Source organism: Allobosea sp. 01N443 (assembly GCF_056399325.1).
Window position 1 is genome coordinate 1 of the sequence record NZ_JBFTRC010000037.1, and the last position, 44,076, is coordinate 44,076.

Consider the following 44,076-nt stretch of genomic DNA (forward strand, 5'->3'; position numbering starts at 1 on the left):
CGCTCACGCTCTTCGCCGCCGCATCCTCGCAGGTCGATGCGATCGACACCGTCTTCACAAACTTCCGTGATGCCGATGGCTTTCGCGCCGAATGCATCGCGGCTCGCCGGGACGGCTTCACCGGCAAGATGGCGATCCATCCCGCGCAGGTCCCGGTCATCAACGAGGTCTTCGCTCCAGCGCCCGAGGAGGTCGCCAAGGCCGAGGCCATCATCGCCCTGTTCGCGGCCAATCCGGGTGTGGGCGTGATCGGGCTCAACGGCGAGATGCTCGATCGCCCCCATCTTGTCAGGGCACAGCGCCTGAAGGGGCGGGCTGAGAAGCTGGGTCGATGAACCTGGGAAACCGATTCTGAAGAATCGGTTTCCCAGGTTCGATCAGGGAACGCGGATCTGGCGGCAGTTGCGCTGTGTCGAGGACAGGCAATCCTGCGCCTTCCGCGCGCGATCGAGTCCGAAGAGCAGCCAGATTCCGGCGCCAAGCAGCAGAAGCGTGGCGATGATCGCAAGCAGATTGACGGTCATTCGCCAGTCGTCATCCTCGTCCGGCGGCCGCGGCACGGGCCCTGCTCAGCCGCCGGTCGGGCGGATGATCGAGAACAGGTGGTCGACCTCGGCATAGTCCGCATAGCCGCAGCGGGCGATCGGATGGGCCGCCGCCGTGTCGAAACGTCCGTCCCGGACATAGGCGTCATCCATGAAGATCCCGACGACCTGACCCAGCACCATCCAGCGCGGCACCGGCTTGTCGTCGAGATCCTTGAGCTGCTGGATGGAGAGCAGCTTGCACTCGAGCGCGGCCGGGCTGCCGGCGACACGCGGAGCCTTGACGAATCTTGACTCGGCCATTGCGAGCCCGGAATGCTCGTATTCGCTCGCCCCGCGCGGCAGCGGCGCCGATGTCAGGTTCATCTGCTGCGCCAGTGCCTTGGTGACCAGCGAGCAGGTGAACTCGCCCGTCTCCTCGATGAAGGAAACCGCGTCCTTCTTGTCCTCGGAGGAGAACATCACGATGTGCGGCCGCGACGAGACGGCGTTGAAAAAACTGTAGGGCGAGAGATTGATCTCGCCCTTGGCACTCAGCGCCGTGATCCAGCCGATCGGACGCGGCGTCACGATCGCCTTGAACGGGTCGTGCGGCAGGCCGTGGTCCTGGAGCGCGGTCGAGTAGATCATCGGCTCAGGCCCCGTAATTGCTGACGATGTCGGCGAGCACCGGCCGGTCCCGGTCGGCGGGGACGGTTTCGGGCGTGCCTATATGGATGAAGCCTGCCATGCGCTCATCATCAGCGAGGCCGAACGCAGAGAGCACGTCGCGGTCGAACGAAAACCAGTTGGTCAGCCAGGAAGCACCGAAACCCATCGCGTGAGCAGCCACGAGGATGTTCATGCAGACGGCCCCGGCGGAAAGCTCCTGCTCCCATTCCGGAATTTTGACATGAGGCCGCGCACGCGAGACCACGCCGATGATCAGCGGCGCATGGGTCAGGCGCTTCCGCTCGAACGCCACCTTCTCGTCGTCGGCATCAGGATTCCTGGCGCGAAACACCTTTGCGACCACATCGGCGGCCGTCTCGCGGGCAGCGCCCTCGAACAGAACGAAGCGCCACGGCGCAAGCTTGCCGTGATCGGGCACACGCGTGCCAATGGTCAACAGGTCGCGGAGTTGGTCGGCGCTGGGGCCGGGAGCAGACAGGAATTGCGGCGGCACCGAACGGCGCAGCTTGAGCAGGGCGAGCGTATCGGTCATGAGACTTCCGGGCGAGAGAAACGGCCGGCAGAGCCTATGGGGCCGCCAGCGCTATTGGCATCTGAACTAGTGGTTTGCCATGAAGAGGACAAGCAAGCCTGCTCAGACGCGGGCGCAAGGGCGTCAAGGACCATGAGCATGTTTGAATTGGATCGTTTCCAGAGACGGGCCCCGACCAGCGCGCCGTGCGCGCGAATGCTCGCGCGCCTGTCATCGGCTGCCCTCGCGCTGCTCCTCTCCCTAACGGCTGCGATCGCACAGATCGTTCCGCTGTCACCCTCGCCACCGAATATCCCGGAGATCTCCCCCCCGCCGGCGCCGGGAAGCACCGCGACGGTCGGCTCGGCCAATCTCAGCGCCAGCGCGCAATTCGCTAATGACCGCAAGCCGATCCGCTCCGGCCTCGTCTGGCGCGTCCTCGTCGAGTCCGTCGACGGCTCGCCGCCACGCATCGTCGCCCGCTCGAATGATGCGGAACCGGTGTTCTCCCTCGAGCCTGGCTCCTATGTGCTGCACGCGGCCTATGGCTTCGCCAGCGGCACCAAGCGGGTGGTGCTCGGCCCGCAAGGAACGCGCGAACAGATTCTGATCAGCGCCGGCGGCCTCACCCTCGCAGGCTCGATCGGCGAGACACCGATCCAGGCGGCGCAGCTTTCATTCTCGATCTTCGTGCCGTTGCAGGGGAACTCGGAAGGTCGCCTCGTCGGCAATGCCAAGGCAGGCGAGCTGATCCGCTTGCCTGAAGGCACCTATCACGTGGTCTCGACTTACGGCGATTCCAACGCGATCCAGCGCGCGGATGTGACCGTGGAATCGGGGAAGGTCACCGACGCCACCCTGCACCACCGGGCCGCGCGGGTAACGCTGAAGCTCGTCGCGTCTCCCGGCGGCGAGGCCTTCGCCGGCACCGCCTTCAGCGTGCTTACACCCGGCGGCGACGTCATTCGCGAAGCCATCGGTGCCTTCCCGCAAGTGATCCTGGCCGAAGGCGACTACGTGCTGATTGCACGTCAGGAAGGCCAGATCTTCTCGAAGGACTTCAAGGTCGAGAGCGGACTCGATCGCGATATCGAGGTCATCGCCACGAAGTGAACCCGTCCTCCGCCGGGAGGACCGCAGCCGCAATGCTCAGTTGCTGGCGCTGGGAGCTTCCGCGAGGCCGAGCTTGGCCCCTGTCAGCTCGGCGGCAATCCCGTCCGCGATTCTGACGGCGAGGCAGCGATAGCCCGCATCGACCATATGGAGCCCGTCCATGCCAACGAGTTCCTCGGCCGTGAACTGCTTTGATCTCGCCCAGCTCTTCATGATGCCGTAGCGCGGGAACACCGCAGCACCCTGCTCCTCCGCGACCTTTGCCAGGACAGCCCGGTAGTCGTCATATTTCGGATAGCGCTCTTCGCGCGGCAGCCAAGGCAGATCGATCAGGACGGTGTCGACATCGGCATCGCGGAGCTTGCGAATTCCCTTCCGCAGGATTTTCGCCAGCTTCTCCTCGCCGATGTCGCGGACGGCGTCGTTGACCGCCGTCTGCCAGATCACCAGCGCCGGCTTCTCTTCCAGGACCTCAGTGTCTATCCGCTGCAGCATGTCATAGGCCGACTGGCCGCCAACACCCTTGTTGACGACCTTGACCTCGGCCTCGGGCAGCCGGCGCTTGAGCTCGGCCTCGAGAACCGCGGGGTAACTGTGGCTGATCTCGCTTGCCCCGGCTCCGGCGGTGGCCGACGAACCGAGCGCAACGATGGTGAGCTTGCCTGTGTCCCGAAGAACCCGCTTGGCGGCCGGCAGCATCGGTTGGAAGGGAAACTGGGCTGCTCCCGAACGGCAGCGCAGATCGGCCCGACCGGCAAGCGTCAGGGGCCCGGCCTGAACGGAACTGGTGACAAGTGCGGTCGTCAGGATTGCGGCGCAGAACTGTGCAGCCCGGAAGCCGGCTTCTCTGCGGAACCACGGAGCGCGTTGGACTGATACCACGACAGGAAATTTCCTAGCACTGTCAGTATCGTAATGCCACCGAGACAAACCAGCAACTGAATGCTCAAGGCGAAATAGGTTTCCGCCAGAATGATCTGTCCGATAATCGCGAGGACGATACCGGTGCAAAAGATCTCAAGGGAATGCCGGCCCAATACTGCAAGTCGCCGCCCAACCACTCCGCAAACCAGCGCCGACTGCGCCGGCACGAAACGCACGAAGAGCCAGGTGAGAGCCGCCAGATGCAGCAGGCGGGTCCAGGCCAGATTGGTCTTGTCACTGCCGATCTGCAGGTTCTCGATCCATTCGTTCAAGGCGGTAATGCCAAACGGATTTCCCGCTGAAACCTTGATGATCAGGGCGAGCCCGACAACAGCAAATGCGAGGGCATCGATGATGGCTGACCTCGGCATGACGACGCCCATCTGCACACCGCGGCCGACCACCACGCCGAGCGTGAAGACGAGCTGCCAGGCGAAGGGATTGAAGAACCAGCCCGGCGTACCCGTATTCGGCAGATTCACCTCGAAAGTGACCGCGACCTGCCAGATCAACACCGAACCCAGGAGCGCCAGCGCAGGATTGAAGCGCACGGCCCGATAGATCAGCGGAAAGGCGGCCAGCAGCACGATATAGAGCGGCAGGATGTCGAGATAATTCGGCTGGTAGGTCAGCGTCAGCGCATCCACCAGTGCCGAGAGCGTGTCGTTGAAGAAGGGCTGGATATTGATCGCCTCGATATAGAGCGGGTTCTGGGTGGTCGTTACAGCCCGCGCCACAACCCCGCAGACGATCACGAAAACTGCGATATGGGCGATGTAGAGCGTCCAGATACGGCCGCCGATACGGAGCGCTCCCATGCCGAGACCACGGCGCTCGATGACCGAGCCATAGGCGAGCGTGGCCGAGACGCCAGCCAGGAGAACAAAGATGTCGGCCGCATCCGAGAAGCCGAAATTATGCGGCATCACGGCAGCAACGACGTTTCCCGGCATGTGATTGATGAAGATGACCAGCAGGGCGAGCCCGCGGACGGCATCGATCCGCATGTCGCGTCCCACCGGTCTCGCAGCCAGCGCACCCGCGCCGCGAAGAAGGTAGTGCCCGAAGGACGGGAAATGCGACACCAGCAGCTTCTCCGGAACGCGAGGAACACGGCCATCGGTGTTTCAGGCCAACCACCCGGACCGCCAAGGCCGGGCCAAGCATGAACGGATTCTGCTGATTCCGTTCATCTCACGTTCATATAACGCTATCGATGCGGCCGCCATGGGGAAGCGGGATCACATCTATGTGTCTCCGGAATATGCGCGGAAGATGGCAGCCGTCGCGTGCCTGCTGGAAAGCCGGCGGATCGATCAATCACGACTCCGCGACCGAGCGGGGCTTCGCCGTGAACGCCTTGATTCTATTGATATTCGAACGCGGCCTCGCATTGCCCCAAGGCAATGCCGACGCGAGCCAGCCCTAGAAGGGTGGCTCGGCGTGGACCAGTCTGCCGTCGATCAGCAGCCGCTTGATCGCAGAACTGCCCGAGGGTGCGACGGCCGCAACGACTTCCAGCCTGCTGCGTTCCGTGCGCTCGATCGCGAGCCCGGTCCCTTGCGGCACGAAGTAGCTCTCGAGCCCATAGGCGACACGCATTCCGTTGCGGGTTCGTGAGCAATCAACGATCCCGTTCTCCGCTCGCGGGCACACGCCAGTGGTGAGCACATGGCCCTCGATCACCACATCCGACCCGCTTGTCGGCGGCCTGATCTTGTAGGCTCCGACCGGCCGGGCGAAGCCATCGGTGCCAGGGGTGAGCTGCACATGGATGGGATCGCCGCGGCTGAAGTCGCGGTCCCCCTGGAGGCCGGCAAGATCGAGCGTGCTGATATCGTAATTCAAGATGACGTAATCACCTCGAAACAGGTCACGCGGATCGACTGGCGCCGTCCTCAACCTCACCTCGCTGCCGGAACGCAGGATGCGGGCTCGGCCTTCGACAAGCATCCCGATCGCGCCGCAGAGCACGATCATCGAGACGAGGGCCCGCAAGGTCGCCGGCACGCGGGCAACGATCCGGTCGGCGACGAGCGCGCCCATCACGCCACCTCCCCCACCGGCCGGGCAAGGCGCGCGAAGAGCCGTCGCGCACCACTGGCAAGCAGCAGCAGCACCGCGCCTGCGATCAGGAAGAACAGCGACTGGTCGAGCAGGCTGCCGATGGTCTGCCAAAGCAGGATCAGGATGGCGACACCGAACAATGCCGCACCGGCAACGACCAGACGCCGGACTCCGCCGATCGCTCCGGCGGCAATCAACCCCACGGCGCTCGCAAGGACGAGGCTCGCCACCACGACCTTGCCGGACAGGCGCATCGCACCACCCATCCAGAAGATCGTCGGCACCAAAAGTGCAAACAGGAGAGCGATGCCCAGAGGAACAGCAAAACGCCGCTCGCGCGCCAACGCAACGAAGGCGCACACGCCAGGGACAACGACGGCATAGGCGAGATAGACCGGCCAGCTCGCGTGCCCGCCCCGCGACCAGCTGGAATCGAGGATGCGGATCAGCTCAACATTGAGCACCACCATCAGCCCGAGCAGCCCCCAGGGCAGGCAGGCGCTCAGAAGAGTCGGCCCGCCGCGATCCAGCGCCACCGCACCGAGCACGATATAGGAGGTCGAGAGCGCGAGCCCATAGGCCAGGAGCCAGTAGTCGAAGGAGCCACGCAGCCAGTCACCGGGCACGAGCGCCAGCCAGCACGCGAGCGAGAGGACGGCGACATGATGCACGAGCCGGGCCCGGCGCCCCAATGCCAACCACAGCGCCGGCAGATAGCCGAGCAGGAAATAGAACTGGAGCGAGCCGCCGCTATCCTGCCAGCGCCCCCAGCTCCAGCTTGCCAGAGCGATGAACGCAACGATCAGAGCACCGTCCGAGCGCTGCAGAAACGCGACGGCCAATGCGCCGAGCGCGATCAGGAGCGCCCCCCCCGGCCAATCCGTCGGCAAATGATACATCTGGCCGACCAGAGCGACACCGGCGGCAAAACAGAGGACACCGCAGGTCGAGGCGGCATCAGCACCAAGCTTGGAACCTCGGATCTCGAGGCTGGCTGAAATCCCGAGAGCGACCACGATACTGRCCAGGATCATTGCCAGCTTCGTCAGCCGCGGAATCTCCTCCCAGTTCGCCGCGACGAAGGCTGCAACGCTTGCCGCGATGAGCAACCCGCCCAGCATTCCGAGCAGCCCCGGAAGCCGAAAGCCCCCGTCGCGCCGCAGCGAGCCACGAATTGCGGTCGCACTGTCGGAGCTGACAAGCCCCTCAGCGACCCAGCGACTCAAATCGGCTTCGAGCCGCTTGCGATAAGATCCCGTCAGCATCCCCGGCACTCTGGCATGCGGGGCCCGGATTTGGCGAGCCCCGCATGAACGAGCGTCTTCAGGATGCTGCCATCTCGGCCCTGCGGCGAACCAGATCCGGAGGCATCGCCTCGGTCGTGAAGGCCACGAGTGCCTCGTCCAGGCTCATCACCGTCTGCTGCTGGCTGCCGAGACGGCGCACGGTCACCGTGCGCTCCTCGGCCTCGCGCTTGCCGACGGCCAGAATCACCGGGACCTTGGCAAGCGAGTGCTCCCGCACCTTGTAGCTGATCTTCTCGTTGCGAAGATCGGCACGTGCCCTGAGACCCTGGTTCATACAGGCAATCGTGACCTGCTCGGCATAGGCATCCGCCTCGGAGGTGATCGGACAGACCAGGATCTGTTCCGGCGCGAGCCAGAGCGGAAAATGGCCGGCATGATGTTCGATCAGGATGCCGGTGAAGCGCTCCAGCGAACCGCAGATCGCGCGGTGCACCATGCTCGGCGTCTTCTTCTCGCCATCGGAGCCGATATAGAAGGCGCCGAAGCGCTCCGGCAGGTTGAAGTCGACCTGTGTCGTGCCGCACTGCCAGTCGCGCCCGATCGCATCGCGAAGGACATACTCGAACTTGGGGCCGTAGAAGGCGCCCTCACCCGGGTTGATCTCCGTCTTGATCCGGTTGCCGGATTGCCGGGCGATCAGATCCAGCACCTTCGTCATCACGTCTTCGGCGTGGTCCCACATCGCATCGGTACCGACGCGCTTCTCCGGACGGGTCGAAAGCTTGATGACGAGATCGTCGGTAAAGCCGAAATCGGCATAGACCGAGAGGATCAGGTCATTGATCTTCAGACACTCCGCCGCCAGGTCGTTTTCAGCGCAGAAGATGTGCGCGTCGTCCTGCGTGAAGCCGCGCACACGCATCAGCCCATGCAGCGCGCCAGAGGGCTCATAGCGATGGACCGCGCCGAACTCGGCGAGCCGGATCGGCAGGTCGCGATAGCTCTTGAGCCCATGCTTGAAGATCTGGACATGGCCGGGGCAGTTCATCGGCTTCAGCGCGAACATGCGCTGGTCCTTCTCCGGATCATTCGGATGCTCGAGCGCGCCGGCCGATTTCACCGCGAACATGTTGTCCTGATACCAGCCCCAGTGGCCTGAGGTTTCCCAGAGCGACTTGTCGAGGATCTGCGGCGCATTGACCTCCTCGTAATCGGCGGCGAGCCGCCGGCGCATATAGGCGATGATCTCCTGGAACAGGCGCCAGCCCTTCGAGTGCCAGAAGACGACGCCCGGCCCTTCCTCCTGGAAATGGAACAGGTCCATTTCCCGGCCGAGCTTGCGGTGGTCGCGCTTCTCCGCCTCCTCGATCTGCTTGAGATGCGCGTCGAGCTCCTCCTGCTTGGCGAAGGCGGTGCCGTAGATCCGCGTCAGCATCGGATTGTTGCTGTCACCGCGCCAATAGGCGCCAGCCACCTTCATCAGTTTGAAGGCGTTGCCGACCTTGCCGACCGAGGTCATGTGCGGCCCGCGGCAGAGGTCGATCCAGTCACCCTGAGCGTACATCTTCAGGGTCTGGTCTTCCGGGATCGCATCGACGAGCTCGACCTTGAAGGCCTCACCCTTGTCGCGGAAGAATTGCTTGGCCCTGTCGCGGCTCCACTCTTCCTTGGTGAAGGCTTTGTCGCGCGCGATGATCTCGCGCATCTTCTTCTCGATCGGCGCGAAATCCTCTGGAGAGAACGGCTCGTTCCGGAAAAAATCGTAGAAGAAGCCGTTCTCGATCACCGGGCCGATGGTGACCTGCGTGCCGGGATAGAGTTCCTGCACGGCTTCGGCGAGCACGTGGGCGCAATCATGGCGGATCAACTCGAGCGCGCGCGGATCCTCGCGGTTGAGGAACTCGATCTTCGCATCGCGGTCGATTGCATCGCCGAGATCGACGACGGTGCCGTCGAGCGCCATGGCGACGGTGCGCTTCAGCAGAGAGGGGGAAATGCCGCCGGCAATCTCCTTTCCGGTGATGCCGGAAGGAAACTCGCGCGTGGCGCCATCAGGAAAGGTCAGGGAGATCGTCATCGATCGCGCTCCTGCTCACTCGGGGAAACGAACCCCGTAAGCCAAGGCCGGATACTGTTCGGGGAAACGCGTGAAGACCCGCATCCGGTTCAAGGGCTTCACGCTTTGCGAAGCGCCGAGTGGGATCGAGCCGATTTCGCCCGCCTCGCCTATACCAGCCGGCAGCCGCAGGCAATCGATGTAGCAGGATCACTCGTCGAGCGGAGGCGGGGCATTCACGCCGCGCCAGCGACCATAGGACCAGGGCTGGTACCAGGCGGAGTTCGGCGGCAATTCCTCGCAGACGAGATCGATGCCGCTGGTGCCGAGCGGCGTACAGCGGCAGATCCGCGCGGCACCGATCCAGCCACCGCGCCAGAGCCCGAAGCGCTGGATCGCCTCATCCGTGTAACTCGAGCAGCTCGGCCAATGCCGGCATTGGCGTCCAATCAGCATCGAGATGCTCAGCTGGTAACCGCGGATCAACCAATGCGCGCCAGAACGTGGTGCACGCGCAAAAAGACGTGACAACACGCGCACCGATGTCATTTCATCATTCTTCGTCATTACCTGTTTCATTTTGAGATTCGCTCATGCTTTGCTCCGCTCCGCGATCGGCCTCCCGTTTCCGCATCGGCGCGACCTCCATTCTGGTTCCCGCTGCCTTGCTTTTGTCGCTGACATCAGCGCCTGCCCAGCAGCGGAACAGCCTCCTCTGGCTTGAGCCCGGCAAGATCGATGTCGCCAAGATCATCGGCCTGCCCCCGGCAATGAACTCGCCCGAGCACAGGAAGGAGTTCGAAGAGGTTCTTCAGATCACGCTGAATCGGACGCCGGAGCGCGAGAAAGCCGCGATCGCGGATCAATATCAGACGCTCAATCGCTTTCTCGAAGGCAYGGGAATCGACGCCCACCTCTCCGAGCACCGCGAGGTTCGCCTGCTTTTTCGCGAAGCGAATATCGAACTCGGCATCGTGCTCCTCAGCGTGCGCCGCCTGACGTCGCGGACGCGGCCCTTTGCGATGTGGAACAAGGTCAGGGTCAAGCCCTGCCCCGGCGGCAGGCCGGAAGGGACCTCCTTCCCCGCCGGCCATGCCGCGACTGCCGCACTCTATGCCGCACTGCTCAGCGATGCTGCCCCGGAGCTGAAGGACAAGTTCGCGGAGCGCGTCACAAGCTATGGCGAGAGCCGGCTGGTTTGCGGCTTCCATTATGCCAGCGACCTCGTGGCGGGCGAGAAGGTCGGCCGACACGTTGCCGATGCGCTTCTGGCGGACCGAGCCTTCAGGCAGCGCTTCGACGAAACACGTCCCGAAATCCGAAAGTCGCTGGGGCTCACCTGAGCGCCGCAACCTTGGCTGCCGGCGCCGCGGCCTCGCGCGCCGCCTCGATCTGACCGATCGCGTCGACCACGGCATCGAAGGTCAGCATGGTCGAGGCATGGCGTGCCTTATAGTCGCGCACCGGCACCAGAACGGCGAGATCGCTCCACTTGCCCGCGGGCGGCTCGGCATTCTCCTTCAGGATCGCACGCGCCTGCTCGCGAACCGCGCGAAGTTCGCCGGCCGTGGACCCGATGACCTGGCGCGCCATGATCGAGGAGGACGCCTGCCCAAGCGCGCAGGCTTTGACGTCATGCCCGAAGCCGGTGACGACATCGCCGTCCATCGTCAGATCGACGGTGACGGTGGAGCCGCACAGCCTGGAATGCGCGGTCGCAGTCGCGTCCGGCGTCGGCAATCGCTCGAGCAGCGGGATGTTTCCTGCCAGTTCCAGGATGCGTTTGTTGTAGACGTCGCTCAGCATGACTTGGTCCTCGCCGGCTCTGGAATGACCGGCGCGCGGTTCCAATATAGGGTGGAACGCCTGCGTGCGGGAGATGGGTGGCGCCCGATGATGCCGCAGGAGCAGAACTTGTCGCAATTCTTACGAGGCGACGCGATGTCACGGCGACCCGCCGAATCTGCATCGCTAGGCCTTGGGACACGAACCGTAACGGGAGGCACCACATGATCCCTGTGGTTAAGTCCTTGTCCGTCGAGAGGGCTCTCAGCCCCTCCGCTGACAAGTTTCCAGACAGGCGTCCGACCCAGGAGCAGGCCGAGGAGGCTGTGCGTACCCTCCTTCTGTGGGCGGGCGACGACCCCTCCCGCGAAGGCCTGCTTGAAACGCCGCAGCGCGTCGCCAAGGCCTACAAGGAATTCTACAGGGGCTACTCCGAAAATCCCGACGAGATCCTCGACCGGGTCTTCGAGGAGGTCGACAACTATCAGGACATGGTCCTCGTCCGCGACATCCCGTTCCATTCGCATTGCGAGCACCACATGGTGCCTTTCGTCGGCAAGGCGCATATCGGCTACTACCCCGCGAAGGGCGTTGTCGGCCTGTCGAAGCTGGCCCGCATCGTCGATGTCTACGCTCGGCGCCTCCAGACCCAGGAGGCCATGACGGCGCAGATTGCCCGGATCATCGACAAGGCGCTCGAACCGCGCGGCGTCGCCGTTCTGGTGGAGGCCGAGCACATGTGCATGTCGATGCGGGGCGTGCTGAAGCAAGGCTCATCGACGCTGACCACGCAATATACCGGCGTGTTCAAGGACCCTGCCGAACAGGTCCGCTTCTTCACCATGGTCAAGTCACCTGGCCTGTAGGATTGGCGCGACGCAGCATTGGCGATAACCACCGCCACCATGATAAGGGGCGCCTCGCGAGATGCGCCCTGTCCTGCTGCGGAGCCGCCAATGTCCAGCTTCCCCGTTTTGTCCGACAAGCATGCGCTCGAGGAAGGCACGACGCTGGCGCCGCGCTTCGACACCAGCGGCCTCGTCACCTGCGTGACGACCGACGCCGAGACGGGCGAACTCCTGATGGTCGCCCATATGAACGCCGAAGCCCTTCAACGCAGCATCGCGACGGGGGAAGCCTGGTACTGGTCGCGCTCGCGCAAGGAGCTCTGGCACAAGGGCGCCACCTCCGGACAGGTCCAGACCATCCTCGAGATGCGCGTCGACTGCGACCAGGATGCCATTTGGCTGAAGGTGAAGGTCGCGGGCGATGGCGGGTGCTGCCACACGGGCCGGCACTCGTGCTTTTACCGGGTGAAGCCGCTGCGCGATGCCGCAGTCGAACCTCTCACCTTGCTCGCCACGTGATGCAGGGCCGCGTTGGCAATCCTTTCACCAATCTAACATTTTTCTGTCAAATCCGCTTGTTAGGCGCAACCGTCGCGCGTGTGATTCAGGTTCTCCTCACTTTCTCGCGAGACGATGATCCACCCGCGGAGGGTCGGGATCATGTTATGGGATGGTATTGCTCGACGGGCCTTTGGAATGGGCGGCGGCGTGGCCTCTATGAATGACCTTAGTATCGAACCGCTGCTGCGGCGCAGCAGCAGACCARGGATCGGCCTTGCTCTCGGTGGTGGAGCTGCGCGCGGCTGGGCCCATATCGGCGTAATCGAGGTCCTGACGGAAGCGGGCTTCGCCCCCGATGTCATTGCCGGAACATCGATCGGCGCCGTGGTCGGCGGCTGCTTTTCCGCGGGAAAGCTGCCGGCGCTGACCGAATTCGCGATGGGCCTGACCAAGCGCCGTGTCGTCGGACTGATGGACTTCCACATCGGTGGCGCGGGCCTCATCTCCGGTGGTCGCCTGAAGCGCCTGCTTGAACGCGACCTTGTCGGCATCCGCATCGAGGCCCTGCCGCAGCGCTTCGTCGCAGTGGCGACAGAACTCGGCACGGGCCACGAAATCTGGCTGACCCATGGCCCACTCGTCGAGGCCCTGCGTGCCTCCTACGCGCTGCCCGGCGTCTTCGATCCGGTGAAGCTCGGCGGGCGCTGGTTGATGGACGGCGCCCTGGTCAACCCTGTGCCAGTCACCGCCGCACGCGCGCTTGGCGCCGATGTCGTGATCTGCGTCAACCTCAACAGCGACCTCTCGGGACGCGGCACCACCATCCAGAACCACAGCTCGGATCCGGACCCCGAACCCCTGCCCGAGCTCGACATTCGCCCGACTTCGCGCTGGCTGGACGGCATCAGCGGTGCGGCACGGCGCATGCGCGGCTTCCTTGGCCGCGCCAGCAACGATCAGCCCGGGCTCGCCGGCGTGATGGTCGATGCCTTCAACATCACCCAGGATCGCATCTCGCGCTCGCGGCTGGCCGGCGATCCGCCCGACGTCATGATCGGGCCCAAGCTCGCCAAGGTCGGCCTGTTCGATTTCCATCGGGCCGATGAGGCCATGGAACTCGGCCGCGTCGCCGCACGGCGCGCGCTCGACGAGATCGCGGCCATGGTCGCGAGCAATCACATCGCGGCCGACTGATCCGGGCTGCTCGCTCTGCAGGGCAGACCGGCCTCAGGCCATCGCGATGTAATCCCGCATGGCCCGGCTCTCGGCCTCGATCTCGGCGACACGGTGCTTCACGACGTCCCCGATCGAGACGATCCCCGTGACCCGCCCGTTCTCAAGCACCGGAACATGGCGGAAGCGGCCCACCGTCATCAGCTCCATCAACTCATCAACGCTGGTCTCATGGCGGCAGGTAACGACCTTGGCCGTCATGATCCGCGAGACCGGGCTCTCCAATGCGGCCGTCCCAGTTTCGGCAAGAGCGCGGATGATGTCTCTTTCGGACAGGATTCCGAGCAAGCTGCCGTCGGCGCCAGCGACCACGACTGCGCCGATACGCTTCTCGCCAAGCGTGCGGATTGCCTCGGCGAGCGTACGATGCGGCTGCACCGAGATGACATCGTGCCCCTTGTTACCGAGAATCTGCGCGACGTTCATGAACGCGTTCCTCCTGTTTGGCGCACCATCGCCCTGGCGCGCGAAATCAACGGGAGCGTTGCCCGGCCGATGACGGGTCAAGTCGCCAAAGAGGCCGTCGCAAGCCCTTCGCAGAACCGGGAGTGTGGGCGAAGACCGGGGCGACGGCAAGGCGAATGGCGCGAAGCCGCGGGCAGATTGGCGGCTTCGGGCCCCCTCAGCGCCGTACCGCGCCGCGATCGAGCAGCGGGAACAGCAGCAGTCCGACGAGAAAGCCGCCGATATGCGCCTCCCAGGCAATGCTGGTGTCCTCGCCCAGGATCGGAACCAGCCCGGCGCCGAACAGGAAATTCGTGGCGAACCAGATCACGATGAAGATCAGGGCGCGTGGATTGCGCCAGAGATGCCCGAAAGGTTCCGCAGGAATCGAGCGCACCACGGCGTCATCCGCCAACCCACCAAAGCGCAAGCCAGGTGCGAAGACGAAGCGGATCGCGGCGGCAGTCGCCCCTGAAACGGCCGCCGAGGCGCCAACCAAAGGCAGCACATCGAGATCGCGTGACCACCAGTGCAGCAGAGCGCCGCCGATCGTCGAAAGCGCCATCAGATTGAGAAAGCGCCCGGTTCCGAGGCGACGCGCCACCGGACTGCCGAAGGCCGCAAGCCAGACGACATTTGATAGCAGATGCACCCAGGAGCCGTGCAGCAGACCATAGGTGAGCAAGGTCCAGAGGCGTGGGCCGCCATCGGCAATCAGCAACCGCACAAGCTGCAACCGGTCCGCCAGATCCTGCCCGGCCATCCTTTGCGTCAACTCGGCGAGCATGTCCTGCGCACGGCTAGGGTCGAGCCAGAGGCTCAGCCGTGCCGGCACGAAAGCGAGCCAGGACATCAGGACGAAGTCGTCATATTCCGACAGCACGGAGCGCCCGGCCTGGATCAGCGCGAGTGCGGCGATCAGCCAGACGACGGCGGATGGCAGGTTCAGGATCGGTTCGCGCTCTGGCGGGGCCGACGGGCCGGCAGGAATCTGGGACATGCTACGCAACCCTTGCCGAAGCTGCACCTGCGAYGCAAGCCGGCCGATGCTTCCTTTTGCGCGGGCCGAATGAAAAAGGGGAGAGCCACCGGCCCTCCCCCTTCTCGGCTGTGGCCCTGCCGCTGCGCGAAGCATCGGCAGCACGGTCACGCCCCCCATTCACCCCGAATGACCCCAGGGCCCACCTCGCGGCCGGCCCTCGAATTGGCTTGCATTTGATAAGCATTTTAACGGGTTATCCACAATGCTAAGATTTCGTTAACCCTAACGAGCCTGCGCCCGTCGTCCTGTCCGCCCCCCATGGCAAGACGGCATGCCCACTGCGTCTCGCGATTCGGCAGGGACCGAAACGTCCCGCGCTCTGACGAATATGTGTCCTTACGACACGTATTCGGACTTGCGGCGTACGCAGACAGGACAGGATGTCAGAATGAAAAACATGAGCACCCGCCTTGTGTTCGATTACTGGGACGTGCTGCGCGGCGAGCGTTCCGCGCCGGAACGGGGCGAGATCGAGCCAGGTGCGCTGYGTCATGCCCTCGCCGACACGTTCGTTCTCGAGAATGAGCCGATCGGGCCCGTCTTTCGGCTGGCCGGCACGCGGCTCTGTGCGCTCTTCGGCAGCGAACTGCGCGGACGCGCCTTTGCCGCACTCTGGCCGGACGTGGAAGCCCAGGGCGAAATGCGCCGCCTCGTGCAAACCGTGATGGATGAATCCGCCGGCGCCGTCGCTGGCCTCTCGGCCGAGACCATGAACGGCTCTCCGGTCTATCTCGAACTGCTGTTGCTGCCGCTGCGCTATCGCGGTCGGACCCATGCACGCGTTCTCGGGGCGCTCTCGCCCGCCCTGACGCCGGAATGGCTTGGGCTCGACACCTTGGCCTCCATGCGCATGATCTCGCTCCGGATGCTGTGGCCGTCGGCCCATAGCCAGCGTGCGCCTGAACCCGTTGCACGCGTCATGCCGCCAAAATTCCTGGTCCTTCCGGGCGGCAGAAACTGAAGATCTAACGTATCGTTAACCCTCCCGCCGCTAGGGTCGGCCCAAATCAGGCTGATCCGATGCTTAGTGCGCAGCACACCTCCCGTCCGGCCATCCGCCCTGTCGAGCGCAGGCGGCATCAGCGTATGAAGGTCGTGCTGCTCGGACGCTACATGCTTCCGAACCGCATGGAATACCCTTGCCAGACGGTCGACATCTCCCCGGGCGGCCTGCATCTCGTCGCCCCCGCCAAGGCCCATCCCGGCGAACGGGTCATCGTCTATCTCGAACATCTCGGCCGTATTGAGGGCATTGCCGTCCGCACCACGCTGGAAGGCTTCGCGATGACCATCACCGCGACCAGCCGCAAGCGCGAGAAATTCACCGCCCAGCTGACATGGCTGGCCAATCGCGATGAACTGGGACTGCCGGAGGATCGGCGTCACGAGCGCATCATTCCGCGCAATCCCCGCTCGATGCTGACGCTCGATGACGGTTCGGAGCACGTCGTGCGGGTGATCGACATCTCGTTGTCGGGCGTCGCCTTTTCAACCGAGCAGCAACTACCGATCAACACGCCGGTCAAGATCGGCGGCACGGCAGCCAAGGTCGTCCGCCGGTTCGATGGCGGCTACGCGGCGGAGTTCCGCTTCCCGCTCTCTGCCGATGTGCTCGACGAGAATCTCGAGCTCTGATCCGGGCGGCCCATCGCCCCCTCTCTCTTTCAAGACATCGTCTCATGCATGACGCCCGGGCGTCAGCGTGGTCTGGCTGTTTCGGGACCTAGGCCGGGGTGTCAGCCCGTCGATGTCTCAACGTGCGGCGTCGGGGCGACGCGCTGAAATCCAAGCGCCATGCCGGAGCGCCCCCCACATGGGCTCGTCTACGGATTCCGGCCGTACGCCTCGCCTGAGCGGAGTGTGACATGAGGGACAGCTCGCTGCCCTCAGTCGGGGGCGCGCCTCGTCGCGTTTCCCCACAGCGTTAATGAAACCTGCCCACAACATTCAGACCTGCCACAGTTAACGAATCGAGAACGCAGCGCTCACATTTCTTACTTCGGCATTTGGCGTTGATTTATACTGTCAGATGATCCGAATACGTAGCGCCTGATTACATAAAATTGCTTGTTTCCATTTCAAGCGACATCCATCTGCCTCACGCATCGTCTGCCCCAGGGACAGGAAAGGGGACGACATGCTTTCTATTCATCGGGGTACAGTTCTGGCTGCGCTGATCGCAGTTGCTGGAATTTCATCGGTTCAGGCCCAACAGGTTGCGGCTCTACCGGCCGCCGCCATGCCGATTGCAGCTTCGGGCGATGCCCGGGCGCCTTATGCCTGGACGGATTTCTGCAAGCGCAATCCGGTCGAATGCGCGGTCAATACTCAGGAGCCCGAGCGTGTCGAGATGACGCCAAAGCTCTGGAAGACGATTATTGCTCTCAACAACAAGACAAATCGGGAGATCGAAGCGATCACGGACCAGGACCACTGGGGCGTCGTCGATCGCTGGGACATCCCGACCGACGGCAAGGGCGACTGCGAGGATTACGCCCTGCTCAAGCGCAAGCGTCTTGCCGAAGCCGGTGTGCCCCGTCGCGCCATGTTGATGACCGTCGTGATCGACGAGGAAAATGCCGGCCACGCCGTGCTGATGATCCGTACGGATCGCGGTGATTATGTGCTCGACAACAAGCGCAACGCGATCCTGCCGTGGAGCCAGACCGGCTACGTCTACGTCAAGCGCGAGTCGCAGTATCAGACGGGTTGGACCTCGCTCGGCGGACTCTCGACGCCGACTGTCGCTTCGGCTCGCTGAAGACGAACAAGATTGGCCGCAGCACCAGGCTGCCGCGGCCACATGGACGGCGAGGCTCGGTCACGTCCCCACCCCACCCCGTCCCCAGGCCGGGTTTCGCCATAGGGCCGACGCTTCCCCCCGAGGCGTCGGCCCGTCTCGTTTCCGGCCCTGGCCGGTGCGGTTGGATGATCGGACCAGATATCGTACCCGGACCGAGGATCTGAACTTCTGCGTGTGCGCCGGCCTTCCTGAAAACCGCAATCCGCCCTTCGGGCCGCTGCTTCAGCCGATCTGCTTGAGCCCGACGGCAAACTGCTTCCAGCGCGCGACATAGGCACGGGCCGAGCCTGCAATGCCGGCAATCGCCGCCTCGTCGAGCGTGCGGATGGCGCGGGCGGGAGACCCGACGATCAGCGAGTTCTCCGGAAACTCCTTGCCCTCGGTCACGAGAGCATTGGCGCCGACCAGGCTGTTGCGGCCGATTTTCGCGCCGTTCAGTACCGTCGCGCCCATCCCGATCAGGCTGTTCTCTCCGATGATGCACCCATGCAGGATCGCCCGGTGGCCGATGGTGCAGCCGGCTCCGACGCGCAGCGGCGAGCCCATATCGGTGTGCAGGACGCAGCCCTCCTGGATATTGCTGCCTTCGCCGATTTCGATCCATTCATTGTCGCCACGCAGCACTGCGCCGAACCAGATTCCGACGCCGGCTGCGAGCTTCACCCTGCCGATCACATGCGCATCGGGCGCAAGCCACCACTGGCCTGCGGCGGGGCATTCGGGGGCAGTCCCGTCGAGCGAATAGAGCGGCATGGGCGGATCATCCTTCTGCAAACCTGCCGCGAGGATTGCAGGTCGGCCGGCCGCCCCGTCAAGCGCCGCCGACGTAATGCAGCAGGTCGAGCACCACGCGCCCCGAGGCGACGCTCCAGAGAGACGCCCCCATGCTCGCCAGCATGACGAAGGCAAAGGGCCGGCCATCGCTGCGGCGGCCCCTCACGGTATTGCGAAGGATGAGAAACGGCGCGCTGAAGACGACGACCGGCACGCTCGCGACCGCGGCCAACCCTCCCGTCTGCAGCAGTTGAAAATCAGCACGCTTCTCGGTGAACAGCTCGAAGGCGCTCGCCATCAGCCCGGCAAAGGCAAAGCCGATGAACAGGGACTGGAGTGCCTCGACGGCAGCGGGTTCGATACGCAACGTCACGGCTCCGGGCGAGAACGCACCTGCACTGTGCCGCATGGTTTACGAAGTGTGAAGAAATCTCGTTAGCGATGGTTAACCCTTGCGCCGCGCGGCAATCCTCGCGCAATCCGCATGGTTTACGGAGCATTAAGGCGCGTCTGATTCAGTCACTGGCACCTGTTATCGAGGTGCTTGGATCTTGACCGCATACGCGCACCATTCGCCCCAACGCGCCGCCGGCCTCACGACCGTGGTCCGCGCACGCCTGAATCGGCCGCCGCCGCCCCTGCCTCGCGCTGACGGCGCGCTCTGGAAGGCGGCCGGCGCGATCCTGCTGGTTGCCGCCGCAGCAACCGGATACGCTCTCTACGGCCATCGCCTGGCGGCAGCTCCTGTGACCCAGCACCAGCCGGCGCGCGTCGGCCAGGTCTCGCTTCTGGTTCCCCAGGATCTGGCCGGCTCCGAACAGGAAGACAGCGAGCGGGTGGTCGGCATGACCCGGCTGCGTCTCGACTGGCCGAGTTTCGGTCCCGTGACCGCCCAAAGCCGACGCAAGCTACTGGTMACGTTGAGCCCGCCCGACAAGGTCAACGAGCCGGCGACACAGCTCTCGGTCTATGCCCGCTTCCTGACTCCGACGGTCTGGTCCAATCCGGGCGGGCTTGTCGTACGCGGGTTCCGCAAGGGCTCACCCTATGAGGGCGACGAGCTCTACGTTTCGGTCCCGGATGGGCGAGGCTTTGCAGCGCGCTGCCCGGTGAACACCGGCCCCGCCCCTCTCGACGAACTCTGCCGCGTCACCTTCCGGCATCGCGGACTTGACGTGAACATCCGCTTCCCGCGCGCCGTCATCGCCGACTGGGAGCTGATGGTCGGCGGCGTCAGGCGCACCATCGATGGGATGATGCGCTGAGCCGCTGATGGCCCTCAGCCTTCGAGATCGACGTCGAGGATCGCCATGGTGAAGTTGAACGAGCGGTCGCCATCCTCGTCGTCGACATGGATGATGCCGATGAACTCTTCACCCAGATAAACCTCGGCGGAATCGGTCTTCTTCATGCGCGCCCGCACGCTGATGCCATGATTGGCGAAGGTGCGCCGAAGATAGGCTTCGAGCTTGGCGAGTTCTGTCTTGTCCACTGGTTGGTCCTTTCAGAGTGGCGGGACGGATGCCATGGCCGGGCTGCGAGGGCAAGCGAAACGCTGTCACGCCCGCGTTCAACCTGAGATCCGGGCCTCGCGCTGCGTCACGCTCGCATGGCAGCGCTTGCTCCTGCATATCTGCCGCCCTCGCGGTGATCGTGCCATGTTCCATCCCCCACATCGCCAATGATGGATTGCCCGATGACGCCCTGGCTGCCCGCTGCCCTGAATTATGTCTCGAGCTGGCTCGAATTCCAGCGCCGCCATCACGATCAGCCGGGCTGCGCCGTGGCCATCGCGAGCGGCCAGAAGATCGTCCTGGAGGCTGCCTTCGGCAGCGCCGACATCGAGACCGGAGAAGCGTTGACGCCGCGCCACGGCTTTCGCATCGCCTCGCATTCCAAGACGTTCACGGCAGCCGGGATCCTGCGACTGGTCGAGGCGGGCCGCATCAGGCTCGATGACAAGGTCGGCAGCTTTGTCACCGGCCTGCATCCTGACGTCGCCGCCGTGACCCTGGCGCAACTGCTCTCGAACAGCGCCGGCCTGACCCGAGATGGCGCCGACAACGGCCAGTTCTTCGACCGCAAGCCCTATCTCAGCAAGGACGAGCTGCTCGCCGATCTCTCGGTTGCGCAGCCCTTTCCGCCCTCGCAGCGCTTCAAATACTCGAACCATGGCTTCGGCCTTCTCGGCCTCGTCATCGAAGCCGTGACGGGCCAGGCCTATCGTGACTGGATTGCCGCCGAGGTCGTCGCACCTGCGCAACTCAGCGAAACCCGCCCTGATATCGGGCTCTGGGCAGACCGCCCCATGGCCAAGGGTCATAGCCCCAGAATGCCTCTTGGGCGCAGGGTGGTCATTCCCGGAGACAACCCCGGACACGCCATGACCTCCGCCGCCGGCTTCGTGGCTACTGCCGCAGACGTCGCGCGTTACTTCGCGCAGCTTTCACCGCAGGCAGAGCGCAGCATCCTGTCTGCGCTCAGTCGCCGCGAGATGAGCCGCCGTCTCTGGCCCGACGACGAAGCCAGTCTTGGCCGCCATTACGGCCTTGGCACGATTTCCGGCGGACATGGCGACTGGAAATGGTTCGGCCATTCCGGTGGTTTCCAGGGCTTCATCACCCGTACCGTCGTCCTGCCGAAGCAGGACCTGACGATCTCGGTCCTGACCAATGCCATTGACGGGTTGGCCCATCAATGGCTCGACGGCATCCTCCACATCGTCCGGACATTTTCCGATGAAGGTGGCCCCTCACCCGAGACCGAAGGCTGGGTTGGGCGCTGGTGGAGCATCTGGGCCTGCGGCGATCTCGTCCCCGTCGGCAACAAGGTGCTCTGCGCCAGCCCGGCCCTCTTCACGCCCTTTCTCGACGCGGGAGAGATCGCGGTCGAGGCTCCTGACCAGGGTCGCCTGAGCAAGGCGTCGGGCTTCAACAGCCCGGGTGAGACAGCACGCCTGGTCCGCGACAGCACCGGCGCAATCGAGTCGATCTGGCTCGGCGGCGCGCATCTCGTCTCCGAGGCTGCGCTGCGCGCCGAGATGCTTGATCGCTATGYGAAGCGCAGCGGCTAGCTCATCGCCCCGGGTCTCGTATCCGGTCCGATGAGCTGATCCTCCGTGTTTGCATCGGTCCGAAACCGCGTTCGACGCTTCGGGCCGGCGCATGAGGTTTCGGCGCCGGTACGCACCTGCCCGCCGGCCGCCACTCGTCAGCGCATGAAGTGCAGCTTCGTGAAGCGGCTGCGCAAGGCCGTGACATCCCGTGCAACGGCCTCGGCGGGCCGAGCTCCGCTCAGACCTTCAGCGATATAGCCGGCGAGCTCCGGCATGTCGGCAGCTGTCATGCCGAAGCGCACGATCTCGGGCGTCCCGAGCCGCAGGCCGTTGACATCGCCTGCGACGGGCGCGATCGGCAGGCCGATCCCGCAACTCAGGATGTTGACCTCGCGCAGCCGTTTCGCGGCCGCCTGCCCGCCGCCGTAGGGGGCCGCCTCGATGGCGAACTGATGCGATGTCGTGATGCCGCGATCGCGCGCGAAGACCGGGACCTGCCGTTCGACAAGGGCATCGGCCAGCGCCTTCGCGGTCTGCGCCATCATCTGCGCATAGGCGCGGCCATGCGCCTTCCAGTCGAGCAGCGTAATGGCGAGAGATGCCGATTTTGCCGCGTCGAAATTGGCGGTCAGACCGGGATAGGCGATGGCATCGAGCTTCCTGGCAAGGTCGGCGTCATTGGTGACGATCAGGCCCGAAGGCGGACCGCCCAGGCTCTTGTAGGTGCTCATCGTCATCAGATGCGCTCCCTCCTGCAGTGGTTGCTGCCAGGCATGGCCGGCGATCATGCCGGACATATGGGCGGCATCGAACAGCACGATCGCTCCGACCTCGTCCGCGATGGCGCGGATCTCGCGGATCGGATGCGCGAACAGGTTGAGGCTGCCGCCGATGCTGATCAGCTTCGGGCGGAGACGCAATGCGTCCTCACGCAGCCTGCCGAGATCGACCGTGTAGTTCAGCGCGTCGACCGGCGCGGGATGGGTGATGACGCCGTAAAGCCCGGCCGCGCCAGCGCCATGATGAGTGACATGCCCGCCGATATCGCCCGGTGGAGCGATGATGCAGTCCCCCGCCTTCGCCACCGCCATGAAGGCATAGAGATTGGCGATGGCACCCGACGGCACCCGGATTTCTGCGTAGCGGGCACCAAAGACCTGTGCCGCGAGCTCCGCGGCAATGATCTCGATCTTCTCGATCGCCTCGAGCCCCATCTCATATTTGTCGCCGGGGTAACCGAGCGAAGGCCGCGCGCCCAGGCCGGCCGAGAGCGCCGCCTCCGCTTTCGGGTTCATGATATTGGTTGCGGGGTTGAGATTGACGCAATCGCGCTCGTGGATCGCGCGGTTCTCCGTCGTCAACGCCTGGATCGACCGCTCGGTCGCATCGAGATCCTGCAGGGCGACGGTCTCGGCGACCGTGAGCACGTAGTCCTCGCTTGCCGCTGGCACCCAGTCGCGCCTGCCCAACGCCGCCATGTCCGTTTCTCCATCCGGTCGAACCGCAACGCGCGGTACGCCGTGATTGGAGCCGTTTGCCGCAGGTGGCGCAAACGAGTTATCGTCGCCGCAAGACAGAGAAAATCTAAGGCTCCGACAGGTCGCCATGCCCGTGACGCCACCACGCCCCCGTCTGCCCCCACTCAACGCGCTACGTGCCTTCGAGGCCGCCGCGCGCTGCGAGAGTTTTGCCAAGGCAGCAGAGGAACTCGGAGTGACGGCTGGCGCGGTGACGCAGCAGATCCGACAGCTGGAGGCAGCGCTCGGGGTCCAGCTGTTCCGGCGGTTGCCACAAGGTGTCGCCTTGACGCCGGCTGCCCGTGCGGCGCTGCCGCGCCTCAGCCGCGGCTTTGATCTGCTGGCATCGTCGATGCTGGAACTGGGCGGAGGGCATGAGAGCCGCACGCTCACCATCGCCGCCCTGCCCTGCATCGCCCAGCTATGGCTCTCACCGCGTCTTGCCGGGCTTCAGCAAGCGTTCCCCGGATTGCAGGTCTCGGTCTCGGCCATGGAGCAACCACCGAACACAAGGCACGAGCTTTGCGACATCGCAATCTTCTATCTTGGGGATGGCAAGGCCGCTCCATCGGCGCTCGTGCTCGACCCTGATGCGATCACACCGGTCTGCTCTCCCGCCGTCGCATCCCGGCTCCAGACCGTTGCCGGCCTCGCTGATGAGACCCTGCTGCACGACGCGGTCTGGCGCGGCGACTGGGCGCGCTGGCTGGCCTCCATCGACGCCGGTGAGAGCGTCGATCCGGCGCGTGGCCCGTCATTCTCGCTCTACAGCGTCGCGCTCGATGCTGCGCTGTCGGGTGCTGGCGTGCTGATGGGCCGGCTCAGCCTGCTCCAGCCCTATCTTGCCGATGGTCGGCTGGTCGCGCCGCTTGGACCTGCGTTGACGACACCGGACCGGATGACCCTGCTGTTGCCGGCACAAGGTCACCCCCGCCGCCAGGAGGTCGCGGATTGGCTGCAGGCGTCAGGACGGATTGGTGCTCAGATGTGAGCGCCGCAGTCGCCGGCGAGAATCTGATCCATGGAGCGCGACGGCTCGGCGCAGCCCGCTTCCCCGACTACCTTTGCGGGTACGCCGGCAACGGTGGTGTTGCGCGGCACCGCAGTCAGCACGACTGAACCGGCTGCGACACGGGCGCATTTGCCGACTTCGATATTGCCGAGGATCTTGGCGCCGGCGCCGATCAGGACCCCCTTGCGGATCTTCGGATGGCGGTCGCCGCTCTCCTTGCCGGTGCCGCCCAGCGTCACGTCCTGCAGCATCGAGACGTCATCCTCGATCACAGTCGTTTCGCCGACCACGAGGCCCGTTGCATGGTCGAGGAAAATGCCCTTGCCGATGCGCGCCGCGGGATTGATGTCGGTCTGGAATACTTCGGAGGAACGGCTCTGCAGATAAAGCGCGAAATCGCGACGCCCCTGGTTGAGCAGCCAATGCGCCAGCCGGTGGCCCTGCAGGGCGTGGAAGCCCTTGAAGAACAGCACGGGCTCGATCAGCCGCTTGCAGGCCGGGTCACGGTCGAGCACCGCAAGAACATCGGCGCGCATGCCCTGGGCGATCTCGGGGTCGGCAGCGATGGCCTCGGCAAAGGCCTGCTCGATCAGATCCGCCCCGAGAGCGGGATGCGCGAGCCGCGCCGCCACGCGATGGCCGACCACCGCCTCGAAACTCGGCTGGTTGAGAATCGACGACAGAATCAGGCTGCCCAGCGCTGGCTCGATGCCGAGCGCCTGTTCGGCCTCGCGCCGCAGCCGAGTCCAAACCGGATCGACCCTGTCGAGCCCGGTGACCGGGTGGCGCGATTCTACGACGGAGCGCCCTGACGGCATGATCGTTCTCCGGAATACGGTGTGTTTCAGAACCGCACTCTAGCACGGCGCCATGCTGCAATGCCAAACAAGAACGCTGCCTTGCCCTGCCTGGACCGCAGGGAAACCGGCATCAAACCTGGGATATCCGCCCCAAACCGTTGCATCCGCCGGCATGTCATCGCGGGGCGATGAAATCGTCGGCTCAGAGCCATCTGAGGAAATCGAGCACGGCCTGCTTGTGGGTCTTGTCCCCAACTGCGAGGTTGTGATCGCGCCCCTCGATCGCGAAAGCCTCCGCATTCGGAATGAGAGCCGCGAGTTCCTGCCCGGAGCCCGCGACATCGTCCTTGGTTCCGACGCTGACCAGGGTCGGCATCGCGATGCGGCCGACCTCGTCTGGCGTGAGCGTCTGCCGCGACCCGCGAATGCAGGCTGCGAGTGCCTTGAGATCGCTCTTGTTGGCGTCCGCAAAGGCACGGAACATCCGCTGCATCGGGTCGCTCAGGACATCGAGCGAGGGAGCCTCCATCGCATCCGCAATGCCGAGCGGCAGGCCGACGCCCTCGACAAGATGAATGCCGAGCCCGCCGAGCAGCAGCGAACGCAGGCGCTGCGGATGGGCAAGCGCGAGATGGGCCGAGATGCGCGCGCCCATCGAATAACCCATCACGTCCGCCCGCGCGATCTCGAGGTGATCCATCAGGCGGCGCACATCCTCCGCCATGATGTGCGAGGAATAGGCCTCCGGCTCATGCGGTTTGTCGCTCTGGCCGTGGCCGCGATTGTCGAGCGCAACGACACGGTAACCCGCATGGGTCAATGTCTTCGTCCACTGCGTATTGACCCAGTTGACCATGTGGCTGGAGGCAAAGCCATGGACCAGGATGATGCTCTCGCCGCGCGGCGCGTCATTGGTCGGGGCGAGGTCGATGAAGGCGAGATTGACGCCGTCCGAGGAGAATTTCTGCATGGCACGTCGCGGAAGCTGCGGGGGGTCTTCACCTGCCATGCAGGAGCGACTTTGTGTAGCTGTGTTTCCGCCGCTTGCCTATGAAGGCTGATATGAGCCACGCTGAGACGGCCCCGACATCGTCGCTTCCACGCCGCCGGATCGACCTTGTCGATCTTGCCCGCGGCCTCGCTCTGCTGGCGATGTTCGTCTACCACTTCGCCTATGATCTTTCCCATTTTGACCTGATTGCAACCGATGTCCCCGCCCATCCCGGCTGGAGCGCCTTCGCGCGCCTGATCGCAGGGTCCTTCCTGACCATCGTCGGCTTCAGCCTGGTGCTGGCGACGCGCAGGGGCGTGAACCTGTCCGCCTATTTCCGCCGGCTGGCCATGGTCGTAGGCGCCGCGGCGCTGGTCACGATCGCGACCTGGTTCGCCATGCCGGAGAGCTTCATCTACTTCGGCATCCTCCACAATATCGCGCTCTCCAGCGTGCTCGCCCTGCCCTTCCTGCGACTGCCGGCCGCTGTCCTGCTCCTGTTCAGCGCCCTGTTATTCGCGCTGCCACTGCTTCCTGCGCCGCAAATGCTCGATCAACCCTGGCTGCTCTGGCTCGGCTTCGCTCATGTCTCCGGGGCAACCGCCGATTTCGTACCGATCGTGCCCTGGTTCGGATGCGTGCTGGCAGGCATGGCTCTCGGAAAGATGGCGCTCGCCAGGCAGGGAAGCTGGAGCCACTGGCAGGCGCGCTCGCTGCCGGCCCGCGTCATCGCCTGGGGCGGGCGGCACAGCCTCAGCGTCTACCTGCTGCACCAGCCGATCTTCATCGGAGTGCTGCTCATCGTCATGCGGCTGGCCGTCGGCCCCGAGCAGGAAGCGCGCCCGTTTCTGATCTCCTGCCTGCGCAGCTGTGTCAGCGCCGAAACCTCGCTGCAAGTGTGCGAGAAGGCCTGCAATTGCGCGATCGATGGCCTCAAGCGCGACGGACTCTGGCAAAAAGTCCTGTCAAACACGCTCACCCGGGAGGAAAGCGCGCGCACCGGATCGATTGCAGGTGCCTGCTTCCGGGCGCCCTGAGGCGCTTGCGCACACTGGCGCGGGCCGGCGTGACGGGTTAGAGGTGGGGCAAATCAACGCAAGAGCATGATCCATGGCCGATACGGGCATCCCGCATTTCCATAACCAGCCCGGCGTTGYCGTCATTCATGTCGGCGCGAAGGAATTCATGTGCATCGGGGCCAAGCCGCCCTTCGATCACCCGCATGTTTTCCTCGACATGGGCTCAGACGGCGAGATCATCTGCCCTTATTGCTCGACCTTGTTCAAATACGAGCCCTCGCTGTCGGCAGGCGCCTGCACGCCGCCGGAATGCGCCCATCACGAGGCAGCCAAGGCAGCGTGACGGGCGCCGGCGTTCAAGGCGCCCGCCGCTTCCGATCGCGACCGGTCGTTCCGGTTTCTGGCGCATCCGATTGCCGAAGACAGCCGTGTCCGCTCCCCATATCCTGATCGCCGGCTCCGGCATCGGCGGACTTACAGCCGCCATTGCACTCGCGCGGCGCGGCTTCTCCGTGACGGTCGCGGAAAAGCGCACCGGCTTCGGGGAAACCGGTGCCGGCATCCAGCTTTCGCCAAATGCCGGGCATGTTCTCGAAGCTCTCGATCTCGGCCTCGCCGTCAAGCGCGCCTCTGTGGTTGCCGAACGCCTCGTTGTGCGACGCTGGCAGGATGGCTCTCCGCTGGCAGAAATGCCGATGACCGCCGCCGGCTCCGGAACACCCTTCCGCACCATACGCCGAACCGACCTGCRCACTCTGCTGCTCGACGCCGCCCGTTCCCTGCGCGGCATCCGGCTCATCGTCGGCCGCGGCCTGCGCGACATCGCCCAGAACGCGGACGGCATCACCGCGACGCTCGCGACCGAAGCCGGCCAGTTGGAGACCATTTCGGCACTGGCGCTGGTCGGCGCCGACGGGCTCTGGTCGCGCAGCCGCGAACTCATCGGTGATAACGCTCCGCCGGTCTTCACCGGCTATGAGGCCTGGCGGACCCTGGTACCCAACGCCGGCGGCCGCGCCGCGCCCGRCGTCGTGACCCTGCATCTCGGCCCGGGCCGCCATGCCGTGCATTACCCTGTCTCCGGTGGTCGCGAGACCAATCTCGTCGTCATTCGCGAAGCGAAGGAGGCCCGTGAGGGTTGGTCCCGCGACGGTGAGCCCGGGCAACTCGCCGCTCATCTCACCAAGGCCGAGCCCGTGCTGCACAAGCTTGCGACAGCGGCGCCCCGCTGGCTGGTCTGGTCGCTCTTCGACCGGCCGCCCGCAGCGATGGCACAGGGGCGCATCGCCTTGCTCGGCGATGCCGCCCATCCGGTCCTGCCCTTCATGGCGCAGGGTGCCGCGCTGGCGATCGAGGATGCCGGCGTCCTGACGCAGGAACTGACGGTTCATCTCCAGCAGGGCGGCGCCGCAGCGCTACCGGCGGCGCTCGCGGCCTATGCGACAGCCCGGCAGGACCGTGCCCGGCGCGTCCAGGCCACGAGCCGCAGCAACGGTCGGGCCTATCATTTGGAATGGCCCTGGACTATCGCGCGCAACTTCGCAATGCGCCGTCTTGGGCCCGATGGCATGCGCCATCGTCTCGATTGGCTCTACGATTGGCGATTGCAAGCCTAGGGCATCTCGCCTTCGCCGCATTCACTTCCTATCTCTCATGTGGAACCATCGGATGGAGACCACATGATCCGCGTCAATCTCTACGAGCAGCTCGCCGGCCAGAGGACTCGCATGCCGCGCTGGGCCTCCTGGCTGACCGTGGCAGCAAGCCTCGTTCTTGGCGTGACGCTGTTCCTCCTCGCAGCGAGCCTCGCCCTGATCCTCATTCCCGTCGTGCTTGCTGCCGGCGCGATCGCGGCCTGGCGCCTGAAGAGCAAGCTGAAGGCTGCCGGGTTCGACCAGCGCGATCCGTTCGCTCCGGTCCGTCCGGGTGCTGCGCGCGTCGAGGTCATCGATGCCGAGTACCGCATCATCGAGCCTGGCGAGCAGCCGCGGCGCTGACACGATCGCCATGCGTCCGACCGGATGCATGGCGGCGAACGATCGCTTTGCGTAGCATCGGATGTCTCCGAAACGTGGTTTCCACTCTTCGGCGCGATGCTCTGGCCCCCCAGAAGGATAGCCTCTACAGCAGGAGGCCCGCAGCCGCGCAGGCGGCAAGCGTCGGGATCATCCCGACCTTGAAGCGCAGCATTGCAATCATCGCGGCCAGGCCCACACCCTCGTTGCTTCACCGAGCGTCGGCATGCCCGCCACTGCTGGCGCCGCCTTGTCCGTCGCTGCGATCGTCATGGCCGCCGCTCAGGTCCTACTCGTCGGGGACGGCCAGTTATGGGTTTCTTCGGTTGCATCCCGGCACCAGCGATAGAAAGGCGTGATAGAGCAGCATACCGGCATCGCGTTGTGCCAGATCGTCATTGAACATGCGCGATAGCCCCAGCGAGGCAGCCAGGAAACCGGCGGATTCCGGCACCAGGTCGAGCCGCGCCGTATCGGCGGCGCGCACGATCGTGGCGAGACGACCCAGCACCGCCGAGGCGAGGCCAAACTCCTCCAGCATGATGTCAAAGCTGCAACGCTCGCCGCGATCACTCCAGAATACGCCGTCGATATCGAAGGGAACGGCCTGGAAGCGATCGGCCACCGCCACGCCCCGAAGGGGCCACGAACAGGATCACCGCTTTCGGAGCGACGAAGCGACGAATCAGCCCGGGGGGCACGCGATGCGGTCGGCCTTTGGGACGTGAGCGCGTCACGCAGACGATCGCCTGGGCATCGGGCAGACCGATGAGCCGGTACAAGGGGGATGTGGCGATCTGTGTGCTGGAAGACGCGAGCGTCCATCCCCGAATGAGGAAAACAGACGCGATCCTTGGGCTGACGCCTCACGGGGTCGTCGCGAAAAACCCCTAGGCCGGGATCAGACCACGGCTACTCCGGCAGGATCAATTGCGATTTCGAGCTGGCTGCCCTTGCACCGGACATGCCGGTGCAAGGGCAAAGGGCGTGCTCAATCCAGCCGGCTCACCAGCACCTTGTCGATGCGGCGCCCGTCGAGATCGACCACCTCGAAGCGCCAATGCCCCTTCTCGAAGAACTCTCCGACATTGGGCAGATGGTTGAGTTCGGCCAGGATGAAGCCGGCGACCGTCTGGAAATCGGCATCGCGCGGAATGTGGATGCCGAGTTCGTGCGAGAACTCGTCCACCTGCATCCAGCCTGCAACGAGATAGGAGCCGTCGGCACGCGTGACGATCGGCGGCTCGTCCTCGTCCTCCTCCTGGAAGACGCCGGTGATCGCCTCCAGCACGTCGCCGGGTGTGATGATGCCTTCGAAATGGCCGTACTCGTCGAAGACCAGCGCCATGTGGACGCGCGAGGACTTGATCTCCCGCAGCACCAGCAGGGCGTTGGCGGTGTCCATCACCACGGGTGCTTCCTGCACCAGGGCGCGCAGATCCTCGGTGCTGCCGGCGGACAGGAAATCGACCATATCCTTGACCACAATGACGCCGACGATCGCGTCCGACTCGCCGTCCTGAACCGGGAGCCGGGAGCGTTTGGAGGCACGAACCTGCGCGCGGATCTCCTCAGCTGTATCGGAGAGATCGATGACCTCGACCTCGCGGCGCGGCGTCATCAGCGCACGGGCGGAGCGATCGGCAAGGCGCATCACACCCGAGATCATCTCGCGTTCGTCGCGCTCCAGCACGCCGGCTGTTTCGGCCTCGGCAATGATGGTGCGGACCTCTTCCTCGGTCACCCTTTCTTCCGACTCGCCCTTCTGGCCGAGCAGCGCCAGCACGGTCTTGCCGGAGAGGTCGAGCAGGAAAACCAACGGCGCACCGATGCGCGACAGCAGGGACATCATCGGCGCAACGCGCGCCGCCACCCGCTCGGGGTCGCGCAACGCGATCTGCTTCGGCACCAGTTCGCCGACGATCAGCGAGAGATAGGTAATGGCAACGACGACCGTCCCGACGCCAAGACCATCGGCGACACGATTGGAGAACCCTTGCCCTATCAACCATTCCGACAGACGCGCACCCAGCGTCGCACCGGAGAAGGCACCGGACAGGACACCGACCAGCGTGATGCCGATCTGCACCGTCGAAAGGAACCGGCCGGGATGCTCCGCGAGGCGTATCGCCGTCGCTGCACCCTTGCTGCCTTGATCGCTGAGAACCTTGAGCCGCGCCGGACGGGAGGAGACCACTGCGAGTTCGGACATGGCGAGAAGACCGTTAATGACGGTCAACGCGACGACAATCAGGATCTCGGTTAACAAAACCCGCCCGCAGCATGCAGGGCCGCGCTCAATATCGACCTGCTTTCGGGCTTCTTATAGCGCATCGCGACGACTTGGCGATGGGTAAGCTTGAAGTTTGTGATAGCGAAATTTTGGYGGGCGCGAAGAAGCTCCGTGCCTTAACTGTAAGGGGGACAGGTGAGATGAATGCTCTACCTGGCCTTCGATGACAGCGTCGATACTTCCGGAGCACGCCTCGAGCCATGACTGATCCACGTCTCTTCGCCCCCGCGACACTGCGCAATCGTGAGCCGATCCTCGCTATCCTGCGCTCGACCCTTCCAGCCACCGGCCTGGTCCTGGAGATCGCCAGCGGCTCGGGCGAGCATGTCAGCCATTTCGCCGCCGCCCTGCCCGCACTGACCTTCCAGCCCTCGGACCCTGATCAGGATGCGCTCATCAGTACTGCGGCCTGGATCAGGGAAAGCCGGCTCGCCAATATTCGTCCGCCCGTTCAGCTCGATGCCGCAGCGGCCGAATGGCCGGTCTCCGCCGCCGATGCCATCATCTGCATCAACATGATCCATATCTCGCCCTGGGCCGCGACGCGTGGGCTGATGATGCAGGCCGGCAAGCTGCTGCCGGAAGGCGCTCCACTCTATCTCTACGGGCCCTATCGCCGGCCTGGCCGCACCCTCGAACCGAGCAACCTCGCCTTCGATGAAAGCCTGCGCGCCCGCAACGCGGAATGGGGCTTGCGCGAACTCGGCAACGTCGTTGCACTGGCGAAACAGGCAGGGTTTGGTGAGCCGGACGTAACCGAGATGCCGGCGAACAATCTGAGCCTGGTGTTTCGGCACGGGCCGCGCGGCTGATCCGCGCAATCGCAAGGCAAGCTTGGTGCGGACGGCGGGACTCGAACCCGCAAGCCTTTAGGGCGCAAGATTTTAAGTCTCGTGCGTCTACCAGTTTCGCCACGTCCGCGTGGACGCAGCCCTAGYGACAGCAGACGGCGGGCGCAAGCGCCTCAATGACGGCGAGCGGGCTTGTACCACTCGACTCCATCGGGATCGACATAGAGCCCCGGCGCAACATCGGAGCCGATGCGCTTCTGCTCCATCGGCACGCGCACGGTGTCGTCGCGATCGCCGCGCTTTACATAGGGGCCGCTCTCCTGCGGATCGTGGCCGCGCCCGCCTCTCCCAATCGAGCTGGCCTGGCCGATGACGCCGCGCCGCCCACCAATCTTGTCCTCGAGTGTCGTGATCGAGCGGCCGGCGAAGGCGATCTTCGTCGCGCCCTCGACCACGGGCAGGGCGCGGCTCGCGGTTCCCTCTCCCGTGACGCGGACACCGGTGAAGCGCGGCACATAAGTCGCGCCCCCACGGCCAAAGGAGTCCCAGCCACCCGTCGAGGAAACCTGCGCACCACAGCGCTTGTGGCTGCGCTCGCACAGGGCGCGCGACGCATAGCGTGGCGCCTTCTCCTCGAATTCGGCCCGGGCATTGCGATAGGCGAAATCACATTGCGCAGCAGTGAGCCGTCCCGCCTCGATGCATTCGTCGCGCCGCTCGTAGGTCTGGCTCGGCGCCTGCGCCGCGAGATCGGCGGGGCCCGCGAAGGAAAGAGCCGGCAGGAGCGCTGCGACGCGCATTATTGCGGCGAGGGAAGAGGCGGCCGTCATGATCATGACTCGGGCAATAACCGTAGAATTATGGCGTCACAGCAGCGCCCGCATCGTCGACGCAAGCTCGCGCGTCGCACCATAGTCGATCTTGCCGTTGCCCAGCACCGGAATCGCGCGCGCGACCAAAATGGCGCGCGGCGTCCACAGTTCGGGAAAGCCCTGCTGCTTCGCCGCTACCTGCAACGCAGCCTTGTCGGCATCAGGCTTTTCGGTGACCAGCACGAGTTGCTCGCCCTTGCGCGCATCCGGTAGCGCGACAACGACATGATTGAACCCAGGCCAGAGGGCCGCCACCATTGTTTCCACCGCAGCCAGCGAGACCATCTCGCCGCCGAGCTTGGCGAATCGCTTGGCCCTGCCGCGGATGCTGACGAAGCCGTCCTCGATCACCACGATATCGCCGGTATCGTGCCAACCGCCTTCGGGCGGCACGATACGCCCGGGCTCGTCCGCGCTGAGATAGCCCAGCATCACATTCGGGCCGCGGACATTCAGCCGCCCACCTTCATGAATGCCCTCGACCGGATCGAGCCGCGCCTCGATACCGGGCAGGAGTTTTCCGACGCTGCCCTCGCGGGTCGCGACGGGAGTGTTGCAGGCGAGCACCGGCGAGCATTCGGTGCAGCCGTAGCCTTCGAGGATCGTGGTGCCGTAGGGCTGCCACATCGCGCGTGTCTCCGGCTTCACGCGCTCGGCTCCGGCCACGACATAGCGCACGCTCTTCAGATCGTCGGGATCGGCAGCGCGCGCATAGCCCTGGAGGAATGTGTCGGTCGAGAACAGGAAGGTGCAGCCCATCTCGCCGATCAGTTTCGGCACCTGCTTGTAATGGAGCGGGCTCGGATAGAGCACGACCTTCATGCCGTGGAGCAGCGGCATCAGCAGCCCTGCGGTCAGGCCGAAGGAATGGAAGGCGGGCAACGCGTTCATGACAATATCGCGCTCGGAGAGGAAGCCGGCCGCAAGCGCAAAGATCTGGCGGGTATTCGAGACGAGGTTGGCGTGACTCAGCACCACGCCCTTCGGCTTGCCCTCGGTGCCGGAGGTGAACAGCACCACAGCTGGATCATCCGGCCGCCCTTCATAGGCCCGCAGGGCAAATGCCGGTGCCAGGCTCTGCATCGCGGCAAGCATCTTGTCGAAACTGGTCAAATCCCGGCGGATATCCTCAAGATAGACGACCCGCCTGCCCTCGCCGAGTGCCGCGATCTCATCGTCGAGCTTGGCCTGGTTGACGAAGCGACGCGAGGTGACGATCGTCTTCAAGCCGGCCAGTTCGGCCGCCGCCCGCAGGTTCTTCACCCCTGCCGTGAAGTTCAGCAGTGCCGGCACGCGGCCAAAGGCCGAAAGCCCGAACAGCGTCACCGCCATGCCCTGGACATTGGGCAGCATCAGTCCGACGCGTTCCCCCAACTCCGTGCCTGAAGCGAGCTTTCGCCCCAGAACCAGCGCTCCCAGAACGAGCCGGCCGAAGGTCACCGGCTGACGCTCCGGATCCTCGAGCGCGACGCGGCCCTTGCCACGCCGCGCAACCGCCTGAAGCAGCCCCCGAAACAGCGTGATGCGCGCGTCCTTGGCGTCGAAATCCGACGCGTTCAATTCGGTGGCGGCCATATCCTGGCTCTGCTCCCGGCTGGCGTTTCCCATGGAGGTTCACCGTAGCGGGATACCGTCCGGTTTCAACGCGAATGCGACGGTTGAGCCCCTGCTCTCCGCTCAAGCTGCAATCGCATCCAGCCCGATCCGTGGCAACGGCATCGGCGCCATTGGTGACACAGCCCCGTCGAACGCAGAAGGGCGGTTGCTTGGTCATTCGCGACCAGGCAACCGCCCTTCGACTGTGGCCTGCGCACCGATCATGCGCGCAGGCCGTCATGCTGGCGTCAGAATGCGGGCTGCAGTTGGGGCTCCAGGCGACCGCGGCGCCGGATGGTGTCAACCATGCCATGGGTCGCAGCGATGGCGATGAGCAGGATCAGCGCATAGGCCACGAGCAGCCGCGGAGCGGGCACGATGAAGTTGAAATGCGGCATGGCGCCCAGGATCAGCGGCACATACCAGGATGTCGCCGAGACCGTGCCGAAGACCATCATCATCGTAATCTGCTTGCGCGACAGGCCTGCAAAGAGCGACCGTCCTATCTGCTTTTCCATCAACGGCAGTACCGTTTTGTGGATGAAGTAGCCGTTGATCGTGAGAACGCCGACGATCGCGATCTTGGCCCAGACCTTCTGGTTCCCGAGCTTGACCGGGTCAAACATCGCGTAATGCGCCAGGTACAGAATTCYGGAAACCCAGAGCACCGCGAGGCCAGCCGATACGATACCGGTCATGAATTTGACCATCGCAACCTGTTCAGCCTTGATCTTTCCGGAGACGAGGAATTTGACGATCACGAGATCGAGGACCGTCGCGGCGCCCAATCCCAGAATGATGCCGAGCAGATGCATCACCTTGATGGCCGATTTCAGCAGTTCCCCGGGTTTGGCGATCAGAAGGCTGAAAGTGATCGGCCGTAGCGCCGAGCTCATGAACTTGACGGCCGGCGCCGTGACACTGTCCGCGGCGATGCTTGAAACAGCATTGGTCGCTTCCGCGGGGGGATGATCGGCGCTGGCCTCTGCCGCGAGAGGGTGATCAGCAATGGTCTCTGCCAYCAGAGGGCGCTCAGCACTGGCCTCTGCCGCAAGCGGATGGTCGGCAATCGTCTCTGCCGGAAGAGCACGACCGGCAATGGTCGCCGGTGCAGGAGGGCGACCGCGATTGGCCGCGACGGCAGGACGACGACCGGCATTGGTAGCTCCCGCAGTTGGGCGATCTACCGTGAGCCGAAGGCTGCTATCGCGCCGAGTCGGGGCCGTCTCCGGTAGATCGTAAGGCAGCCAATCGCGCGCCGAATGTGATGAGGCTGCCGGAGGCGGAGCGCCGGCTCCGGAGCGAGACCGGGTTTCAGCCGGCGCCTGAGTAAAGCTGAATGTGACAACCAGGCAGGCTGCCAGGAGCAGCAACGCACCAGCGCCGATACTGCGCGACTTAAGTTGAAGGAATGAAATCATTCCGCCCCTTTCTTTATTCTTATGATAATTGACAATATAATTCACCGCGAACCACCCTTCGCGGGGAACGTCAATCGACCATAGAGAGAAGGATCTCGGACTTATGACCAAGAGGAAGGCATAGGTAGCGATGATAGGCTTAAGCGCAGGCACAGAGTTGGCAAATTCAATTTGCAAACGCTGCCGGACGACCGCTCACTAACCTTGGTTTACGGCAAAAATGTGCACCGCAACAAATGTTATGTCACAATGAAGTCGAAGCAGTGCAGTGAGAGGGATGGTCGCGCGTCCAGGAAACGACGATGTCGCAAGACCTTAATTGGTTCTCCTCACCCATATCGCCGGAACGGTTGCATGCGCTGCGAACGACCGGGCGCCCACCGGATTTGCACCGCCAACGTTCTGCTGGAACGAGCACCCGAGCCGAAATCGATCCGACTCAGATTGCTTCGGCAAGGGTGAACGCGAACGCCGCCGATATCGTCATGGCCACGGGTAGCCAGTTCCTCGGCCGCTCCTCGCCAATCGTGAAGAAATTGAGCGGAAAAAGGTGCCGGTGCGCTGCCGTCGCCGAGGCCTCCCTCGGCATTATGCGTGAAGACGTTCATCTCTGGCCGCAGGCGCCGTCTCAGCAACTCGCATATGATCTGGAAGTTCGTTTCATAGGCCCTGGATACGCTGGCGGCGGCGATGCGCTCGAGCTTCACCGCCGGCAGGGCTGCAACGGACTTGCGGGCGAGGCGCGTCATTGCCCGGCGCTCGGCCTCGATGCCGAAACCGATACCGGCCCCGGTCAGCACGGGATCAGCCCAGTTGGCGCAGCCATAGGCGCCCGACTCGTCGACATCGAGACAGGTGACGTTGCCGCGGGGATATTCGGCGATTGCGGCCGCCCGCGCTTCGCCAATCCCGGGCTTCCCCCAGAAATGGCGGTAGACGATGATGACCTCGTCAGCGTCGCGCAGGATTGAATTGAACCAGAGCAGTTCATCGTCGGGGTGGGCGCCGATGATGACGGAATTTTCCAGAAATCCTGGCCTTTGCTGCATTGCCCTTGCCCTCGCCGTCCTGCTCATCTCATTTCGGGCTGCCATCAGCGGGATCGCGCTGCAAACAGAGGGGAACAATATGCCCCCGAAAACGCACGCACCGCCGCGCCTGCGACCATCGACGCTCATAGCCCGGCCGCCGCCGGCCATGACGTAACGGCAAACAATGCAAAAGCTGTTAAGGCAATGACGATCTAACGGAGGAGCTGCATCCCTCGTGCAGGGCTTTCTCTCCTCCCCAGCGCTCGTCCGACCTGAGTTAGCGGGCCTGTGTGAGGGGCCTGCAGAAGCAGTGCAGAGGGCAGGCTCCATCGTCGCGACGGCTCCATGCCAGGCAAACTCGCATTGCTGCGCCATGCGCCGCCAACAGCCCCGTCGCCTGTCCGCCGCGCTTGTCGCGCGATGGCTAGAGCCCGCATATGGCGCTGCCTCGCCGCCCTCCGAGAGTTTTCGCGTGAACCAAGCCATCCGGCCGCAATCGCTGTCTCTCGCCAGGCAGCAACGCCCCTGGCTCGGCTTTGCCTGCGGCATCCTGGCGGCAGCGATCTGGGGCATTCAGGCCGTGATCTCACGGCAATCGGTCGCAGATGGCATGACCGCAGCCGATGTCACGATCCTGCGCTTTGCAGCCGCCGCACTCGTGCTGCTGCCCTTCGCGCTCAGGCGCATGAAGCCTTTTCCGGTCGGCAAGCTCGGCTGGCGGCGAGCCCTCATCCTGACCGCGATCGTAGGCCCGACCTACAGCCTAATCCTCGTCGGCGGCGCCCATTTCGCCCCCGCCCTGCATTCCTCGGTCATCTCGCCCGGACTGATCCCGGTCTGCACCGCATTGCTCGCATGGTGGGTGCTCGGCGAGCGCGCGAGCACGGCCCGCCTCGCCGGTCTCAGCGTCATCGTTCTCGGCGTCGCGCTGTTCTCGATGGAGGCCCTGGCCAACACGCCGACCCGCGAAGGCGCCTGGATCGGCGACATGCTCTTCGTGCTGATCGCCTTGCTCTGGTCGGCCTTCGGCCTGCTCTGCCGGCGCTGGGGCGCTGATGCGATCGAAGTCACCATGGCGACATGCCTGCTGTCGGTGCCGCTCCTGCCGCTCGTCGCACTGGTGATGCCCGTGCATCTGACGCAGGCGGCACTTTCAGCCATAGCGCTGCAGGCGATCTATCAGGGATTGCTGGTCGGCGCCTTCGCGCTGTTTCTCTACACGCAGGCCGTCGCCATCCTTGGCGCCGGACGGGCGGCCCTGTTCCTGCCGCTGGTACCGGTCGTGACCGCGCTCTCCGGCACGCTCCTGCTCGGCGAGCGACCGTCCCCAGTCGAGATCGCCGGCATGGCGCTCGCAATCACCGGCATGTTGATCGCGCTGCGCGCGCGCAGTCTGGCGTAACGAGCCCTTGCCGGTCATTCCAGACAGGTTGCCGCGCCCGGAATGACCGCTCAAGCGGCGAAGCCCGGGGCTCAGCCCTTGTGATCCTTGGCGATCGGCTCGACATAGGCCAGCCCCATATCCCAAGGAAAATAGATCCAGGTGTCCTGGCTGACCTCGGTAACGAAGGTGTCGACCGTCGGCACCCCAGCCGGCTTCGCATAGACCGTTGCGAAATGGGCATTGGGCAGCATTTCGCGCACGACACGTGCCGTCTTCCCGGTGTCGGTGAGGTCGTCGACCACCAGCACGCCCTTCCCCTTGCCGTCACCGATCGCCCTGATCGAGGGAGCGACGTCCTTCAGCACCTTGAGCTCGGACTGGTTCTTGTAGTCGTGGTAGCTCGCGACGCAGACCGTCTCGATCAGGCGCAAGCCCAGTTCGCGGCAGATGATCGCCGCCGGTACCAGACCACCGCGGGTGATGCAGACGATGGCCTCGAAGGGCCCCTTCTCGGCCAGCCGCCAGGCGAGCGCGCGCGCATCGCGATGGAACTGGTCCCAGGAGACGGGGAAGGCCTTGTTGGAGGTCGGTTCGGCCATTGGGGGCTCCGGAGCGGCTGTCACGGTTTCTGTGACAATCCGGAAAGCCTATAAGCGGGGCGCTGGCAAGAGGCGCGTCCCGCTTCATCCCCAATCGGTCGTGTTTCAGCGGGTATCAGAACTCCGACCAGCCATCGGCAGTGCCGCCCGACATGACGCGCCTCAGCTTCGGCGCCCCCTTGGCAGGCGGCGAAAGCGGAGCGGTAATGGCCCTGGTGAGATGTGGCGCCCACTGCTCGATCTGGCGCGCAATCACGGTCTCGAAACCTGGTCCGCCATCTTGCAGCCGGAATGCTGCGACCATCGCGCTCAAGCGCTCGGTATCCTGCCTCAGCTCCTGCGCCACCTTCGCGCTCTCATCGGCAAGCAGGGCATTCTGCTGGGTGATCTCGTCCATATGAGCGACGGTCCTGGCCATCTCATCGATACCATTGGCCTGCTCGGCCGTTGCTTCCGAGATTTCGTTGACCGTGGAGGCGACGCGGCTCGCAGCCGAGGCGATTTCCTGAAGTGTCGCGCCGGCATTCTTCACCAGACTGACGCCGGTTTGGATCTGCTCGCTCGAATTGGCGATCAGCGATTTGACGCCGTTAGCGGATTCGCTGCAACGCGCGGCAAGAGCCCTCACCTCGGTTGCCACGACCGCGAACCCGCGCCCGGCATCCCCCGCGCGGGCCGCCTCGACCGCGGCATTCAGCGCCAGCAGATTGGTCTGGAACGCGATGCCGTCGATCATCGAGATGATCTCGGATATGCCGGCCGAAGCCTGCTCGATCCGCGTCATCGCACTCACCGCCTCGGCAACGATCGTGCCGCCACGCTCCGCGACGTCGCGCGCCTCGTGGCCGAGGCTGACGGCGGTGCGGGAGTGACCCGCGCTGTGCTTCACGGACGCCGCGAGCTCCTCGGTTGTCGCCGCAGTCTCCTGCAGGCTGGAGGCATTGGCTTCGGTGCGCTCGGCGAGCTGGGCACTGTCGGACGAGATCTTGCTCAATGCGCTGGCGATCTGGTGCGAGATGTCGCGGACCGAGCCAACCATCTCGGACATGGTGTCGAGCAGATCGTTGACGCCGGCGCAGAGCTGCGCAACCTCGCCGCTCTTGCCCGCGAGCGCGATGCGCCCCGTCAGGTCCTTGCCCTTGGCACGAGCGATGACTTCGCCAGTCTCCTTCACCGCGGCCTCGAGCTGCTGACCGCGGAAGGTCGCGGTGATGTCGGTTGCGAACTTCACGACCTTGAAGGGCGTGCCCTTGGCGTCGAAGATCGGATTGTAGGATGCCTGGATCCAGACCTCCTTGCCGCCCTTGCCGATGCGGCGATATTGCGCGGCATCGTATTCGCCACGCCCGAGGCGCTCCCAGAACTGGCGATAGGCCAAGCTCTCGCGCTCGACCGGATCGACGAACATGCGGTGATGCTGCCCCTGGATCTCGCCAAGCGAATAGCCGAGTACAGCAAGAAAGTTCTCGTTGGCCGTCAGCACATGCCCCTTGAGGTCGAATTCGATCACCGCCTGCGCCTTGCTGATGGCAGCCTGCTGCCCTTCAAGGTCAGCGAGGCGGTTCTTCTGTGCCGTGACATCAAAGGCGTATTTGATCACGCCCCGCGGTTTGCCGCCGGCACCAAGGAGCGGGTTGTAGCTGGCCTGGATCCAGACCTCCTTGCCTCCCTTGCCGACACGCAAGTACTGGCCCGTCGAGAATTCACCACGCCCGAGATCCTCCCAGAACCTGCGATAGGCCGCGCTCTCCCGCTCGGCCGGATCGACGAACATGCGGGTGGTGCTGCCCCCTGATTTCGTCGAGGGTATAGCCCAGCACGTTCAGGAAATTCTCGTTGGCGTTGAGGATCATGCCGTTCAGATCGAATTCGATGACGGCTTGTGAGCGGTTGATCGCCGCGACCTGGGCGGCAAGGCGTCGATTGGAGAACAGGCTGGAAAGGCGCGACATACAACCTCCCGATCGCTGTTCCGGCACGGGAGCGCAGAGCACTCCGCACGGGCCGGACACATGCAGCCCACACCGACACCGTTCCCCCCGGAACCGCCGGAACCGCCGCGTCGACATGAGCGCTGCCGGCAAGCCGACCGCAAGTCGAGGATGAATTATGACCGTTTATAAATTGTTTAACAGGCACTATTAGCGATGTATTCACGGCAACGAATACATCAAAAACTATAGTTTTCTATTCATAAAGACTTAAAATCAATTGATTCTGACAATCATCAAAAGTAAACAATGCAATAAAAAGAATAATCTTAAAATATATGATCAAAAATAACTAAAGAAGGAAAGAGATCACCGACGTAATCGAGCGCGCTCATGCTCGATCATCTGCTTCACCGCCGCCATCGCCTGATCTAATTTCTCAGGATCGCGCGAGCGCACCACGACATTCGTATCAGGACCAGTCTCGGACCAGAAGGGATAGGAGCCGATCGCGACCTGCGGATGAGACTGAGCGATCTCGCCGAGAGCCGTGCCGATATCGCCTTCACGCAGACCGGCCCGCACGGTGTCGGACAGGATGCGCGTTCCTGTCTTGAGAGTGGGTCCGACCACGTCGAGCATCGCCTGCATGATCGCCGGCACGCCCGCCATGACGATGACATTGGCGATGATGAAGCCCGGAGCCTTCGAGACGGAGTTCGCGATCAACTCCCCGCCCTCGGGGATGCGCGCCATGCGCATGCGCGCTTCGTTGAGCTGGTCCGGCGGAAAGCGCTCTGACAGCATCGCAACCGCGCGCGGATCGACATTGATCGGCACGCCGAAAGCCGCTGCAACCGAGTCGGCCGTGATGTCGTCATGGGTCGGGCCGATGCCGCCCGTGGTGAAGACATATGTATAGCGAGAGCGCAATGCATTGACCGCAGAGACGATCTCGTCAAGGGAATCGGGCACGACACGAACCTGGCGCAACTCGATGCCGATATTGGTCAGATACTCGGCGATGTAGCCGATATTCTTGTCCTTCGTCCGCCCCGACAGAATCTCGTCGCCGATCACCAGGATTGCGGCCGTGACGGGGGGACGATTCAGCGGTGCGTCGGTCATGGCCGGCTCCTCTCAGGTGCCGGACGGCAAGACATGCCGCCAGCTCGTGACGATGATGCTGATCCGCCGCCCGCTCATGCCGCGCCGGGTTAGGAGCGCTGCGACATGAGCTTTCCTGATCACGCTTTAGAGCTAGGACCTTGGCGCAAACGGCTCAAGCGGCAGAAACGCCGTGTATGGCCTGCCCGCTATGCATGAGGCGCTGAACAGCAGCGAAAACGTCAGCCGCGCTTGCGTTCGAAGATGAGGTTGATGCGTGTCTGAGCTGTGAGCACATAACCGCTCGCGGTCAGGAGGGCGATGAGATCGCTCTGCCAACGGTTGCGCGAATCCTCGATGATGATCAGCTCGGGCCAAAGCGCTTCGGGCGCATCGCGCAGGAAGGGCTCGAGGATCAGGTCCTCAGCCCCCTCGACATCGAGCTTGACTGCGTCGAGGCGGTCATAGCCCTCGTTCTCCATCAGGGCGAGCAGTGTCGTCGCCGGCACCCGAACCGTGCTGCCGGCACTGGAGCGCAGGATGCGGACGCTCGACTCGCCACGGTTGTTCGGGTCGAGAAACAGCGTCAACTCGCCCGGCTTATCGGCCAGCGCGCACGCAATGGCCTTGACCGAGCCAAACGGATTTTGCGCAATGTTGAACGTCAGGCGCGAAAAGATCTCGGGCTGCGGCTCGACGGCCAGGATACGCGCTCCCGGGCCAGCTGCCGCCGCAACGCAAAGCGAATAGGCGCCGATATTCGAGCCGATATCGATGAAGCGGAAACCCTCACGCTGGCGCGCCCGCCCCGTCAGCAGTTCCCGCTCGTAAGGATCAAAATATTGCGGCGTGAACAATACGCGCTTCTCGCAGACATTGCCGTCTGGATGGAGGCGCATCTGCACGCCAAGCGCTTCGATATCGACGGGCTGGCCCGCAAGCGAACTCAGCCCGATGCGRCGCAGCGCATAGGCGAATTTGCGACCGAGGTAGCTGTCCGGAGCCCCGCGTGTCCAGTTGATGATCTGGGCCACGAGGCCCTGAGGTGCGAAAGCGCCGAAGGGACGGGCTTCCGTCGATTGGATATCGTTCATTGCCATTGGAGCGCCTGATACACGTCAAAGCCGTCGCGCGCCAGCAACTTGATCGATCGAGGGGTACCAGGCCCTCCGCCATGGTGCAGCGGGCCCCCACGGATCAGGCAGACCGCTTCAACGTCGAGCCAGAAAACAGCAAGCCGCAACGCAAGGTCTGGGCTATAGAGAGGCCTGTTGTCCGGGGTGCTGAGGTGCTCGGGAGAATGATCATGGTAAGCTGGCGACCCGATCCTTCCTTTTACCCCTCGCCGCGGCTGGCGGCCAAGGCTCCCGCCGAGCGGCTGGCCTACGTGGCCTCCTTCGATCCGGAGCGCAGGAAACCCGACGCGATCGCCGTCGTCGACGTCGATCCCGCGTCGTTGAGCTATGCGCAGATCGTCGGTCAGGTCGAGATGCCGAATACCGGCGATGAGCTGCATCATTTCGGCTGGAATGCTTGCTCGTCCTGTCTGTGCCCGAATGCGCCGCACCCCCATATGGAGCGACGCTACCTCGTCGTTCCCGGCCTGCGCTCATCGCGGCTGCATATCATCGACACCAGACCCGATCCGAGGAAACCGACGATCGCGCGGGTCATCGAGCCGGAGGAGATCGCCGAGAAGGCCAGGTATTCGCGGCTGCACACCATTCATTGCGGGCCGGAGGGCATTTACGTGAATGCACTTGGCAATGCCGAAGGCAAGGAACCCGGCGGCATCTTCCTCCTCGACCCCGTCAGCTTCGACGTACTGGGGCAATGGGAGATGGATCGTGGCTCCCAGAAGCTCGCCTATGATTTCTGGTGGCATCTCGGCCACGACACCATGGTGACCAGCGAATGGGGCACGCCCGATACGTTCGAGAATGGACTGGTTCCGGAAGTTCTGCTCAGCAGCAAATACGGGCGGCGGCTCCATTTCTGGGACCTGCACACGCGCAAGCATCAACAGGAGATCGATTTCGGCGAGGAGCATCAACTCGTCTTTGAACTGCGCCCAGCC

Annotated in this window: 46 protein-coding genes, 1 tRNA gene and 2 pseudogenes; 19 read left to right on the forward strand and 30 right to left on the reverse strand. The window is 64.2% G+C overall.

The features are described 5' to 3' along the window. A partial coding sequence (locus AC1DRP_RS12140) for an HpcH/HpaI aldolase/citrate lyase family protein (protein ID WP_476768591.1) occupies positions 1-335 on the forward strand: 335 nt, incomplete at its 5' end. Positions 336-377: 42 nt separating this feature from the next. On the opposite strand, the gene AC1DRP_RS12145 is transcribed toward AC1DRP_RS12140, so the two are convergent. Genes AC1DRP_RS12145 through AC1DRP_RS12155 form a run of 3 tightly spaced genes read right to left on the reverse strand, consistent with a single transcriptional unit; the run spans position 378 to position 1,749 of the window. Further along, the gene (locus tag AC1DRP_RS12145) at positions 378-524 is read right to left on the reverse strand and encodes a hypothetical protein (RefSeq protein ID WP_441491387.1); all 147 of its coding nucleotides are present in this window, start codon (positions 522-524) and stop codon (positions 378-380) included. Positions 525-569: 45 nt separating this feature from the next. Further along, positions 570-1,175 carry a flavin reductase family protein gene (locus AC1DRP_RS12150; protein ID WP_441506153.1) on the reverse strand — a complete coding sequence of 202 codons (606 nt, stop codon included), beginning with the start codon at positions 1,173-1,175 and terminating at the stop codon, positions 570-572. A 4-nt stretch (positions 1,176-1,179) separates the two neighbouring features. After that, positions 1,180-1,749 carry a nitroreductase family protein gene (locus AC1DRP_RS12155; RefSeq protein WP_441506154.1) on the reverse strand — a complete coding sequence of 190 codons (570 nt, stop codon included), beginning with the start codon at positions 1,747-1,749 and terminating at the stop codon, positions 1,180-1,182. Positions 1,750-1,944: 195 nt separating this feature from the next. On the opposite strand from AC1DRP_RS12155, the gene AC1DRP_RS12160 reads away from it, so the two are divergent. Next, entirely contained in the window at positions 1,945-2,841 is an 897-nt protein-coding gene (locus tag AC1DRP_RS12160; protein ID WP_476768592.1) for a hypothetical protein, read from the forward strand. A gap of 36 nt (positions 2,842-2,877) precedes the next feature. On the opposite strand, the gene AC1DRP_RS12165 is transcribed toward AC1DRP_RS12160, so the two are convergent. The 6 genes from AC1DRP_RS12165 to yidD all read right to left on the reverse strand — a co-directional run bounded on the left by AC1DRP_RS12165 (position 2,878) and on the right by yidD (position 9,684). Continuing rightward, positions 2,878-3,723 (reverse strand): SGNH/GDSL hydrolase family protein, encoded by an 846-nt coding sequence (locus AC1DRP_RS12165; protein WP_441506155.1) that lies wholly within the window; start codon positions 3,721-3,723, stop codon positions 2,878-2,880. Continuing rightward, a complete protein-coding gene (locus tag AC1DRP_RS12170) occupies positions 3,645-4,850 on the reverse strand; it encodes an OpgC family protein (protein ID WP_441491392.1) in 1,206 nt (401 codons plus the stop codon). Before AC1DRP_RS12170 ends, AC1DRP_RS12165 begins: the two co-directional genes overlap by 79 nt. A 340-nt stretch (positions 4,851-5,190) precedes the next feature. Further along, the gene (locus AC1DRP_RS12175) at positions 5,191-5,811 is read right to left on the reverse strand and encodes a GDYXXLXY domain-containing protein (RefSeq protein WP_441506156.1); all 621 of its coding nucleotides are present in this window, start codon (positions 5,809-5,811) and stop codon (positions 5,191-5,193) included. After that, entirely contained in the window at positions 5,811-7,097 is a 1,287-nt protein-coding gene (locus AC1DRP_RS12180; RefSeq protein ID WP_476768593.1) for a DUF2157 domain-containing protein, read from the reverse strand. Before AC1DRP_RS12180 ends, AC1DRP_RS12175 begins: the two co-directional genes overlap by 1 nt. A 58-nt stretch (positions 7,098-7,155) precedes the next feature. Continuing rightward, positions 7,156-9,156, reverse strand: coding sequence for a threonine--tRNA ligase (gene thrS / locus AC1DRP_RS12185; protein WP_441506158.1), 2,001 nt, complete (start codon positions 9,154-9,156; stop codon positions 7,156-7,158). A 189-nt stretch (positions 9,157-9,345) separates the two neighbouring features. Continuing rightward, entirely contained in the window at positions 9,346-9,684 is a 339-nt protein-coding gene (yidD, locus tag AC1DRP_RS12190) for a membrane protein insertion efficiency factor YidD (RefSeq protein WP_476768603.1), read from the reverse strand. A gap of 44 nt (positions 9,685-9,728) precedes the next feature. On the opposite strand from yidD, the gene AC1DRP_RS12195 reads away from it, so the two are divergent. Next, positions 9,729-10,478 carry a phosphatase PAP2 family protein gene (locus AC1DRP_RS12195; RefSeq protein ID WP_476768594.1) on the forward strand — a complete coding sequence of 250 codons (750 nt, stop codon included), beginning with the start codon at positions 9,729-9,731 and terminating at the stop codon, positions 10,476-10,478. On the opposite strand, the gene AC1DRP_RS12200 is transcribed toward AC1DRP_RS12195, so the two are convergent. Further along, the gene (locus AC1DRP_RS12200; RefSeq protein WP_441491397.1) at positions 10,471-10,941 is read right to left on the reverse strand and encodes an iron-sulfur cluster assembly scaffold protein; all 471 of its coding nucleotides are present in this window, start codon (positions 10,939-10,941) and stop codon (positions 10,471-10,473) included. The two genes, AC1DRP_RS12195 and AC1DRP_RS12200, sit on opposite strands and share 8 nt — an antisense overlap. 203 nt (positions 10,942-11,144) lie before the next feature. On the opposite strand from AC1DRP_RS12200, the gene folE reads away from it, so the two are divergent. The 3 genes from folE to AC1DRP_RS12215 all read left to right on the forward strand — a co-directional run bounded on the left by folE (position 11,145) and on the right by AC1DRP_RS12215 (position 13,463). Beyond that, positions 11,145-11,786: a GTP cyclohydrolase I FolE gene (gene folE / locus AC1DRP_RS12205; RefSeq protein ID WP_441491398.1), complete on the forward strand. Its 642-nt coding sequence runs from the start codon at positions 11,145-11,147 to the stop codon at positions 11,784-11,786. Positions 11,787-11,876: 90 nt separating this feature from the next. Continuing rightward, positions 11,877-12,287, forward strand: coding sequence for a phosphoribosyl-AMP cyclohydrolase (hisI, locus tag AC1DRP_RS12210; protein ID WP_441491399.1), 411 nt, complete (start codon positions 11,877-11,879; stop codon positions 12,285-12,287). A gap of 198 nt (positions 12,288-12,485) precedes the next feature. After that, on the forward strand, positions 12,486-13,463 hold the full coding sequence (locus AC1DRP_RS12215; protein ID WP_476768595.1) for a patatin-like phospholipase family protein: 978 nt from the start codon (positions 12,486-12,488) through the stop codon (positions 13,461-13,463). Positions 13,464-13,496: 33 nt separating this feature from the next. On the opposite strand, the gene AC1DRP_RS12220 is transcribed toward AC1DRP_RS12215, so the two are convergent. Continuing rightward, the gene (locus tag AC1DRP_RS12220) at positions 13,497-13,928 is read right to left on the reverse strand and encodes a CBS domain-containing protein (protein WP_441491401.1); all 432 of its coding nucleotides are present in this window, start codon (positions 13,926-13,928) and stop codon (positions 13,497-13,499) included. A gap of 196 nt (positions 13,929-14,124) precedes the next feature. Then, positions 14,125-14,946 carry a rhomboid family intramembrane serine protease gene (locus tag AC1DRP_RS12225; protein WP_441491402.1) on the reverse strand — a complete coding sequence of 274 codons (822 nt, stop codon included), beginning with the start codon at positions 14,944-14,946 and terminating at the stop codon, positions 14,125-14,127. 439 nt (positions 14,947-15,385) lie between these two features. On the opposite strand from AC1DRP_RS12225, the gene AC1DRP_RS12230 reads away from it, so the two are divergent. The 3 genes from AC1DRP_RS12230 (at position 15,386) to AC1DRP_RS12240 (ending at position 17,749) form a co-directional block, all read left to right on the forward strand. After that, a complete protein-coding gene (locus AC1DRP_RS12230; protein WP_476768596.1) occupies positions 15,386-15,949 on the forward strand; it encodes a PAS domain-containing protein in 564 nt (187 codons plus the stop codon). A 59-nt stretch (positions 15,950-16,008) separates the two neighbouring features. After that, positions 16,009-16,623: a PilZ domain-containing protein gene (locus AC1DRP_RS12235; protein ID WP_441491404.1), complete on the forward strand. Its 615-nt coding sequence runs from the start codon at positions 16,009-16,011 to the stop codon at positions 16,621-16,623. A 502-nt stretch (positions 16,624-17,125) separates the two neighbouring features. Continuing rightward, a complete protein-coding gene (locus AC1DRP_RS12240) occupies positions 17,126-17,749 on the forward strand; it encodes a transglutaminase-like cysteine peptidase (RefSeq protein WP_069880063.1) in 624 nt (207 codons plus the stop codon). A gap of 264 nt (positions 17,750-18,013) precedes the next feature. On the opposite strand, the gene AC1DRP_RS12245 is transcribed toward AC1DRP_RS12240, so the two are convergent. Continuing rightward, positions 18,014-18,544 carry a gamma carbonic anhydrase family protein gene (locus tag AC1DRP_RS12245; protein ID WP_441491405.1) on the reverse strand — a complete coding sequence of 177 codons (531 nt, stop codon included), beginning with the start codon at positions 18,542-18,544 and terminating at the stop codon, positions 18,014-18,016. A 58-nt stretch (positions 18,545-18,602) separates the two neighbouring features. Then, complete coding sequence (locus AC1DRP_RS12250) at positions 18,603-18,932, reverse strand: DUF6949 family protein (RefSeq protein ID WP_476768597.1); 330 nt, start codon at positions 18,930-18,932, stop codon at positions 18,603-18,605. Positions 18,933-19,116: 184 nt separating this feature from the next. Here AC1DRP_RS12250 and AC1DRP_RS12255 point away from each other — a divergent pair, with 184 nt between their 5' ends. After that, a complete protein-coding gene (locus AC1DRP_RS12255) occupies positions 19,117-19,830 on the forward strand; it encodes a hypothetical protein (protein ID WP_441491406.1) in 714 nt (237 codons plus the stop codon). A 14-nt stretch (positions 19,831-19,844) separates the two neighbouring features. Here AC1DRP_RS12255 and AC1DRP_RS12260 read toward each other — a convergent pair whose 3' ends face one another. Next, positions 19,845-20,057, reverse strand: coding sequence for a DUF3126 family protein (locus AC1DRP_RS12260; protein WP_441491407.1), 213 nt, complete (start codon positions 20,055-20,057; stop codon positions 19,845-19,847). A gap of 204 nt (positions 20,058-20,261) precedes the next feature. Here AC1DRP_RS12260 and AC1DRP_RS12265 point away from each other — a divergent pair, with 204 nt between their 5' ends. After that, positions 20,262-21,638 carry a serine hydrolase domain-containing protein gene (locus AC1DRP_RS12265; RefSeq protein ID WP_476768598.1) on the forward strand — a complete coding sequence of 459 codons (1,377 nt, stop codon included), beginning with the start codon at positions 20,262-20,264 and terminating at the stop codon, positions 21,636-21,638. Between the two features lie 137 nt (positions 21,639-21,775). Here the strand turns inward: AC1DRP_RS12265 and AC1DRP_RS12270 are convergent, their stop codons facing one another. Next, positions 21,776-23,098 (reverse strand): serine hydroxymethyltransferase, encoded by a 1,323-nt coding sequence (locus tag AC1DRP_RS12270; protein WP_441491409.1) that lies wholly within the window; start codon positions 23,096-23,098, stop codon positions 21,776-21,778. 127 nt (positions 23,099-23,225) lie between these two features. On the opposite strand from AC1DRP_RS12270, the gene AC1DRP_RS12275 reads away from it, so the two are divergent. Then, positions 23,226-24,128 (forward strand): LysR family transcriptional regulator, encoded by a 903-nt coding sequence (locus tag AC1DRP_RS12275; RefSeq protein ID WP_441506162.1) that lies wholly within the window; start codon positions 23,226-23,228, stop codon positions 24,126-24,128. Here the strand turns inward: AC1DRP_RS12275 and cysE are convergent. Together cysE and AC1DRP_RS12285 are read right to left on the reverse strand one after the other, a co-directional pair. Next, on the reverse strand, positions 24,119-24,967 hold the full coding sequence (cysE, locus tag AC1DRP_RS12280) for a serine O-acetyltransferase (protein ID WP_441491411.1): 849 nt from the start codon (positions 24,965-24,967) through the stop codon (positions 24,119-24,121). The two genes, AC1DRP_RS12275 and cysE, sit on opposite strands and share 10 nt — an antisense overlap. Before the next feature lie 184 nt (positions 24,968-25,151). Then, on the reverse strand, positions 25,152-25,919 hold the full coding sequence (locus AC1DRP_RS12285) for an alpha/beta fold hydrolase (protein ID WP_069880057.1): 768 nt from the start codon (positions 25,917-25,919) through the stop codon (positions 25,152-25,154). A gap of 92 nt (positions 25,920-26,011) precedes the next feature. Here AC1DRP_RS12285 and AC1DRP_RS12290 point away from each other — a divergent pair, with 92 nt between their 5' ends. From AC1DRP_RS12290 to AC1DRP_RS12305, 4 genes are all read left to right on the forward strand, one after another. After that, positions 26,012-26,977 carry a heparan-alpha-glucosaminide N-acetyltransferase gene (locus AC1DRP_RS12290; protein ID WP_441506164.1) on the forward strand — a complete coding sequence of 322 codons (966 nt, stop codon included), beginning with the start codon at positions 26,012-26,014 and terminating at the stop codon, positions 26,975-26,977. 73 nt (positions 26,978-27,050) lie between these two features. Beyond that, complete coding sequence (locus AC1DRP_RS12295; RefSeq protein WP_476768599.1) at positions 27,051-27,302, forward strand: zinc-finger domain-containing protein; 252 nt, start codon at positions 27,051-27,053, stop codon at positions 27,300-27,302. 85 nt (positions 27,303-27,387) lie between these two features. After that, entirely contained in the window at positions 27,388-28,575 is a 1,188-nt protein-coding gene (locus AC1DRP_RS12300) for an FAD-dependent monooxygenase (protein ID WP_476768600.1), read from the forward strand. A gap of 63 nt (positions 28,576-28,638) precedes the next feature. Further along, positions 28,639-28,956, forward strand: a complete 318-nt coding sequence (locus AC1DRP_RS12305) for a hypothetical protein (protein ID WP_441506166.1) — start codon at positions 28,639-28,641, stop codon at positions 28,954-28,956. A gap of 300 nt (positions 28,957-29,256) precedes the next feature. On the opposite strand, the pseudogene AC1DRP_RS12310 reads toward AC1DRP_RS12305, so the two are convergent. Next, a pseudogene (locus AC1DRP_RS12310) lies at positions 29,257-29,695 on the reverse strand (chromate resistance protein ChrB domain-containing protein); the annotation flags it as partial. Positions 29,696-29,965: 270 nt separating this feature from the next. Next, positions 29,966-31,228: a hemolysin family protein gene (locus AC1DRP_RS12315; protein ID WP_441491564.1), complete on the reverse strand. Its 1,263-nt coding sequence runs from the start codon at positions 31,226-31,228 to the stop codon at positions 29,966-29,968. 239 nt (positions 31,229-31,467) lie between these two features. Here AC1DRP_RS12315 and AC1DRP_RS12320 point away from each other — a divergent pair, with 239 nt between their 5' ends. Next, positions 31,468-32,079 carry a DUF938 domain-containing protein gene (locus tag AC1DRP_RS12320; RefSeq protein WP_441506167.1) on the forward strand — a complete coding sequence of 204 codons (612 nt, stop codon included), beginning with the start codon at positions 31,468-31,470 and terminating at the stop codon, positions 32,077-32,079. Positions 32,080-32,102: 23 nt separating this feature from the next. On the opposite strand, the gene AC1DRP_RS12325 is transcribed toward AC1DRP_RS12320, so the two are convergent. The 5 genes from AC1DRP_RS12325 to AC1DRP_RS12345 all read right to left on the reverse strand — a co-directional run bounded on the left by AC1DRP_RS12325 (position 32,103) and on the right by AC1DRP_RS12345 (position 37,308). Further along, positions 32,103-32,188, reverse strand: a tRNA-Leu gene (locus AC1DRP_RS12325). A gap of 43 nt (positions 32,189-32,231) precedes the next feature. After that, positions 32,232-32,888: a DUF1190 domain-containing protein gene (locus tag AC1DRP_RS12330; RefSeq protein WP_441506168.1), complete on the reverse strand. Its 657-nt coding sequence runs from the start codon at positions 32,886-32,888 to the stop codon at positions 32,232-32,234. Positions 32,889-32,924: 36 nt separating this feature from the next. Continuing rightward, on the reverse strand, positions 32,925-34,538 hold the full coding sequence (locus AC1DRP_RS12335) for an AMP-binding protein (protein WP_441506169.1): 1,614 nt from the start codon (positions 34,536-34,538) through the stop codon (positions 32,925-32,927). A 236-nt stretch (positions 34,539-34,774) separates the two neighbouring features. Further along, positions 34,775-36,124, reverse strand: coding sequence for a hypothetical protein (locus tag AC1DRP_RS12340; protein ID WP_476768601.1), 1,350 nt, complete (start codon positions 36,122-36,124; stop codon positions 34,775-34,777). A gap of 152 nt (positions 36,125-36,276) precedes the next feature. Continuing rightward, complete coding sequence (locus AC1DRP_RS12345; RefSeq protein ID WP_476768602.1) at positions 36,277-37,308, reverse strand: hypothetical protein; 1,032 nt, start codon at positions 37,306-37,308, stop codon at positions 36,277-36,279. Between the two features lie 142 nt (positions 37,309-37,450). Here AC1DRP_RS12345 and AC1DRP_RS12350 point away from each other — a divergent pair, with 142 nt between their 5' ends. Continuing rightward, positions 37,451-38,380: a DMT family transporter gene (locus AC1DRP_RS12350; RefSeq protein WP_441506172.1), complete on the forward strand. Its 930-nt coding sequence runs from the start codon at positions 37,451-37,453 to the stop codon at positions 38,378-38,380. A gap of 71 nt (positions 38,381-38,451) precedes the next feature. Here AC1DRP_RS12350 and gpt read toward each other — a convergent pair whose 3' ends face one another. The 5 genes and pseudogenes from gpt to AC1DRP_RS12375 all read right to left on the reverse strand — a co-directional run bounded on the left by gpt (position 38,452) and on the right by AC1DRP_RS12375 (position 43,099). Further along, positions 38,452-38,961 (reverse strand): xanthine phosphoribosyltransferase, encoded by a 510-nt coding sequence (gene gpt / locus AC1DRP_RS12355; RefSeq protein ID WP_069880047.1) that lies wholly within the window; start codon positions 38,959-38,961, stop codon positions 38,452-38,454. A 115-nt stretch (positions 38,962-39,076) separates the two neighbouring features. Next, on the reverse strand, positions 39,077-40,009 hold the full coding sequence (locus AC1DRP_RS12360) for a methyl-accepting chemotaxis protein (RefSeq protein ID WP_476768604.1): 933 nt from the start codon (positions 40,007-40,009) through the stop codon (positions 39,077-39,079). 156 nt (positions 40,010-40,165) lie between these two features. Continuing rightward, positions 40,166-40,913, reverse strand: a pseudogene (locus AC1DRP_RS12365) (PAS domain-containing protein); the annotation flags it as partial. A gap of 348 nt (positions 40,914-41,261) precedes the next feature. Continuing rightward, positions 41,262-42,020 (reverse strand): competence/damage-inducible protein A, encoded by a 759-nt coding sequence (locus AC1DRP_RS12370; protein ID WP_441506173.1) that lies wholly within the window; start codon positions 42,018-42,020, stop codon positions 41,262-41,264. Positions 42,021-42,241: 221 nt separating this feature from the next. Further along, positions 42,242-43,099 carry an FkbM family methyltransferase gene (locus AC1DRP_RS12375; RefSeq protein ID WP_441491426.1) on the reverse strand — a complete coding sequence of 286 codons (858 nt, stop codon included), beginning with the start codon at positions 43,097-43,099 and terminating at the stop codon, positions 42,242-42,244. A 206-nt stretch (positions 43,100-43,305) separates the two neighbouring features. On the opposite strand from AC1DRP_RS12375, the gene AC1DRP_RS12380 reads away from it, so the two are divergent. Further along, positions 43,306-44,076, forward strand: a 771-nt coding sequence (locus tag AC1DRP_RS12380) for a selenium-binding protein SBP56-related protein (RefSeq protein ID WP_476768605.1), incomplete at its 3' end; no start/stop codon positions are given.

Coding starts and splice junctions, on each gene's coding strand:
- yidD (WP_476768603.1), bottom strand. CDS start 9,684: ATGACATCGGTGCGCGTGTTGTCACGTCTTTTTGCGCGTGCACCACGT.
- AC1DRP_RS12225 (WP_441491402.1), bottom strand. CDS start 14,946: ATGTCCCAGATTCCTGCCGGCCCGTCGGCCCCGCCAGAGCGCGAACCG.
- AC1DRP_RS12275 (WP_441506162.1), top strand. CDS start 23,226: ATGCCCGTGACGCCACCACGCCCCCGTCTGCCCCCACTCAACGCGCTA.
- hisI (WP_441491399.1), top strand. CDS start 11,877: ATGTCCAGCTTCCCCGTTTTGTCCGACAAGCATGCGCTCGAGGAAGGC.
- AC1DRP_RS12245 (WP_441491405.1), bottom strand. CDS start 18,544: ATGCCGCTCTATTCGCTCGACGGGACTGCCCCCGAATGCCCCGCCGCA.
- AC1DRP_RS12345 (WP_476768602.1), bottom strand. CDS start 37,308: ATGGAGCCTGCCCTCTGCACTGCTTCTGCAGGCCCCTCACACAGGCCC.
- AC1DRP_RS12360 (WP_476768604.1), bottom strand. CDS start 40,009: ATGTCCGAGATGGTTGGCTCGGTCCGCGACATCTCGCACCAGATCGCC.
- AC1DRP_RS12290 (WP_441506164.1), top strand. CDS start 26,012: ATGAGCCACGCTGAGACGGCCCCGACATCGTCGCTTCCACGCCGCCGG.
- AC1DRP_RS12235 (WP_441491404.1), top strand. CDS start 16,009: ATGCTTAGTGCGCAGCACACCTCCCGTCCGGCCATCCGCCCTGTCGAG.
- AC1DRP_RS12150 (WP_441506153.1), bottom strand. CDS start 1,175: ATGATCTACTCGACCGCGCTCCAGGACCACGGCCTGCCGCACGACCCG.
- AC1DRP_RS12175 (WP_441506156.1), bottom strand. CDS start 5,811: ATGGGCGCGCTCGTCGCCGACCGGATCGTTGCCCGCGTGCCGGCGACC.
- AC1DRP_RS12270 (WP_441491409.1), bottom strand. CDS start 23,098: ATGGCGGCGTTGGGCAGGCGCGACTGGGTGCCAGCGGCAAGCGAGGAC.
- AC1DRP_RS12240 (WP_069880063.1), top strand. CDS start 17,126: ATGCTTTCTATTCATCGGGGTACAGTTCTGGCTGCGCTGATCGCAGTT.
- folE (WP_441491398.1), top strand. CDS start 11,145: ATGATCCCTGTGGTTAAGTCCTTGTCCGTCGAGAGGGCTCTCAGCCCC.
- AC1DRP_RS12335 (WP_441506169.1), bottom strand. CDS start 34,538: ATGGGAAACGCCAGCCGGGAGCAGAGCCAGGATATGGCCGCCACCGAA.
- AC1DRP_RS12285 (WP_069880057.1), bottom strand. CDS start 25,919: ATGCAGAAATTCTCCTCGGACGGCGTCAATCTCGCCTTCATCGACCTC.
- AC1DRP_RS12145 (WP_441491387.1), bottom strand. CDS start 524: ATGACCGTCAATCTGCTTGCGATCATCGCCACGCTTCTGCTGCTTGGC.
- AC1DRP_RS12200 (WP_441491397.1), bottom strand. CDS start 10,941: ATGCTGAGCGACGTCTACAACAAACGCATCCTGGAACTGGCAGGAAAC.
- AC1DRP_RS12155 (WP_441506154.1), bottom strand. CDS start 1,749: ATGACCGATACGCTCGCCCTGCTCAAGCTGCGCCGTTCGGTGCCGCCG.
- AC1DRP_RS12305 (WP_441506166.1), top strand. CDS start 28,639: ATGATCCGCGTCAATCTCTACGAGCAGCTCGCCGGCCAGAGGACTCGC.
- gpt (WP_069880047.1), bottom strand. CDS start 38,961: ATGGCCGAACCGACCTCCAACAAGGCCTTCCCCGTCTCCTGGGACCAG.
- AC1DRP_RS12160 (WP_476768592.1), top strand. CDS start 1,945: ATGCTCGCGCGCCTGTCATCGGCTGCCCTCGCGCTGCTCCTCTCCCTA.
- thrS (WP_441506158.1), bottom strand. CDS start 9,156: ATGACGATCTCCCTGACCTTTCCTGATGGCGCCACGCGCGAGTTTCCT.
- AC1DRP_RS12330 (WP_441506168.1), bottom strand. CDS start 32,888: ATGACGGCCGCCTCTTCCCTCGCCGCAATAATGCGCGTCGCAGCGCTC.
- cysE (WP_441491411.1), bottom strand. CDS start 24,967: ATGCCGTCAGGGCGCTCCGTCGTAGAATCGCGCCACCCGGTCACCGGG.
- AC1DRP_RS12320 (WP_441506167.1), top strand. CDS start 31,468: ATGACTGATCCACGTCTCTTCGCCCCCGCGACACTGCGCAATCGTGAG.
- AC1DRP_RS12370 (WP_441506173.1), bottom strand. CDS start 42,020: ATGACCGACGCACCGCTGAATCGTCCCCCCGTCACGGCCGCAATCCTG.
- AC1DRP_RS12220 (WP_441491401.1), bottom strand. CDS start 13,928: ATGAACGTCGCGCAGATTCTCGGTAACAAGGGGCACGATGTCATCTCG.